Below are 57,671 nucleotides of genomic sequence, written 5' to 3' on the forward strand. Positions count from 1 at the left end.
AGCCGCGCATTGGGACATCTAATTTTCAGCCATATGCGTCACTTTGGCGGGAACAACGGTTGACGATTAGCGCTACTCGTCTTTTGGTCACGTGGACCCGTTTCTATGAGGCAACGCTTTAGAGCCGGAACTTGGAATTCCCCGAATCCATGATGTTCCATCAACCAAAGAAGATTCGCCTGTGCGTTCGTACACGATGATTCGGGCTTGCCCGGGACCCGACTACTGACTCCAACTTCCCACATCTCGATCAACGCCTGCTTCAATGTCCAAAGTGACGGGCGTCGCTGCGTTGCCCATCACAACTTTCATTCAACGTTAGGGCATTTCCTAGCCGCGTCTGATGCAGTCCCCGATGGCTGACCGCCGATTGCTGTTGCACTATTCAATGTCTCTAAACGGGAAACCACACATGGGCCTGGCGCTGGTCTACAGCCGTGCCCGCGCCGGGGTCGATGCCCCGCTGGTGCGGGTGGAAGTGCATCTCTCTGGCGGCCTTCCTGTCACTCAGATCGTGGGCTTGGCCGAGACCAGTGTGCGCGAATCGCGCGAGCGCGTCCGTGCCGCCCTGCTCTGCGCGCGCTTCGACTTCCCACAGCGGCGCATCACCCTGAACCTCGCGCCCGCCGACCTGCCCAAAGAAGGTGGGCGTTACGACCTAGCGATCGCACTGGGCATCTTGGCGGCCAGCGGCCAGGTCGATCCGCAGTCGCTGCTGCAGTACGAGTTCCTGGGCGAGCTGGGGCTGACCGGCGAACTGCGGCCGGTGGCCGGCGCGCTGCCAGCGGCGATTGCGGCGGCCGAAGCCGGGCGCATCCTGGTGGTGCCGCCGGGCAATGCCGCCGAGGCTGCGCTGGCTGAGCACGCTGATGTGCGGGTAGCGCGTACGTTGCTGGAGTGCTGCGCTGGGTTGGGGAACCCACGCCTGCTGCCACCAGTAGAGCGTGTGGACACGACGCCGTTGCCGCTGCCGGATCTGGCCGATGTGCGCGGCCAGGCGCATGCGCGGCGCGCATTGGAGGTCGCCGCAGCGGGTGGGCACCATCTATTGCTGATCGGTAGCCCTGGCTGCGGCAAGACGCTGTTGGCTTCGCGCCTGCCCAGCCTGCTGCCGGACACCGAGGAAGCCGAGGCGTTACAGCTGGCTGCGATTGCCTCGGTGAGTGGTGAAGGGCTGGATCCGCGGCGCTGGCGGCAACGGCCGTTCCGTTCTCCCCATCACAGTGCCAGTGCGGCGGCGCTGGTGGGTGGCGGCAATCCACCCTGCCCCGGTGAAATCTCGCTGGCCCATCACGGCGTGCTGTTCCTGGACGAGCTGCCGGAATGGAACCGCAGCGCGTTGGAGACCCTGCGCGAGCCGCTGGAATCCGGCCACATCCGCATCGCCCGCGCGGCGCGCAGCGTGCAGTTTCCCGCGCGGTTCCAGCTGGTGGCGGCGATGAACCCTTGCCCGTGTGGCTGGGCCGGTGACCGCAGCAACCGCTGCCTGTGCAGTGACGAGCGCATCAACCGCTACCGTGCGCGCGTCTCCGGCCCGCTGCTGGACCGCATCGACCTGCATATCGGCGTGACGCGCATGGATGCGGTGGAGCTGCGGGAGAGTACGCCGCTGGGTGAGCCCAGTGCTGCGGTACGTGCACGGGTGGAAGCCGCGCATGCCCGGCAGCAGGCGCGTGGCGGGCTCAATGCCCATCTGCCACCGGCGGCGCTGCGTGCCTGTACGAAACTGAGCGAGGCCGATCAGGATCTGTTGGAGCAGGCGATTGAGCGCCTGCAGCTTTCTGCGCGGGCGATGCACCGGATTCTGCGGGTGGCGCGCACGATTGCGGATCTGGCGGGTTGCGAGGTGATCCAGACGGCGCATCTGGCTGAAGCGATCGGGTATCGGCAGTTGGATCGGGGAAAGCCTTAGAAATGCCGGTCGGGTTGGCTCTTGGTGGAGTCGACCGTTGGTCGACTCGTGCGCGAAGCGCGGCCTTCTGTGAGGTAGATGCGAAGAGCGGTCGACTAACAGTCGACCCCACCAAGGGCAGGCATCAGGCTGCGGAATGCAACCGCCCACGCTTCGCCAGCAACGCCACTCGACGGCTGACCAGCGCGTGGAGCTCCGCCAGCTCCGACGCCCGGTCAGCCGTCATGTTCCCGCCGAACAACACCCGCGACAACGCCGCCTCGTCGCTGTCGTGCGGGTGCTGCCACCGGTCCCGGTACACCTTCTGGCACACCAGCCAGGCCAGCCGCAGCCCCCCACCGGGCAACGGGCGGACCACACGCTCGTAGACGTGCCAGAACTGGTACTCGGCCTGCAGGTCGATCACAGGCGCCACGGACAGCGCCTGCCGGGGCCGTCCATGACTCCGTATGCCGAACAACGGTGATCGCGGGTTGTACTGAGCCATGCCGACAGCATGACCCAGCAACATTGTGGGAACCTTGCGTCGCCGCCAGAAAATCCCTGTTGATTGCGCAAGGCGGGTTTGTGGACGGATCTGGGCACCTGCCTGGGGACCGCCAGGTGCATCCACGCATGGCGTGGATCTACTTAGAACGCCATCGAGGTACTGAACATCAGCTGCCGTGGGGCGCTGCGCTGCAGGGTCTGGTAATCCCCCGAGAACGACGAGCCGGCGATGGTGGCGGTGCCGATGTTGTGGCGGTTGAACAGATTGCTCACGTCCAGCCGCAGCTCCAGGCCCGGCACGGCGCTGTCCGCACCGAAGCGGTAGGCGGCATAGGTGTTGACCTGCCAGAAGGTCGGCACGCGGATGTCGTTCTCGTAAGTGAAGGGCTGGCGCAGGTAGGAGGTGCTGGTGGCACCGAAGCGCCAGTCACCGAAATGCGCCGACAGGTCGCTGACCAGCGAGATCTGCGGATAGCCCGGCTGGGCGTTGCCCTTGATCGGGTACACCGTGTCGCCCACCACGAAATCGCTGTCGTAGTACGAACGGGCCACCGCCACGCCCTGATAGAACTGCAGGTGATCGGTCAGGTCGGCGGTGATGCCCAGGTCGGCGCCGATCACGTGCATCTTCGGCATCAGCCGCACCGTGTTGATCTGCGCGAACTGGGTGCCAATGGCCGCCGACAGCAGGCGGTTGCGGATGTCGTTGTAGAACACGTCACCGGTGATCGTCAGCCGGTCGAAGCGATGCGACGCGCCGACGGTCAGGTTCCAGTTCTTCTCCGGGCGCAGCGTGCCGGCCACGCGGTCGAACTCTTCCTGGTCGGTGATGGTCCACGCCGAGGCGGTGTAGCCGATGTTGCCGCGCTGGGCCACGCGATAGCCGTTCATGGTACTGGCCAGGTCGATGAAGGCGTCGGTGGATTCGGTCGGGCTCCAGAACAGCGAGACGTGCGGCAGGAAGTTGCTCTTCGCGCGTAGCATGCCGTTCACCGGGCGATCCTTGGCATCACCGAGGCCGCCACCGCTGGTGCGGAAGTCCACGGCCTTGAAGCCGACACCCAGCTTCAGCGTGTCGTTCAACACGATGTCGTCCTGCAGGTAGAACTGGCGCGAGCGGGTCACCCAGCTCGATGCGTTGTCGGTCTTGAACGCAGGTCCGTACACATCGAACGGACCGGTGGCCTTCAGCGGCGGGCCCTCGCCAAGCAGCGGCTGCTGGTACCACTCGGTCTTGGCCGCGGCCTTGCTCTTCTCCTGCCAGAAGCCAGCAGTGAAGGTGTGCGCGCCGGTCTCGAACTGCAGGTTGGCCATGCCACCCAGCCGATTCACGCGCGGCGTCTGCACCTGTTCGGAGAACGGTGCGCCGTTGGGCGACGGCACGGTCGGGTCGGTCAGCGTGGCCTGGGTGTGGCTGTTGGCGTTGTACAGCTGCACGTTGCCGCTCAGCGCCGGGGTGATCTGGAAACGGTGGTTGATCGACGACACGCGATCGCGGGTGATCTGGCCGGTGTCGTACGGGATCAGTTCGGACAGCTCACCGCAGGTGTAGGCGCCGCAGGACTTGTCCGCATTCTCCGGCGAGGCTACGTACCAGGCCCACGCGTAGTCCGGATAGAAGATGTCGGCCTTCCAGCCCAGCTTGCGGATCATGTCGAAGGAGATGTTGTTGTAGCCCCAGACCTTGGCCTTGCTGTCGGACAGGAACACGGTGAAGTCACCCCAGGCGACGTCCTGCTGCAGCTTCAGGTCGCCGCGCAGGAAGTTCTGGGTGCCCTCGCCCTGGTACTTGTCGGCAGACACACGCTGCAGGTCGACCAGCACTTTCGGGCCATGCTCGCCGAGCTGGCCACTCTGCCCGGACACGGTGGTGACCAGCGTGTTGTTGCTGCCCACGCCCTGCTTCACGCGCAGGCTGGGCGTGTCCTGCAGCTCGCGCAGACGGTATTCCAGGCTGCCGCCGTTGACGCTGCTGGAGAACACGCTGACCGGTGCGCCGCCGGGGCTGACCGTGATCGCGCCGATGCCATCGGGCACGCCCACGTTCACCACGCTGGTGCCGGTGAGCGAGAGGAAGCCGTTGTCGTTCAGTGGCACGCCTTCGAAGGTGATGCCCATTTCGTTCATGCGGAAGCCGCGCACGAACAGGCTGGTGGCCGAGATATCCAGGCCAAGCCCGTCGGTGGCGGTGTAGCTGGCGCCCGGTACCTGCTTCAGCATGGCCAGGCCGTTGTTGCCGGTGACCATCGCGTCGAGGTCTTCAGCCTTGATGATGTAGCGGTTGGGGCCAACCACCTGGGTAGGCGCAACGGCGGCGCCGCGTGGCGTGGCGATGACCTGCAGCGCGTTCAAGGTGGTGGGGGTGTCATGTGTGGCATCGTGCGTTTCTGCGGCGTACGCAGGTGCGGTGATGGCCGTGATGATGGCCAGAGCGAGGCGCGTCGTGGGTGGGGTGTTCATGGGCAGATCCAGGTGCAGGGAGAGAGCGGCGCAGGCGCACGCCCAGCGCGTTGCAGCACCGGTGTCGGCGCCCTGGCTGGCGATGCGATTGCGTTGAGGGAGTGACGGCGCGGTGCGCGCCGGTCGGCAGACGAAGGCGATCATCTGCCGTGGGATTCGATGGGGTGATTTCGACGTGCGAAATTCTTGCATCGCAGTGCCGCATTCGCCATTGCGCGGTGGTACAGCGCGGATGGCGATGGGGATGGGTGGGTTATACGTGGGTATAGACCCTGGTCGGCGCTGGCCGCCTGCGTGTGCCAACCAAGGTTGGCACCTGCCGGGAGCGAATGGGGCCTGGTAGAGGCCGACCTTGGTCGGCGCTTGCCGTCTGCGCGTGCCAACCAAGGTTGGCACCTACCGGGGCGAATGGGGCCTGGTAGAGGCCGACCTTGGTCGGCGCTTGCCGATTGTGTGTGCCAAGCAAGGTTGGCACCTACCAGGGCATAGGGACGCGCGGTTACTGCAGGACGAAACGCTCAATGGCGCGCGCCACGCCTTCGTCTGCATTGCTGGTGGTTTCAAACCGCGCCACCGCCTTCGCCGCGTCGATGGCATTGCCCATCGCTACGCTGGTACCGGCGTACTGCAGCATGGTCAGGTCGTTCTCCTGGTCACCGATGGCCATCACGTTGGCGCGGTCGATGCCCAGGTGCTCGGCCAGCTTCTGCAGGCTTGGCCCCTTGCCGGCGCGGTGGTCGAATACTTCCAGGAAGAACGGTGCGCTCTTCAGCACCGCGAAGCGCTCGGTCAGTTCGCTGGGCAGGCGCGCGATGGCGGCATCCAGCACGTCGGGTTCGTCGATCATCATCAGCTTGATGAACGACATGGACGGGTCCATGTCGGCCACGCGGCGGTAGGACAGCGGCATCCGCGAGAGATGCGAGTCGGCCACGGTGTAGTAGCTGATGTCCTGGTTGGGCGTATACATGCGCCGGCTGTCCAGCGCCTGGAAGTGCACGCCCAGGTCGCGGGCCACCTGCTCGCAGAACAGGAAGTCGTCGAAGCTGAGCGGATACTCGACCACGGTTTCGCGTGTGCCGATGCGCTGCACCAGGCCGCCATTGCAGGCGATGCAGTAGTCGTCGTCGCCGGTGATGCCCAGCTCGTGCAGGAACGGTGCCAGGCCGGGAACCGGGCGGCCACTGGTCAGCACGATGTGCACGCCCAGCGCGCGCGCCTGCGCGATCGCCTGCTTGGCCCGCGCGGTGAGCGTGTGGGTGGGATCCAGCAGGGTGCCATCCATGTCGATGGCGACCAGTTCGATGGTCGATTGCCTGCGGCCCATGTACATTGCGTTCAACTCGTGCGGGGCACGCCAGTTTAACCCCTCATGCCCGGTTCACCTCTTTGCCCACGTTGGCCGGGATACTGCGGGAGCCTGTGCGTCCCCCACCGCAGGACGGCCCATTGACCGCCCTTCCCTGGAGAACCTTGCGACGCATGACCTACCGTGCCCCCGAAACCAATGACAGCGCGCCCCTGGCCCAGCAGATCGAGCAGATGATCGACGAGCTGCCCGGCGACCAGGTGAGCGTCGGCACCCTGCTCAGCGCGCTGGGCGATGAGGGCCTGCTGCTGATCGTGATCCTGCTCTCGGCCATCTTCATCATTCCGGTGTCGATTCCCGGGCTGAGTACGGTGTTTGGTGCCTCGATCCTGCTGATCGGCCTGAGCCGCGTACGCAACCGCCCGCTGTGGGTGCCGCAGAAGCTGGCGCACCGCGAGATCGCCACCGACAAGCTGAAGGCCAACCTGGGCCGTGCGCTGAAGTGGGTGCACCGCATGGAGCGGCTGTCGCGGCCGATGCGGCTGGCGGTGATGGTGCGCTCGAAGAAGATGATGCGCCTGAACAACCTGATGCTGGTGTTCGCGACCCTGCTGCTGATGGCGCCGGCCGGGCCGATTCCGTTCAGCAATACCTTGCCAGCGCTGGCGCTGATGTCGTTTGCGATTGGCTTCATCCAGCGCGATGGTGCGGCGGTGGCCGCTGGGTACGGCTTTGTTATGGCCACGGTGGTGTATTTCGGCGTGCTGCTGGGTGGCGTGGGGTTCGCTGCCGAATCGGTGTTCAGCGGGCTGCGCGCGGCGCCGTCGGAAGTGTAGAGCCGGGCCCAGGCTCGGCGGCTTATGGCTTTTTGTAGAGTCGAGCCATGCTCGACTGCTGCTGGCAAAAGCAGTCGAGCATGGCTTGTATGTTCCTCCCGGCTCCTACGCGGTATGTAGGAGCCAGGGTGGAGGGACCGTCAAGCATGCATCTGCGGATACTAGCCGACAGACGAGTCGAGCGATCCCCATCCCGCACACGAACGTCGATAAAGGATCGTACGGCCCCCAAAGGGGATCGTCGATGTAGGCAAGCTAACGTCGGTGCGGTACCACCCCAGCCCCTTAAAGATAGCTGGGAGCCGTACAAATGTCTGATTCTCTCGATATTGGCGTGGACGTGGACTCCAAGGAGTTCGTACCGGCAGTGGCCGACCGCAAGGCCGGCGACAGGATCGCCAACACCCGGGCCGGCATAGCCCAGTGGCTCAACACCTTGCCCCAGCGATGCCGGATTGGCATGGAGGCGACGGGGCGGTACTACGAGTTGTTGGCTCGGATGGCTGGCCAGGCAGGCCACGTTGTCTATGTGATCAATCCACGTCTGATCAAGCACTACGGCCGGGCGACGGGCTCGCGTGGCAAGACGGACGCCATGGACGCCGAAGCGATCGCCCGGTACGTGAAGAAGGAGAACGATCGCCTGCGTGAATACGTACCGCGTACCGACGAGCAGCAACAGATGCACGATTTGCTGCGCAAGCGGCAGACGCTGGTAAAGACACGCGCGCGCCTGGAGCAATCCTTCGGGGTAAGCAAAAGTGCCCCCGGGGAGCTGTCAGATCTGTTCTGCGCTCTGGCTGGGACGCTGTCCGAGCTGGAAAGCGAACTGCAGCGCTTGGGTCGCGATGGAGAGCATGGCACGCTCTACAAGCGCCTGTTGACCATCCCTGGTATCGGCCCCGCTGTCGCCGCTCACCTGATCTACTACATGACGAGCTGGCCGTTGGCCAACGCCAACGCGTGGATCGCCTGCACGGGCCTGGATCCCCGGCCCAACGAGTCTGGCGGCAGAACGGGACGGCGTCGGCTGTCCAAACAGCGCGCGCCAGTGCTGCGCCAGATGCTCTACATGGCCGCCATGGGGCTCAAGCGGTGTCGCCGGGGGCAACCGCTCTACGACGAGCTGTCAAAACGCGGTCACCCCAGCACCGCGGTCTTCAACATCCTGGCCAGAAAGCTGGCCAGGATCGCCTGGGGTGTCTTCAAAAGCGGCCGGAACTTCGATCCGGCCATGCTGAAGGTGGGTCAAGCCTGCTTCCAGCAGGCTTGACCACGAACATAGGATCTCGACTCTACAAGGCTACTTGGCAGACACCCGCCACACCACGTCGCCCACGTCGTCGGCGACCAGCAGCGCGCCTTCGGCGTCCATCGCCATGCCCACCGGTGCGCCCATCAGGGTCTTCTCGTCCTTCGAGGCGAAACCGCTGACCACGGTCTGCGGCCGCCCGGTCGGCTTGCCGTCCTTGAACGGTACGTAGACCACTTCGTAGCCGCTCAGCGGTGAACGATCCCAGCTGCCGTGCTCGCCGATGAAGGCGCCGCCGTGGTACTGCGCCGGCAGTGCCTGGCCGGTGTAGAACAACAGGCCCAGCGGTGCCACGTGCGAGCCGATGGCGTAGTCCGGCACGATCGCCTTGGCCACCAGGTCCGGCCGCTGCGGCTTCACGCGCTCGTCCACGTGCTGGCCGTAGTAGCTGTAGGGCCAGCCGTAGAAGCCATCCTCCTTCACCGAGGTGAGGTAGTCCGGCACGAGGTCGGCACCGATCTCATCGCGTTCGTTCGCGACTGCCCACAGCTGGCCGGTGCTCGGCTCCCAGTCCAGCCCGGTCGGGTTGCGGATGCCCGACGCAAAGATGCGGCTGCCACGGGTGGCCACGTCCACTTCCAGCACCACTGCGCGGCGGTATTCAACGGCCAGGCCATTCTCGGTGATGTTGCTGTTGGAGCCCACGCCCACGTACAGCTTGCGGCCATCGCGGCTGGCCAGCAGTTCCTTGGTCCAGTGGTGGTTGATGGTGCTGGGCAGGTCGGTGAACTCACGGCCCTTGTCGGACATGCGGGTTTCACCCGGCACGTAGTGGTACTGCATGATGTTGCCGGTGTTGGCCACGTACAGCGTGTCACCGATCAGTTGGATGCCGAACGGCGAATGCAGGCCTTCGATGTACACGTGCTGGGTCCACGTGGCAGTACCAGGCGCACGGCGCAGCAGGGTGACCCGGTTGCCGCCCTTGCCGGCCTTGCCCGAGCGCGCCTTGACCTTGCCGGCGATCCACTGCTTGGGCGTGGTGACCGGTTCTTCGCCGGGGCCATTGCCCTCCACCACCAGCACATCGCCGTTGGGCAGAGTCAACAATCGCCGCGGATGCTGCAGGTTGGCGGCGATGCGTTCGATCTTCAGGCCTTCGGCCACCGTGGGTGACTGGCCCTCGGCCCAACCCACGCCGCGCGGTACCTGCATCGGCGGCATCAGGAAGTTCTTCGGTGCCGGCAGTGGTGGCTTCGCACCGGATTGGTCGGTGGGGTGGTACTCGGCCTTGCCGGCACAGGCCGACAGGGTCACGGCCAGCGCCAGCGCGGCCACGGTGGGCAGGATGTGCTTAGCCATGACGACCTCCCTGCAGCACCGGCGGCTGCAACGACAGCAGGAGCAGGCCCAGTGCGATCAGGGCCACGGTCAGCGCCGACAGGATCGTGCCCGGCACGGCAACGGCATACGCATCGCGGCTGTGCACGAAGGCGTTCCAGATGGCCAGCACCACTGCGACCAGGTTGAGGAAGAAGTCGATGCGGTCGATGCGCGTGGCGGTGCCGTTGCGGCGCCAGACCGCGAACAGGTTGATCAGGCGCGGAATGATGGCGATCAACAGGCCGAAGGTGATCAGCCAGGCGGCGGCCTTGCCCCACATCACCTCGGCGCTGTTGAGGTAGATCGCGTCGAAGATCAGCGCGCCGACGAAGAAGCCGAAGGGTATCGGGTTCAACAGGCTGAACAGCGTGGTGCCGAGGCCGCGATGGGCCTGGGCCAGAGGGTTGACCATCATCGTGCTCCGATGCGGAAGGGTGCACGCGCTGTAGTAGCACAGCCGGATGTGAGGGGGCGCGATGATGCCGGGTAGATCCACGCCATGTGTGGATGCGGATGCCAACCCAGGTGGGCACCTACCAGATGCGGGCCGCTGCATTCGTCATTACCCCACGGCATAAGTGTTTGTGACGCAATCGGCACATCTGCAGATTGGGAGTGTGAAGAGGTAGGGGGTTGTTCGTTGTGTCGCGTTTGGCTCGTTGCGATGGGGCAGTTCCGCCCCGCCGTCCTGCCATGCCGATTCACAACAGAAGGATTCGTGTATGAAGCGACACACGCAACGCTCCGCGCGCCTGGCCCTTGCCACTGCCCTGGTGCTGGGCAGCCTGGCCGCCACCGCCCAGGCCCAACAGGCCGATCCGCTGGCCGGGCGTCAGTGGCATCTGCTCAACACCGGACAGGCCGTACTGGGCGATACCCTGCCGGTGGCTGGCAACGATCTGAACGTGGATGGCCTGTTCCGCAATGGCATCCGTGGCCAGGGCGTCACCATCGCCATCGTCGATGACGGCCTGCAGATCGCACACCCGGACCTGGCCGCCAACGTCGCGGCGGTCGCGGGCAAGAACTTCGCCAACCAGAGCAACAACCCTTCACCGTCCAATCCGGACCGCGACAATCACGGCACCATGGTCGGCGGCATCGCCGGTGCAGTAGGTGCCAACAATCTGGGCGTGCGCGGCGTGGCCTCGGCGGCCACCCTGAAGGGCTTCAATTTCCTGGCGTCCAATGCCCAGGGCAATTCGAATTCCAACATCGAGTACTCGTGGTGGGACGGCGCCGAAGTGGCCGATGTGGGGGTCTTCAACAACAGCTGGGGCTCCAGCCCGGGCAACCCCAACCTGCCGCTGGCCTACAGCCAGAACGACATCGCCGCCTATGAGCAGGCCATGTCCGGCACCCGTGGTGGGCGCGGTGGCATCTACGTGAAGGCCGCCGGCAACAACCACAACAACGGCGCACGCTCGGATGGCACCGACATCTGCTCGGCAGACACCAAGAACCGCAACACGGGTTGCATTCCGGCCGGTCGCGACCCGCGTAACAACCTGTTCAACGTGATCACCGTTGCCGCCGTGCGCGCCGATGGCGTGCGCTCGTCCTACTCGTCCACCGGCTCGGCGCTGTGGGTGTCCGGCTTCGGCGGTGAGAATGGTTGGCAGCGGCAGGTCGTGCCGGGGCAGCTGGCGATCCGCTACGATCCGGCCATCCTCACCACCGATGTCACCGGCTGCGCGCAGGGCAGCAACAAGAACACGAGCCTGCGCAACACCTTGGACGGCGACCAGTCTGCCATCGATAGCACCTGCAACTACACCGGCAAGATGAACGGCACCTCGGCGGCCACGCCGATGGTGTCGGGCGTGGCGGCACTGCTGCTGGAGACCAACCCGAACCTGTCCTACCGCGATGTGAAGTACATCCTGGCCACCACCGCCACCCGCACCGATCCGAACCGGGCAGCGGTGACCCACTCCGACGGCCGCGTGCTGGTGCCGGGCTGGACGGTGAATGCCGCCGGCCGTGCCTACAGCAACTGGTACGGTTTCGGTGTGGTCAATGCGGCACGCGCGGTACAGGTCGCAGAGGACTTCCAGCCGCTGGGTGCACTGGTGGATAGTGGCTGGCGCAACACGACGCGTACCGTGGCCATCGGCAATACCTCGGCGGCCGCGGCGCGCCTGACCTTCCAGCTCGCCAACGGTGCACGCAACATCGAGAGCGTGCAGCTCGGCTTCCGCGTCAACCACAGCAACACCCGCCAGCTGCAGTTCGTGCTGATCTCGCCCAGTGGCACCCGCAGCGTGGTGCAGCCGGCATTCACCGCGATCGGCTCTGGCCTCAATGGTGTCCAGCGCAACTTCACCAACTGGGACCTGCTGTCCAGCAATGCCTTCCTGGATGAGAACGCCACGGGCACCTGGACGCTGGAAGTCACCGACCTGGGGCAGGCCGCGAACGCTGCATCGCGTGGCAACCTCGAATTCTTCAAGATCCGCGTTCTGGGGCACTGATGATGAAGACGACCATTCTGTTGAGCACCCTCGCCCTCGCGGCGATGACCACCACCGCCTGGGCACAGAGCTCGGGCCAGACACCTCCGGCGAAGACCTTGTCGACCGTAGACACGCAGCAGTTGAAGGCGGAGGCCACCGGCCGTTCGTTCAATGTGGGCGGCTCGCGCTTCCAGCTGGCACCGTCGGCAACCGTGCAGCAGGCCAGCGGCGGCCAGTTCAGGATCACCACCGGGGCTGATGCCAGCGCGGCGGCCGTCGGCACCCGCAGCAAGCGGTCCACGGATGCGTCTACCGGTGTGGCCACACGTGCGGATGCCGGTGCCAGCAAGTTTGCGGCCGCTGTCTCCAACGATGGCGCACCGGTCGTGGCGACCTCGCGGGTCAAGGTGTTCTTCACCGATGCGGCTTCGGCTCAGCGTGCGGCCACCGCCACCGGCGGCACCGTGGTGAAGGTATCCAAGGCCTCGGGCCGCGCGATTGTGGAGTACCCGTCGGTGAACGCGGCGCTGGATGCGACCACCAAGCTGCTGTCGACCGCCGGCATCAAGGCGGCCGAGCCGGACGTGGTGCAGTGGGAAGAAACCAAGTAAGGCGTTGAGTGGTGCCCCTGGCCGGTTGGCTCTCCTGGCCGGTCGGGGGATTGGTGTGTGGGGGGTGTGCCGACCAACGGTCGGCACCCACGTGTCGACCAAGGTCGACACCTACCGGGGCAGCGGGCGCGACGAACTGGCGGCATCAGCCGGGCATGGCCCAGGATTACCCGGCAGCGAGCGTGTCGCTTTGCTTGAGGTGGCAGCTGGCCAGCGGGCCGTTGCCGGCGGCCGGATGGCCAGGCTCGAGCAGCAGGCGCTGCACGTCCGAGAACAGCTTGTCCACCGGCATGCCATAGGGCGCGAACAGGCGCAGGCGGCCTTGGCGATCAAACACGTAGCCACCAGCAATGTGGCTCATGGTGTAGGTCTCCGGCACCGGGCCGGGTTCCTTTTCGTAGAACGCCTTGAAGTCGCTGGCCATCGCGGCCAGTTGCGCTTCGTTGCCGACCAGTGCGATCGCCTTGGGGTCGAACGCTTCCACGTAGGTGCGGGCGACTTCGGGCGTGTCGCGTGCGGGATCGACACTGACGAACACTACCTGCAGCTGGTCGGCATCCTTGCCCATCAGGTGCTTGACCTGGCTGAGCTCGACCATGGTGGTCGGGCACACGTCCGGGCAGCTGGTGAAGCCAAAGAACAGATAGGTCACCTGCCCCTGCAGGTCCCTTGGCCCACGCACGGTGCCGTGGCTGTCGGGCATCGACCACTGCTGGCCGAGTTCTTCGCAGGCGATGTCCTTGGAATAGAAGTCCATGCGCGACTGCGCACTGCAACCGGCCAGCAGGCCGATGGCCAGGCCTGCCAGCAGCGGCAGGCGGAAACGGGGAGAGAACAACGAACGGGTAACAGCAGCAAAGCGCTTCACGGGTACCACCAACGCAGACGCGGGCGGGGTCTCGGTCAGGCCTGCCCGTGGGGGAAAGAGGACGGAGGTGCCGGGGTGATCGCGCGGTCCATGCCGATCACCCCGGCCACGGTCAGTTGATCATCATGTGGTAGTGCATGCTCCAGATGATCCAGACCGACAGTGCGACGACGATGAACAGGATCACCAGGGTGAACACGAAGCTGGCCAGGTTCCAGCCACCTTCGGACTTACGGTCCATGTGCAGGAAATAGACCAGCTGCACCAGGATCTGCGCCACCGCGAAGCCGACCAGCAGGAACAGCGTGAGCGGCCGCGACAGCACCGGGTTCATCACCAGCGCGAACGGCACCACGGTCAGCAGCGCGCACAGCACGAAGCCGATCAGGTAGGACTTGGTGGAGCCGTGCGCATTGCCGGCGCGCGAGGTTTCGACGTGGGCCATGTCAGAAGGCTCCGATCAGGTAGACGAAGGTGAAGACGCAGATCCACACCAGGTCCAGGAAGTGCCAGAACAGGCTCAGGCACGACACGCGGGTGATGTTGGTCGGGGTCAGGCCGCGGCTGTAGACCTGGTGCATGACCACCGCCATCCAGATCAGGCCGCTGGCCACGTGCAGGCCGTGGGTGGCGACCAGGGCGAAGAACGCCGACAGGTAGGCACTGGTGCTGGGGCCCGCGCCTTCGTGGATCAGGTGCGAGAACTCGTAGATCTCCATGCCGATGAACGAGGCACCGAGCACGAAGGTCACGCCCAGCCAGCGCAGCACTGCCGAGGTGTCGTGACGATGCATCGCCAGCACGGCCTGGCCGTAGGTGATGCTGGAAACCAGCAGCAGGAAGGTCTCGGCCATCACGAACGGCAGCGAGAACAGGTCCTTGCCGGTGGGGCCGCCGGCGTAGGCGGTGCTGAGCACCGCGTACGAGGCGAACAGCGAACCGAACAGCACCAGGTCGGACATGAGGTAGACCCACATGCCGAACACCTTCATGCCGCCCTGTTCGTGGCCATGGTCGTGTTCGTGGTGGTCCTCGTGCGCCTGCGTGTCGCTGGCCAGCTCGGGGCGGGTCAACAGGTTCATGCGCGTACCTCCTTCAGCTTGGCAAGGTTGGCCGCTTCGGTGCGCGCCACCTCTTCGGAACTGACGTAGTAGTCCACGTCCTCGTCATAGGACCGCACGATCAGGGTCACGATCATCGCGATGAAGCTGGCCGCGGCCATCCACCAGATGTGCCAGACCAGGGCGAAGCACAACACCAGGATCCAGATGTTGAGGATCAGCGGCACGCCGGTGTTCTTCGGCATGTGGATCGGTGCGTACTTCTTCGGCGGCGGCGGCAGGCCGCGCTTCTTCGCTTCGTGGAAGGCATCCAGCTCATCGGCCTTGGGCACCACGGCGAAGTTGTAGAACGGCGGCGGCGACGGCGTGGCCCATTCCAGCGTGCGCGCATTCCACGGGTCGCCGGTCAGGTCCAGGTTGCGCTTGCGGTCGCGCACGCTCACGTAGATCTGTACCAGCATCAGGATGATGCCCGCGAACACGAACAGTGCACCGATGAAGGCGGCGATCAGGTACGGCGTCCACGCCGGGTTGTCGTACTGGTTCATGCGGCGGGTCATGCCCATGAAGCCGAGCATGTACAGCGGCATGAAGGCCAGGTAGAAACCGATCACCCAGCAGGCGAACGACCACTTGCCCAGGCGCTCGTTGAGGGTGAAGCCGAACACCTTCGGGAACCAGTAGGCGAAGCCGGCCAGGTAGCCGAACAGCGCGCCGCCGATGATGGTGTTGTGGAAGTGCGCGACCAGGAACAGGCTGTTGTGCAGCAGGAAGTCCGCGCCCGGAATGGCCAGCAGCACGCCGGTCATGCCACCGATGGTGAAGGTGACCAGGAAGGCGATGGTCCACAGCATCGGCACGCTGAACTCAACGCGACCGCCGTACATGGTGAACAGCCAGGTGAAGATCTTCACGCCGGTGGGAATGGCGATGATCATCGTCATGATGCCGAAGAAGGCATTGACGCTGGCACCGGAGCCCATGGTGAAGAAGTGGTGCAGCCAGACGATGAACGACAGGATGCCGATCGCCAGGGTGGCGCCCACCATTGACTTGTAGCCGAACAGCTTCTTGCGCGCGAACGTGGCGGTCACTTCAGAGAAGATGCCGAACGCCGGCAGCACCAGGATGTACACCTCTGGATGGCCCCAGGCCCACACCAGGTTCACGTACATCATCGGGTTGCCACCCAACGTGTTGGTGTAGAAGTTGAAGTCCAGGTAGCGGTCCAGGGTGAGCGCACCCAGCGCCACGGTCAGGATCGGGAAGGCGGCGATGATGATCACGCTGGTGACCAGCACGGTCCAGGTGAACACCGGCATCTTCATCAGGGTCATGCCCGGCGCACGCATGCGCAGGATGGTGATGAACAGGTTGACGCCGGTCAGCAAGGTGCCGATGCCCGAAGCCTGCAACGCCCAGATGTAGTAATCAACACCGACCCCTGGACTGAACTCGATGCCCGACAGCGGCGGATAGGCTACCCAGCCGGTCATGGCGAATTCGCCAACGCCCAGCGAGATCATCATCAGCGCAGCGCCGACCACGAAGATCCAGAAGCTGAAGGCGTTGAGGAACGGGAACGCCATGTCGCGCGCGCCGATCTGCAGCGGCACGATGATGTTCATCAGGCCGACCACGAACGGGGTGGCCACGAAGAAGATCATGATCACGCCGTGCGCGGTGAAGATCTGGTCGTAGTGCTCAGGTGGCAGGAAGCCGTCACTGCCCGGGCCAGCCGCGGCCAGCTGGGCGCGCATCATCAGCGCATCGGCAAAGCCACGCACCAGCATGACCAGCGCTACCACCACGTACATGATGCCGATCTTCTTGTGGTCCACGGTGGTGAACCAGTCACGCCACAGCGGGCCCCACAGCTTGAAGTACGTCACCGCGCCAAGCAGCGCGAGGCCACCCAGCACCATGGCCGCCAATGTGACCACGACGATCGGCTCGTGCAGCGGCACGGCCTCCCACGTCAATTTACCCAACATGTTCGTTACTCCTGGGAAACCTGGGCACCACCGGCAGCGCCCGCCGGGGTAGCAGCAGCGGTGTTCTCACCAACGCCGATGAACTGGTCGATGACCTTCTTGAACAGCAGCGGTTCAACACTGGAGAAGTGCTGCACCGGTGCGTTCTTCGACGGCGCGGCCAGCGCCTTGAACTGCGTGAAGCTGAGCGCGTCCGGCGCGCTGCGCACCTCGGCCACCCAGCGCTCGAACTCTTCGTTGCTGCTGGCGGTGGCGATGAACTTCATGTTCGAGAAGCCATGCCCGCTGTAGTTGCCGGACATGCCACGGAACTGGCCGGGCTCGTTGGCGATCAGGTGCAGCTGCGTGCGCATGCCGGCCATCGCGTAGATCTGCCCACCCAGCTGCGGGATGAAGAAGGTGTTCATCGTCGAGTTGGAGGTGATGTTGAACGCCAGCGGGCGGTCGACCGGGAAGTTGAGCTGGTTGACCGTGGCGATGCCCAGGTCCGGATACACGAACACCCACTTCCAGTCGGTGGCGATCACGTCCACGTGCAGCGGCTCACCGGCCACGTCCAGCGGCTTGTAGGGGTCCAGCTCGTGGGTGGACTTCCACACGATCACCGCCAGCACCGCGATGATGATCAGCGGCACGCCCCAGACCACGATCTCCACCTTGGTGGAGTGCGACCAGTCAGGCATGTATTTGGCTTTGGTATTGCCGGCGCGGTAGCGCCAGGCGAACACGAAGGTCAGCACGATGGCCGGTATCACCACGATCAGCATCAGGCCGATGCAGATCAGGATCAGGTCGCGCTGGGCGAGCCCGACCATGCCCTTCGAATCCAGCAGCACCCAGTCACAGCCCGACAGGCCGACGCAGGCCAGGGCGACCAGCGCCAGGCGGATGCGGTTCCAGCAGATATTCATTGGAGGTCAACCCTGTTGAAGAAGCGCGCTTGACCGGCTCGCCTGCGCGCAGCGCCCGGGCGTGGAGCGGCTACACTGTGGGTACGAGGTCGCCTACAAGCAGGCGAACCACTCCAATCAAGCCCATACAAGATACATCATTGTATGGACTTGTGCATCTGCACGTATGGAAAAAACTGACCGATGACGCCACCTGCCGCCGGCCGCCGCCTGAAACACCCCAATCGCACCTGGGTTCGCCCCTTCCGCGAGGGCGCCGGCCCGCTGTATCTGCAGATTGCCCAGCAGGTGCGTGAGGCGGTGGATGACGGCGTGCTGCGGCCGGGCGACCGGCTGCCGCCGCAGCGCGACCTGGCCCAGCAGGTGGGCGTGGACCTGACCACGGTCACCCGCGCCTTTGCCGAACTGCGCCAGGCCGGCCTGCTCGACGCCCAGGGCGCGGGCGGCACCTTCATCGCGCTGTCGGCCGGCAACCGCAGCACCTCGGTGGACCTGAGCATGAACATCCCGCCGCTGCTGGGCAGCGCGCCGTTCGCACAGGGCATGGAGGCCGGCTTCCAGCACGTGGGTCAGCAGCTGGGCCAGGGCGAACTGATGAGCTACCACGTCGGCGCCGGCACCCGCGAGGACCGCGCCGCCGCTGTGCAGTGGCTGTCACCGATGCTGGGGACGGTCGGTGCCGACCAGGTAGTGATCTGTCCCGGTGCGCAGACCGCGCTGTGCGCATTGATCCTGGCCCGCACCCAGCCGGGCGAGCTGATCGCCGCCGAACAGCTGACCTACCCGGGCCTGCTGGCCGCCGCGCGCGTGCTGCAGCGGGGCGTGGTGCCGGTGGCGATGGACGCCGAGGGCATGCTGCCCGACGCACTGGAAGAGGCCTGCCAGCTGCGTCGCCCGCGCCTGCTGTACCTGGTGCCGACCATCCAGAACCCGACCACGGCGACGATGTCGGCACAGCGTCGGCAGGCGCTGCTGGCGGTCGCCAAGCGCCACGATCTGACCGTGATCGAAGACGATCCCTACTGGTTGCTGGCCGGAAACGCCGCGCCGCCGCTGGCCGCGCACCGCGATGCCGGCTGCCCGGTCTATTACATCTCCACCCTGTCCAAGTGCCTGGCCCCGGGCCTGCGCACCGCCTACCTGGTGGTGCCGGCCGGCGAGCCGATGGAACCGGTGCTGGATGCGCTGCGCGCAATCGCACTGATGCCGACCCAGTCGATGGTGGCGGTGGCCTCGCAGTGGATCCGCAGCGGCCAGGCCCAGGACATGGTGCAGCGCTTCCAGCAGGAACTGCGCGAGCGCCAGGCCATTGCCGCCCGTTACCTGCCGGCCCGTGCCCAGGCGCATCCGGCCGGCCTGCATGTGTGGCTGCCGCTGCCGCCGCGGCTCGACCAGTATCGGTTGATCCAGGCCGCACAGGAGCAGGGGCTGGGCATTGCCAGCTCCGATGCCTTCAGCGTGGAAGAACCGCCGCCGGGCAATGCGATCCGCCTATCGTTGGGCGGCGCAGTCGACCAGGGCGCGCTGGCCGGGGCGCTGGCCAAGCTGAACGAGATTCTGTCCGAGGCCCCCGAGGCACGCCACAACGCCATCGTCTGAACGGGGCGCATGGCGCTTTATCCATACAAGATGATATTTTGTATGCAATGTATGGATGAAGGGACGTGCATCGATGCGCGCCGAGAAACTGAAGTTCCACCTGGTGATGGCCGGGTGCGGCGGCTTTGTGGTGTTGATGCTGGCCGCGCTGGCCTGGGTCTGCCTGCAGCCGCAGACCGTGGATGTGCAGGCCGCCGAACGCCACGCCATCGAGCAGTGCGTGCAGCGCAGCGAGGATCCGTCGCGTAGCGAGATCCAGCGCCGCGCGCAGGCCGATTCCTGCCGCGAGATGCGCAAGCAGTACGTGCACAAGTTCGGCCGGGAAGATTCCTGATGGGCGCAGCCGCGCCGCGTCGCCGCTGGCTGCTGCCGACGATGATCGCCCTCGCCTGCCTGTTCATGGCCGGCGTGGCAGCTGCGTTGTGGCAGTACTTCGGCTACAGCGCGCAGTCCACCTTCACCGAACAGGCCATCGTCTTCGACGATTCGCAGCTGCGCCTGCCGGCCGATCTGGCCGGTGATACCGGCCGCATCCGCGTGGTGCATTTCTGGGACCCGGCGTGCGCGGTCTGCAACCGCGAGACCGGTGCGCACCTGAGCTACCTGATCAGCATGTACCGCCGCGCCGGCATCGACTTCTATGCCATCCGCCGCCCGGGTACGCAGGGCGAGCTGCCCGAGCCACTGCGCAACAAGGTGATCAACCTGCCGACCATCGACGGCATCGAACACATTCCGGCCAGCCCCGCCGTAGCCATCTGGGATCGCCAGGGCCACCTCGCCTACGCCGGCCCGTACAGCATCGGCATGGTCTGCAACTCGGCCAACAGCTTCGTCGAACCGCTGCTGGACAAACTGGTGCGCGGCGAATCCGTGCGCCCGAAAGGACTGCTTGCCGTGGGCTGCTACTGCCCCTGGCAGGCCCAGCGCTGAGGACGCGCAATGACATCACTGACGCTGGCCGGCGTGGCCGCCGCAAACAACAACGGCGGTCACCTGTCCGAACCGACCGATGGTTATGGACAGGCTCCCGCCGTTGGAATCAACGATACGCCCCGACATGCTCCGTACATGCCGCGACCGGATGTCGCAGCCCGCGAATGGGTGCAGGACGTACTCGCGCACAGCGGGCCGATCTACCTGCGCATCGTCAACTCGCTGGAACGCACGGTGCGCCGCGGTGGTCTCGCACCGGGACAGCGCCTGCCTTCGCAACGCGCGTTGGCGCAGCAGCTCGGTATCGACCTGACCACGGTCACCCGCGCCTTCGATGAAGCACGCAAGCGTGGCCTGATCGAAGCGCGTGGACCACAGGGCAGTTTCATCGCACCGCCCAAGGCCGGCTTCGACCAGGTGGTGGACCTGAGCATGAACGTGCCGCCGGTGCCCGATGCCGATGCGCTGGCCGAGACGCTGCGCCGCGGTGCCGCCGCCGTGCTTGCGCGCAGCAACGCACCGAACCTGATGACCTATCACCTGGGCGGCGGCAACCCGACCGACCGCCACGCAGCGGCGCGCTGGCTGCAGCCGATGCTGGGAAAGGTGGACGATGCCTGCCTGCTGCTGACCGAAGGTGCACAGGTGGCGCTGGCCGCGATCCTGGTCAGCCAGGGCCGCGACAACGACGCGATCCTCTGCGATGCGCTGGTCTATCCGGGCCTGCTGCAGGCCGCTGCCGCACTGGGCCGGCGCCTGCTGCCGGTGGACAGCGACGAACACGGCATGTGCCCCGATGCACTGGCCCGGCTGGCACGCGAAAGCGGCGCGCGGTTGGTCTATCTCAATCCCACCTGCCAGAACCCGACCGCGCTGAGCCTGCCGCTGCAACGGCGCGAAGCGCTGGCACGCGTGCTGGAGCGCGAAGGCCTGCTGGCGATCGAAGACGATCCGTACTGGCATCTGGCCGAAGATGCGCCGCTACCGCTGGCAACACTGGCACCGCGTCATGTGTTCTACGTGGCGACGCTGTCGAAGGTGATCAGCCCCGGCCTGCGCACCGCCTTCGTGCGCTGCCCGAGCGCGGCGCATGCCGAGGCGATGACGGCTGCACTGCGGGCAACGCGGTTGATGGGCCATCCGCTGGTCTCGGCGCTGGCCAGCCAGCTGTTGCTGGATGGTTCGGCGCAGTCACTGCTGGCGCAGGTGCGCACCGAGGCGCGCGAGCGCATGCGCATGGCGCGCTACCTGCTGGCGCCATCGCTGCTGCAGCGGGCTGAAGGCCTGCATGCCTGGTGCCGCGTGCCGGCACCGTGGACCGATGCCACGCTGGTGCGTACCGCACAGCTGCAGGGGCTGGCGATCGCGCCGTCATCGGCATTCTGCCCGCCGGGGGTATTGCATCAGAGTGGCGTGCGGCTGTCGCTGGGACTGGCGGCGGATCGACGGCAGCTGGAAAGTGCGCTGCGGAGGATCGACCGGTTGTTGTTGTCGGATGCGTTGCCGGCGATCGAGCGGTAGGTGGAGAGCATCCACGCATGGCGTGGATCTACGGGACCCGCTTCGGTAGATGCCAACCTTGGTTGGCAATGCCCGTGCACGCCATGCGTGGATGGAATGTGCCGACCAACGGTCGGCACCCACCAGGCTGGGGGAGGATCGGTAGCGCCGGGCCATGCCCGGCGGAAGATTCCCCGGCACGGACGGAATGTGCCAACCAAGGTTGGCACCCACCAAAGCAGAGTCACGCCAGGGCGGAGAGCGCCTGCACGAGGGCATCCATCTGCTCCAGACGGGTGAACACCGACGGCGTCACCCGCACGCAGGCGCCGGAGTCCAAACCATCGCGATGGGTGGTGAACACGCGATGCTCATCCAGCAGGCGCTTCTGCAGCGCGATGTTGTCGGCCACGCTGGTACGCCCGCGCAGGCGGAAGCTGGCCAATGCACTCGCCAACGCCGGATCCGGTGAGGACAGCACTTCGATATGTGCCATCTGCCGCGCCGGTACCGTCCAGCGCTCGCGCAGGTAACGCAGGCGCGCCTGCTTGTTGGCTACGCCGATACGCTGGTGCAGGGAAATCGCTTCCGGCAGCGCCAGGTAGGCGGCGAAGTTGACCGTACCGGTATGCACGCGGCTGCCCACGCGGCCATCGTCGGTTTCACCCATGTAGGGATCCAAGTCCGCCACGCGCCCCTTGCGCACGTACATCGCGCCGACACCGACCGGCGCACCGATCCACTTGTGCAGGTTGATGCCGACGAAATCGGCCTTCAGCTGCGGCACCGCGTAGTCGATCTGGCCAAACCCATGCGCGGCATCGACGATCACATCGATACCGCGCGCTCGCGCGCGTTCGACGATCTCCGCCACCGGCAGCACCAGCCCATGGCGATGGCTGACCTGGGTCAGCAGCACCAGCTTCAGGCGTGGCAGCCGCGCGAATGCGGCCTCGTAGGCCTGCAGGATCTGCGCGTGGTCGGGCACGGCCGGCAGCGCGATACGCTCGACCTGCACGCCGCGACGCTGCTGCAGCCAGCGCATCGCGCCGATCATGCTGTCGTAGTCGATGTCGGCGTAGAGCACCTGGTCGCCAGGCTTCAGACGGTTGTAGCCGCCAATCAGCGCCAGCATCGCCTCGGTGGCACCACGGGTCAGTGCGATTTCATCAATGCCCACGCCCAGCAGCTCGGCCACCTGCCGCTGCACCGCCATGTACTGCGCCGGGAACTCACGACGGCCGTACCAGGCGTTGCCACGGTTCACTTCAGCGGTGTGGCGCTGGTAGCTGGCCAGCGTCTCACGGCCCATCGCACCCCAGTAGCCGTTTTCCAGGTGGTTCACTTCATCGGTGATGTCGAAGTGGCTGGCCACAGCGGCCCAGTAGCTTTCATCGCGGGCCAGCACGTCCGGCGCCACGGTCGTTGCGGGAATCTGCATGGGCGCAGCGTAGCGCGCGGCGGCCGTGGCGGGCAGTGAAGACAGCGCGGCTGCGGCGGGCAGCAGGGTGCCGGCACGCAGCAGGGAGCGGCGCGTGCGGTCCATCAGAAGCTCAACCGGTACTGCGCGTACAGGTTGGCACCATCGGTGTCGTACGGCGCGTTGCGCGAGTAGACCAGGCCGCGGCTGGCCTGGAACACCGCCTCATCCGGATAGCGGTCGAGCACGTTGTCGGCACCCACGCGCAGGCTGTGGTGCTCGTTGATGCGGTAGCCCACGGCCAGGTCGAGGAAGCTCATCGCGCCGAAGCGCTGGTAGATGTCGCCCACCGCATTGCCGCTGGCGTCGGTCCAGGCGCCGTAGTAGCGCATGCGCGCCATCAACGACCAGGCACCAATGTCCCAGCTGCCGGTCAGGCTGCCCTTGTGCTCGGGCAGGCGGTCTTCGAACAGCACGCGCTGGGTTTCGTTGGTGGCCACCGAGGTGCTGCCGTTGTCCACCCGCGTACGGTTGTAGTTGTAGGCCAAGGTCAGGGTCATGCGGCCGGCGCCGAGGTCGCGCAGGTAGTTGCCGACCACGTCCACGCCGGTGGTGGTGGTATCGAAGTCGTTGGTGAAGTAGTTCACCGAGGTATAGCCCAGCGGATTGGGAGTACCGGCCGGAATGGCGAAGCTGGCCGACTGGCTGAAGCGGTCGGTGAGCTTGATCTGGTAGACATCCACCGAGCCGGACAGGCCCAGGTCGGTACGCCAGGTCAGGCCCAGCGACGCGGTACGCGATTCCTCCGGCTTCAGCGGCCTGGCACCGAGCAGCAGCGCCAGCGGATCGTTCGGCGACAGACGACCACTGGTGAAGATCTGCAGGGTGCGCGTATCCAGGCCCTGGGTGGTGCTGGTGGTATTGAGCTGCGCCGGTGTCGGTGCGCGGAAGCCGGTGGACACCGTGCCGCGCAGGGCCACGTCCGGGGTGATCGCGAAGCGTGCCGACAGTTTGCCGTCCAGCGTGCTGCCAAAGCTGGAGAAGTCCTCGTAGCGGCTGGCCGCACCGATGCTCCAGCGCTCGCCCAGCGGCACTTCCATATCCACGTAGGCGGCTTTGCTGCGCTGGCTCCACTGCCCGGCCTGGCTGGCCGAGAAGCCCGGCGCACCGTTGGAGTTGGCTTCCAGGCCAGCGGCAGCGCCCGGGCCCACTGCGTACGAGGCCGGATCACCGGCACGCACCTGGTAGGTCTCCTGGCGGAACTCGCCACCGAAGGCGACGTTGATCGGCTTGGACAGCGCAGCCACATCCCACTCGTAGTTGAAGTCGGCGTTGGCGTTCTTCTCGGTCTGGGTCAGGCGGCCGAGATCGAATGCGGTCGGGCTGGCCGGGCCGAGCGAGGCGTTGATGGAGTTCTTCAGGCTGTAGTCGATGGCGTTGCGGCCATACGAGGCGCTGACATCCCAGCGCAGCTTCGGGGTGATCTCGCCACGCAGGCCACCGACCACCTGCAGGTCGTTCTGGACGTTGCCGTACTGCGGGCTGAAGCCCACCGGATAGATCGAACGCAGGTTCCAGCCGGGGAAGATCGCCGTGGTGCGGTAGGCACCGGTGGTGGTGTCCGGATTGCGCCAGTTGAAATCGCTGACGCCATCGCTGTGGCTGTACAGGCCGAACGCATACAACTCCAGCGTGTCGCTGGCATTGGCCTTCACGTTGAAGCCGACACGGCGGCTTTCCAGTTCCGGCTGGCCCCAGCGCTGTACCGGGTTGGGCACGTCCAGATCCGGATGCGCGGCCTGGAAGGCAATGGCATCGGGGCGTTGGCGGGTGCGCGAGGTGGCGTCGGAGTTGGACGATTCGGCGAACAGCACCAGGCTGCCATAGTCACCCAGCGACCAGCCGGTGCGTGCGCTGAAATCGCGCGAGGCGCCATCGCCCTGCGCATACTGCGAATAACCAGCGGTGATCTCGGTACCCGGGCCATCCTCGAGAATGATGTTGATGACGCCGGCGATGGCATCCGAGCCGTACTGCGCCGACGCACCATCGCGCAGCACTTCGATGCGCTTGATCGCACTGGTCGGAATCTGTGCCAGATCGGCCGCCTGCGCGCCACGGTTGCCGAGCAGCGCGCTGCGGTGGAAGCGACGACCGTTGATCAGCACCAACGTCTGATCCGGCGACAGGCCACGCAGCGTGGCCGGGCGCACGAACACCTGACCGTCCGCCATCGGCAGGCGCTGCACCACGAACGACGGCACCAGCTGCGCCAGCACGTCCTTCAGGTCGGCGGATTCAACGGACTTGATGTCTTCCTTGGTGAACACGTCCACCGGCGCCAACGTTTCGAACTGGGTGCGATTGGAGGCGCGGGTGCCGGTGACCAGCATCGCGTCGAGCTGGGTGGGCGCCGCACGGCTGCCCGCCGGGGCGTCGACCGCATCGGCCTCCGCTGCGATCACGCCGCCTGCGCTGGCCATGGAAAGGGCGAGGAGGATGGAACGCGAAAGCTTCGAACGATGCACGGCAGGGCTCCGGGAGGACGCGACAGGGCCAGCACCTGCTCGGACACAACAGGCGTGGACAAGGCGCGCAGTCTCGGCGCGATCTGTGAAGGAGCCATGACGTCAGTGCGACAGCTTGATGCCGCTGCAGCGCAAGAACTGCTAAACGAAGCGCCACGCGATCCGCTACTGTGCCCGGCATTGGATTCGGGGAACGGAAGGATGAGCGCGGCAGGCAAGGCGTTGTGGTACATCGAAACCCATGCGGACCGGCCATTGGCACTGGCCGATATTGCCGCCGCAGCGGGGCTTTCGCCGTTCCATCTGTCGCGCCTGTTCCAGGCCCGCACCGGCACCTCGGTGGTGCGTTATCTGCGGGGACGGCGCCTGACCGCTGCCGCGCAGCGGCTGGCCAACGGGGCGGGCGACATCCTGCAGGTGGCACTGGGCGCGGGCTACACCACCCATGCAGCGTTCACCCGCGCCTTCAGCGAACAGTTCGGGCAGACCCCGGAGCGGGTACGCGAACAAGGCACCGATGGGCTGGCGCTGGTGCAGGCGATCCGCGTGGACGATGCGCCGACTGCCTGCGGTGAAGCGCCGCGCCTGCTCGATACCCCTGCCTTCCAGGTCGCGGGTATCGGCATGCGGCATACCCGCGACAGCGGCGGTGCGATACCCGGACAGTGGGCGCAGCTCAACCGGGAATGGCCGACGCCGGCACCGATCAGCTTCGGCGTGTGCTGCAACAGTGATGACGATGGCGGCTTCGACTACATCGCCGCACTGCCGGCCAGCGCGGTGCCGAGCGTACCTGCGCACTGGCAACGCGTGGACATTCCGCCGCGTCGCTACCTGGTGGCCTGGCACGGCGGGCACATCTCGACCATCCGCTCGACCTGGTTCTGGCTGCTGGATCACTACCTGCCCGGCTCCGGGCTCAGCCTGGCCGACGCCCCCGATCTGGAACGCTACGACATGCGTTTCGATGAGCACAGCGGCAACGGCGGCGTGGAAATCTGGCTGCCGGTGGAGTGATCTTCGAGCGCGGCACCCACCGTAACGAATCGTTGCGCCCGCGGTGACACCCACGCAATCCCGCCAGGTCTACACTCGGTGCATGCGCTCCACGGAGGATCGATCATGCGCCTGCTTCACCTCACCCTGCCGGTGTCCGACGTCACCACCGTCGCTGCATATTTCCACGATGTGCTGCAGCAGCGCGTGGTCGGCAATCACGTGCACATCGGCTGGAGCACGATCGAGCTGAAGCCGGCGGGTGATCATCCGGTCGGTGGCGTGCACCTGGCCTTCAACGTACCGGACAACCGCTTCAGCGAGGCGATGACCTGGTTGCGTGAGCGCACGCCGCTGCAACGCAATCCGGCGGGACTGGACTACTTCGCGCTGGAGAGCAGCTGGCAGTCGCAGTCGGTGTACTTCACTGGCCCTGACGGCCTGATCCTGGAACTGATCGGCCGCCGCCGTTTGCCGGCCAGCGCGCGCGAAGGTGCGTTCCACGGCAGCGAACTGACCTGCCTGAGCGAAGTCGGCCTGCCCAGCCACGATGTCGACGCTGTGCGCGAACAGTCCAGCCTGCGGTTCGGCCTGCAACCGATCAGCCCGCCGTCGCCGCAGTTCGCGCCGATGGGCGACGACGAGGGCCTGCTGATCGTGGTCGCTGCGGATCGACGCTGGTTCCCCGAGCAGAAGGACCTGCCGAACGCGCGCGGCTTGCAGCTGCAGGTCGGCGACGTGGCCGGCCCGGGTGTTGTGGAGGACGCCGCGCTCGGCTGGCGGGTACAGGCGACCTGAACTACCAGCTGCCGGACGCGCCGCCGCCGCCGCTGCGGCCGCCGCCTCCAGACCAGCTGCTGGAGCTGCTCGACGACGAACTCGACGAGGATGACGAACGGGACGACGTGCGTTCGCGGGATGATGAAGCCCGGCCGCGTGCGCGCTCGCCCGGCAGCATGGTGAACAACCACACGAAGTACAGCAGTACGCCACACACCCCGGACACGATCATCGCCAGCAATCGTGGATCGTCACCTTCGGCACGATAGACCGCCAGCAACGCGCCCGCGGCATAGCCGAGGGTCAACAGCACCAGCACCGTCATGCGCACGATGAAGCTGCTGCGGTTCTTCTTCCAGCGTGTGCGGCAGGCCTGCACCAGCAGGAACACCATCAGGGTGACAACGCCCGCAGCGACCTGCAGCAGCAGGTGCCGGGCCAGGCTCGGTGGCAGCTGGCCACGCAGCAGCGCCTGCACCAGGAAGAGCACGCTGAGCATCAGCATCCCGCACAGCACGATGCGCACACCTCGGCTGCGGCGCCAGCACCAGCCCAGCAGGGTAGCCACCGGCACACCCAGCGCCAGCACGAAGCACAGGCCCGGCAGCACATGGCGTGGCAGCAGCAGCGCCACGGAGAGCACACCCGCACCCACAACAGCGGTCACCAGCATCGGGCGGCCCCAGGCCGGCAAGGTCGGCCAGGTTGGTTTTGGTGCCGATGCATTGGCGGCCAGTGCCTTGCGCCGCCGCTCCCGACGGCTGCCGCTGAAATCGTCCTCGGTCTTCGCCGGCGGGAGGGGCGGCGGCGAGCGCCACAGCCCGGCCAGGAAGCCGGCCAGCAGGGTCAACGCCACCACCGAGTCTGCGCGTCGCCAGTCCGCAGGCAGCACGTTGCTGGCCGTCGGTTCCTCCCATGCCGGCAGGTCCTCGCCATCGATCAGCGCCACCATGATCGTCGTGCCATCGAGCACGCCCTGGTCGACATCGCCCTCACGGAAGCGCGGCACGATCGCGTTATCGATGATGCGAGCGGCGTACGCGTCCGGTAGCGCTCCTTCCAGGCCATAGCCGGTCTGGATGCGCACGCGGCGGTCCTGCACCGCCACCAACAGCAGCACACCATCGTCGACACCGGCGCGCCCCAGCTGCCACTGATCGAACACCCGCTGTGCATAGGCCTCGATGCCTTCGCTGCCCACGCTGGGTACCACCAGCACCTGCAGCTGTGCACCTTTCCGTGCCTGCAGCTGCAGTGCCTGCCTGCGCAGGGTGGCGCGGGTTTCAGCGGACAACGCGTTGGCAGTGTCCACCACGGGATCGTCCAGCGCCGGGACCGGGATTGCCGCCAGCGCTGCCATCGGCAGCAGGCACAGCAGCAACAGCAGCCACACGGTGGCGGCCGCCTGCTGCAAGGGGCGCGCCGTGTTCACGTACCCTGCCCTGCCTCGATCTGCGCATGCAGCGCCTGCAGCTGCGCCGCCGTCTGGTTGAACACCTGCAGATCGGCATCCACCAGGGCCGCCCAGTCAGGCGCGTGCCCCAGCAGTTGCGCCACCTGCTCGTTCGGCGCGCGGTCGAAGCCCTCGCCAAGCACGGCAAGATAGCGCTCACGGAACCCTTCGGGGTCGCGCTGGTCCTGCACATACAACTGCACGGCCAGCAGCCCCGCATACAGGTAGTTCACCAGATAGTTCGGGTCTTCATACATCAGGCGCTTGCCGATCCAGGTGTTGCGCAGCTGCGGGTAGCGCTCCGGTTGCTGGCCGAAGCGCGCCAGCACCTGCCCGGTCAGCGCGTCCAGGTCATCGGCGGTGCCCAGCGTGCCTGCGGCCACACCCCGATAGATCGACTGCTCCAGCTGCGCTTCCTCGGAAGAGGTGAACAGCTGCAGCACCATGTCGTCCAGCAGCGATTTCAGGTAATAGGCTTTGGCGCGCGGATCCTCTGCCTGCTGGTACAGCTGGTCGCGGAAGCGCAGCTCGTTGTAGATCGCGAACGCCTCGGTCAGCCACTGGCTGCCATTGCGCTGCAGCGGCGACGCATGACCGCGCTGCATCCACTCGCCGTGCACGGCATGACCGGCTTCATGGGCGATCTCGACGTCGCTTTCCAGATCACCACGGCGCAGGCCAACGAACAGCATTGCCGGCACACCGGGAGCGCTCACCGAGAACGCGTCCTGGCTGCGGTCACCACGTTCGGTGGCCAGATCCATGCGCTGGTTGGCCGGATCGAGCAGCGCGCGCAGTTCGGCGACGTACGCCGGCCCCAGGTGCTGCATGGCATCGGCGGCGTTGTCACGCAGCTGCGCCAACGTCAGCACTGGTGGCGTATAGCCGGCATCGGGCACGGTGGTATCCCATATCTGCGGTGCGTCGATGCCGGATCGCGCAGCGTGGCGCAGCAGCATGTCCTGGTAGGCACGGCGGTCCCCGGCGTGCTGTTCGATCGCCACCAGCGTTGCATCCACTGCGGCAGTATCCAGGCCCATGCGCTGGTAGCCATATGCCGGCGCCGAGCCGTCACCCTGCAGGCGTGCGGCGGCGTCATTCACCTGCACCAGCCCCAGCAGCACCGAGGCCATCGGCTCACGGCGCGAGTGCAGCCCCTGCCAGTAGCCCTTCCAGCCGGCCTCGCGCAGGGCGCGGTCGGGCTGTTGGGCCAGCAGCTGCTTGTCGCGTCCGGTGTCCCAGTGACGACCGCCGTGCTCGATCTGCGGATACTCGGCGCTGCGCAGGATCTGCCCGCGCAGGCGCGCGAAGCTGTCCAGCGCCGGATCGGCCAGTGCCTCCACGGCCTCATCAAGCGCGGCGTTGGCCGGGGTGGCAGCCTCCTTCAGCGCCCGAGTGCGCAGGAAGCCATACGGTGCTGCCCACGCCGCATCTGCGGGCGCCTCGCGCAGTGCGGCGCGACCACTGCGAGCGATGCGGCTGCACAGCCCCGCTGCCTGCTCCATCGCCTGTGCCGGGCGAAGATCGCGCGCGTTGCGGGCGGACTGCAGATGCAGGTAGCCGAGATGCCGCAAGCACTGCGCCTCCAGTGCCTCGGCCTGCTGGAAGCGTTCCGCCGGTGCGAGGGTGGACGCCTGCTGCAGGGCCTCGACGCGCTTGCCCAACGCGTCGCGCGCGGTCTGTTCGGACGCGGCGCTGGCGAAGTAGGTGCGGTCATCGGCATGCACCGACTGTGCCTGCGCGCCGCTGAAGGGGGCTATCGCCAATACGGCGGCAATGGCGGCGGTGGTGGTGCGCTTCCTGAAAGCCTGCATCGGCGTCTCCCTGCCTGGACCAGGGATCGAGCCTAGCAGCCGCTGGCCCGCCGCGCCTGTGCCGGATCAGCCATCAGATCGACTCATCCTCACGCTTGACCAGCGTCCAGCACGGCGCCTGCGTGAAGGTTTAGGTCTGCTGGTCGCTGCTGTCCGGCGTACGGATCTGCACCTGCCGCTGCCCATCGGCCAAGGGGCTGACCTGCATTTCGCGGCCCTGCCCGGCCAATGCGGCGGGATCAGGCATCACCGGCCACTCGACATCGGCCAGCGCCAGCCGGCTTTCCACCTTGCGCGGTTCCGGCTCGGCCTCTGCATCGATGTAGCTGTCCAGCAGCGGATCGGCGGTGGTCTTTTCCTGCAGCGCGATCTCGTTGCCGAAATGCTTCAGGAACGTATCGAATTCCGGGTAGAGGCATTCACCGCGTGCAGCCACAGCTGTGGGCTCGGCGGGGGTGGTCGCCAGCGCCGCTGCGGCAGGTGAGGCTTCGGTCGCGGTCTGCGGTGCCTGCGGCACTGGCGCGCAGGCTGCCAGCACCGCGCCACAGGCAAGCATCAGCACTGCGGCAAAACGGTATCGACACATGGGCACATCCTGAATCCGGTCCGGTCGCTCCATGCTACCGCGCACCCTACAATTCAGGCATTCCGCTTGTCCGAGAGTCCTCATGCATCGCCTCCTGCTCCTGATCGGCCTGCTGCTGCCCGCCCTGTGGCCGGCGGTGGCGAGGGCCGTCGATGTCCACGAAGGCGACCTTCTGTTCGTCACCGCCGGCCGCAGCGGTCTCAGTGCGGCCATCGACGATGCCACCGGCAAGCAGGGCGCGCCCAGCTTCGATCACGTCGCGCTGGTCGCCTCCGCGCCGAAGGGCTGGGAGGTATTTCATGCAGACGAGAAAGGATCGCGCCGGCAATCGCTGGTCGAATTCCGCCAGGAAGCGCGCGCCAAGCAGCGGCAGATCGTGGTCTATCGCCTGCGCGCGCCGCAGCAGGCAGCGATCAAGGATGCGGTCGCCACCGCGCGCACGATGCTGGGCAAGCCGTACAACACGTCGTATGTGTTGAACGAGGACAGCTACTACTGTTCCGACTTCATCGAACGTGCGTTCCGTGCGCACCATGTATTTGCGTTGCAGCCGATGAACTTCCGCAACCCGCAGACCGGGGAGATCGCCCAGCACTGGGTGGATCTGTACCGTGGCATGGGCATGGACGTGCCGCAGGATCAGCCCGGCAGCAATCCGAATGACATGTCGGCGGCGCCGGTGTTGCAGCACATCGGCATGCTGGAATAAGCAAAGCCCCGCACGGGGCGGGGCTTCGCCGGTCACGTTGCACATGCAACGCGGTCATTCTTCTTCGTCGTGGCCGCCCTGCTGCTGGTTCTGGTTGCGCTTCTGCTGTTCCTGCTGCTGTTGCTGCTGCTGGTCGCGGCCACGGCCCTGCTGCTGATCCTGCTGGTTCTGCTGGCCCTGCTGTTTCTGGTTCGGGTTCTGGTTCTGCTGTGCCATGTCCGATCTCCAAAGCCACTCGCGGAATGCGGTGGACGTGGCCATCGTCTGCAGCGAATGGTTAATCACGCGTGGGTGGGCGGCTACATCTGTGTGTACGCCTGTGAATGAACGCGCAGAAGCCCTTGTGGCACAAGCGGCTGAAGGATTCATGCGGGTTCGGCATGTGCTCATGCCTTCGTCAGCCTGCACGCATTCATGGCGTTCGCCGCCGGAAACACGCGCTGAACGAGGCTGGCTTCCCGGCTCACGCAGGGAGGCCACCCCTGCTTTCAGGGCATCACCGGTGGCACATACGCCAGGGTCATGCCCAGCAGCCACAGCAGGCCCAGCACCAGCGGAATGTGCACCAGCAGCTGGATGAAGGTGAAGCCCACGATGTCGCGTGCCTTCAGGCCCAGCACGCCCAGCAGCGGCAGCATCCAGAATGGGTTGATCAGGTTCGGCAGCGCTTCGGCCGCGTTGTAGACCTGCACCGCCCAGCCCAGGTGTGCCTTCAGTTCGTTGGCGGCCTGCATCACGTACGGCGCCTCGATGATCCACTTGCCACCGCCGGAGGGCACGAAGAAGCCCAGCACCGCCGAATAGACGCCCATCACCAGCGCGAAGGTATCGGTGCTGGCCACGTGCACGAACAGGCTCGACAGGCGGTGCGCCAGTGTCTGTCCGTCGCCTCCAGCAGCATGGGTGAGGATCATCGCGATGCCACCGTACAGCGGGAACTGGATCAACACGCCGGTGGTGCTGGGCACCGCCTTGGCCACCGCGTTGAGGAAGCTGCGCGGCCGCCAGTGCAGCAGCAGACCCAGCGAAATGAACATGAAGTTATAGGTATTGAGGTTGGCGATGGCGGTGACAACCGGCTTGTTGGCGAACTCGTTGAACAGCCAGCCGAACGCCAGCAACGAGAGCAGTACGGTCAGCAGCGGGCTGTGTTCCAGCCACTCGCCCGGGCGCGTGCGGCGCTGCAGTGGTTCCGGCTCGGCCTGCGCGGCGCCCGGGAAATCCTCAGCGGTACGCGCACTGCCGGCAGCCGGTGCGGTCAGCCAGGCGATCAGCAGCGAAACCAGGATCAGCACCGAGGTCAGCGCGATCGACTGCCACAGGAAGATGGTTTCGGTGAACGGCAGAACGCCGGTGATCTCGACCAGCCCCGGCGGCATGCTGGCCGGGTTGGCCTGCAGCTGCGCGGCCGAGGAACTCAGCCCCATCGCCCACACCGCACCCAGACCGAGATAGGCCGAAGCACCGGCCGCGCGGTAGTCCATGCGCAGTTCGGTACGGCGCGCCAACGCGCGCACCAGCAGGCCGCCGAACACCAGCGAGAAGCCCCAGCTGAGCAGCGAGGCGAGCATGCTGACCAGGCCCACGTACACCACCGCACCACGGCCGGTGCGCGGCACCCGGGCGAGGAAATCGATGAAGCGTGCGACCACCGGTGCAGTGGCCACGGCATAGCCACCGATGACCACGAAGGCCATCTGCATGGTGAAGGGAATCAGGCTCCAGAAGCCATCACCGAAGGCGCTGGCGGTGGCCTGTGGGGTCGAGCCGAAGCCCATCGCCGCCAGCGCGACGATGACCACGCCCAGCACCGCAAACACGTACGCATCGGGGAACCACTTTTCCGCCCAGGCCGCCGAGCGCAGCGCAGCGCGCGCCATCCAGCCGTCCTGTACTGCTGCCGTCGAGGCCATCGCCTACCCTCCCAGGTTCGATGGACCGATTCTGGGCGGTGGGGTGCGGGCTGTCAGCCACCTATTGGTCGTAGGTGGCGGGATGGTAGTGCCGGCCGCTGGCCGGCAACCTCGGGATCGCGCACGGGTGCAGCCGGCCAGCGGCCGGCTCTACCAGATCCAAGCATCATCCCAGGTGGTGGAAGGCGGTAGTGCCGGCCGCTGGCCGGCAACCTCGGGACCGCATACGGGTGCAGCCGGCCAGCGGCCGGCTCTACCAGATCCAAGCATCATCGCAGGTGGTAGAAGGCGGTAGTGCCGGCCGCTGGCCGGCAACCTCGGGACCGCATACGGGTACAGCCGGCCAGCGGCCGGCTCTACCAGACCCTGGGGTCAACGCAGCGCCAGATCCACGGCGATGCCGGCGAACAGCGCGGCGCCCACCCAGTTGTTGTGCAGGAACGCCTTGAAGCACGGGCCGCGCTCGCGGTTTCGGCAGATCCAGAACTCGTACACCACCAGAACGGTGGCCACGGCCACGCCGGCCAGGTAGTACCCGCCCAGCCCACCGCGCACGCCGACCAGCGCCATGGTGGCCAGGAACAGCGCGTACAACACGCCCTGGATGACCAGGTCGAGGTCACCAAACAGGATCGCGGTGGAGTGCGAGCCCATCTTCAGGTCGTCTTCGCGGTCGACCATGGCATACCAGGTGTCGTAGGCCGTGGACCACAGGATGTTGCCGGCATACAGCAGCCAGCCCAGCATCGGCACCTCGCCCTGCACGGCGGCGAACGCCATCGGGATGCCCCAGCCGAACGACATGCCCAGGTAGACCTGCGGCAGATGGGTATAGCGCTTCAGGTACGGGTAGCTGGCGGCCAGGAACACGCCGATGAAGCTCAGGCCGATGGTCAGCCCGTTCAGGGTCAGCACCAGCCCAAACGCCACCAGCATCAGCACCGCGAACAGGATGAGCGCAGCGCGGCCACTGATCGCGCCGGTGGCCAGCGGACGCGCCTTGGTGCGTTCCACATGCGGGTCGAGCCAGCGGTCGGCGTAGTCGTTGATGACGCAACCGGCCGAGCGGGTCAGCCACACGCCGGCGGTGAACACGAACAGGGTCCACAACGGCGGCAGGCCGCCGGCGGCCAACCACAACGCCCACCAGGTGGGCCACAGCAGCAGCAGCGTGCCGATCGGGCGATCAGCGCGCATCAGACTCCAGTAATGCCGCCAACGCGGCGTCGCCGACGACTGCGGCGAAGTGAGGGGGGTATCAGCCATGCCGATAGGATACTCCTGCCCCTCCGGCAGGGCTTTGCCTGGCGGGGGGAGATTTGTTCGGCGAAACTGGATAGAATGCCGGTCCCGCACCGCTTCATGGCGCTGCGATGCCCGCCCCGGCACTGGTCGGCGGCGCGGCGGTTCTACAACGCGCCCGTAGCTCAGCCGGATAGAGTAGTGGCTTCCGAAGCCATTGGTCGGGGGTTCGAATCCCTCCGGGCGCGCCATCTTCCCCCTTGCTGCCTGCACGCTGCCAGCCCGCGCTGGACGTTGCCGCGTGCTTCATCAACACTGCAGGCATGACGCCATCGGATCTGCTGCAGCTGGCGGCAGGCGCTGCGATTCTCGGCCTGGCCGCATTGTCCACCGGCGTAAGCGTCGGCCGCACGGGGCGTGGCAATCTGCTGCTCACTGCGTTCTTCGCCTGTTTTGCTACCGCCAGCCTGTCCGGGCTAGTGCTGCTGGGTGGCCAGGCCTGGCTGTCGGCCGATGCGGTGCGCTGGCTGCGGGTCATCGAGGTGCCGCTGGTCTATCTGCTCGGTCCGCTGCTGTACGGCCACGCACGTGCGCTGCTGTCCCCTGCGCCGGACCACACTTCGTTGCTGCCGCTGGCGCATCTGCTGCCGGCCATGCTCGCGTTCGTCATTTCCCTGCTGAATGCTGTTGCGCCTTTCGAACCCTCGCCGCTCGGCAAGGCGCTGTTCCAGCTCAGCTTCCATGGCTGGCTGCTGCAGGGCACGCCCTACCTGCTGGCCACGCTGTGGCTGTCACTGCGCACGCCTTCGGCTCCGCGCGGAACCGCCATCCAACGCAGCGGACTGCGCGGGCTGGCGATCGTGATGGCGGGCTGCTGGCTGGCCAGCGCGATGAACCGGTGGCCGCCGGATGCCGCCCCGCTGTTGGCCAGCATCGGGCTCAGCCTGGTGACCACGGCAGGTATGTACCTGCTGGCGTGCCAGGCCGTACGCCAGCAGCTGCGTGCACGTGTGGTCACTTCGGCACCCGTCCTGATGGACATGCCTGCATCCGCCGAGGATACGCCCCGCGCACGCTACGAACGCTCGGGCATCGATGCAACGCAGTGCGCGGCCATTGCCAGCGCGCTGACTGCATTGATGCAGGACGAACGCCTGCATGAGGCGCCCGGGCTGGATCTCCAGTCCCTCAGCCAGCGCAGCGGCTGGTCATCCAACCAGGTCTCGCAGGCGCTCAACCAGGGCCTGGGCCAGAACTTTTCCGAGTTCGTGACCGGCTTCCGTGTGGCTGCAGCGAGAACGTGCCTGTCCGATCCGTCCGACCTCCGCAGCGTGCTGGACATCGGCCTCGCTGCCGGCTTCGGCAGCAAGTCGACCTTCAACAGTGCGTTCAAGCGCGCCACCGGGCAGACACCCAGCGAGTACCGGCGCCGTCGCACCACGTCCGACTGAACGTCCAATCCTTCACGCCCGGTCGAATATCCCCCGTCCCTGCGCTGCCATCACCTTCGGACCCAACGAAGGAGGTGAAGCGATGCGTTTGCGACGGATGTTGTGTGGCCTGCTGTGGATGCTGGCGGTTCCTTTACACGCCGCAGGGGTGGATGCTGCCGATGTGCTGGCCAGGGCCCGCGCAGCCAGTGGCGGCGAGCGCTGGCAGGCTGCACAGCACCTGCAGGCTGAGGGCGAGCAGTCGCTGGGCGGTCTGCACGGGCGGTGGGAGCTCAACCAGGATCTGCGCGCCGGGCGCTATGCCGAACAGGCGCAGCTGGGGGAATTCATCGTCGCGCAGGGGTTTGATGGGCAACTGTCCTGGCGGCGCGACTACGGTGGTGAGGTCGGCCTGCTGGACGGCACTGTGCCGCGCCGGACAGCGCGAACGCAATCCTGGCTGGTCACGCGCACCTACTGGTCCAGCGCCTATCCGGCCGCCCGCTTTGCCCCGCCCCGCGCCGACACGCTGGACGGCCGGCGCTATACCGTCCTGGCCACTACCCCGGAGGGCGCCGACCCGATCGAGCTCTGGTTCGACAGAGACAGCGGCCTGCTCGGCCGCGTGGTCATTGCATCCGCGCGCACACCCACCGCCATCGCACTGGAAGACTACCGGGCCGTGGAAGGTCTGATGCTGCCCCACCGCATCATCACCGACACCCTCGATGCCCAGGGCAGTGCCGATCCACGATTGCGCAGCGACGTGCGGGTGCATCGCTATCGGGTGAACAGCCCGATGCCGGACGCACGGTATGCGCCACCGGCGATGGCCGCCGACAGCTACATCGAGGATGCCAGCGGCACCACCCGCGTTCCGTTCGACCTGATCAACAACCACGTCTATATCGAGGCCGAGGTGGATGGCCAGCCGGCACGCTTCCTGGTCGACACCGGCGCCATCAACCTGCTGACACCCACGGCCGCCAAGCGCCTGGGGCTGACAACAGCGGGCCGCCTGAGCGTGCATGGTGCCGGCGACAACGCCAGCGACCTGGGCCTGGCACAGGCCCGCCACCTGCGCATCGGTGGCGCGCACCTTGCAAACCCGGTGTTCCACATCATCGACCTGGGCCAGCAGATCAACTCGATGGGCGTGCCACACGATGGCTTCATCGGCTACGAGACCTTCCTGCGCTTCGTCACCACCTTCGACTATGGCGCGCGCGTGCTCAGCTTCACCCGACCGGGCCACTACCAGCCGCCCGCCAGCGCGGTGGTGCTGCCGTTCGAACAGGACGACCGCGCACCGGTACTGAATGGCGAGCTTGACGGCATTCCGCTGCGGCTGTGGCTGGACACCGGGTCACGCAATTCGCTGAGCCTGAGCAGCCCGTTCGTGCGTGCGCATGGCCTGCTTGAGAAATACCACGCCAGTGAGGAGGCGGTGCTGGGATGGGGTCTGGGTGGGCCAGGCCGCGCGCGACCGGCACGGCTGGGTGTGCTGCGCATGGGCAGCATTGAAGTCAACGGCCTGGTCGGCGACCTGTCCAGCACCAACAAGGGGGCGCTGGCCCTGTCCGACTATGGCGCGATTCTCGGTGGCGGGGTGTTGCGGCGGTTCTCCATGGGCATCGACTACGATGCCAAGCGTCTGTACCTAGTGCCCAACGCCGAAAGCACGCAGCCCGATGCCTTCGATCGCAGCGGGTTGTGGCTTCAGTCCGAGGGCGCTGCACTGCGTGTGGCCGATGTGGCGCCAACCAGTGCCGGTGCACGCGCCGGATTACGCAGGGATGATCGCATCGTCATGATTTCAGGTGAGCCGATTGCCACGCGGAGACTGGCGCACTGGCGTGCGCTGCTGCGTGAGCGCCCGGGTGGGACGCGTGTGGGCATCCGTTATCTGCGCGATGGCCGGCAGGCGGATACCGAGCTGGTGCTGGCGGACCGGGTGGCTGCGGATTGGCATGCAGATTGAGATCGCGCTGGTGCAATCGCCGTGGGGGCACCCGCTGCCCATGCGGCGGGTACCGCTGAACGAGGGTGATCGAGAATCTCGCACACCGGCGGGAACGTCAGGGAATGAACGACGCGGAGCGATGTTCGCAACCGGCTATATCCCGTACCACGATGGAGTACTCCGCGTCCGCGCTGGATTGGCCGGACAGGAACACGCCATCACCATCGAACAGAACGCGCTGCTGTTCACCCTGCCCGATCGACAGCCCGATTGCTCCCGGCGTGATTTCCTCAAGGATCACGTTGTAAGGCCGCCAGGCATCCTCGCCCGTACGCCTCATCTCTGCGCGAGCAGTTCTTGCGTTCAACCTGCGTCTTTCATCCACCCACAGTTGAAGCGGTTGATCAGCATTGTGGGTGATTCGGAAACGCCCGTAGGTCAGTCCGTCGACTCTCTCGGTGCCGATGTAGGTGAGATAGGCCTGCGGACACTTCGTGATGCGATTCGGATGCGCCGCACAGGATGCCAGTGCAACCACAAGGCAAAAGGCAGTCAGGCGCTTCATGGGCTTGAAGCCTGATGTGGGTCGCTGTCGCGGCGGCATGCGGCGGTGAGGGCAACCAGCACTACGCCCCAGAGTGGCGTGAGCAGCACGACGCTCATCACCGTCAGCGAAACCGGTACCTGCCAGAGCAGCGATGACCTGAACCCGCTGAATCTATAGGCCTCCATTACAAGCACCACGACCTGAGCCAGAAGGCCCGCGAGCAGCCCCAAGCCAGCTCCCTTGGCAAGCCGCCTGATCGTCAGGCGGCCACCGGCGGGAACCCGCGCGCCCACTCCCAGCAACAGAAGACTGATGGAATACAGCCAGAAGAAGGCATGATGTGAGTCGAAGGCGTAAAGCGTCCTGCCCGCAAAGTGCAGGAACAGCCAGAGTGCTCCACACGACACCGCGCAGGCCAGCCCGTACCGAAGAATCTTCCTGGCTTCCATCTTGCACCTCTCCGAGGCGTGCAGGCCGATCGCGTTCTTTTGTGGAGGACTGCGGAAGCCGTGAACAACATTGCTGTCAGACCAAAGCAGATGGCCATGTTCCCAAAGCTGGCGTGGCACCTCCCATGACGAGGGCAGGCATCATTCGGAACCAGGGGGTTCCCCCCTATCCGAGTTCATGCGCCTTGCCTCCCGCTTGATCGCTCTACTCGCGCAGCGCATCGCGCAGCGCTCGAGAGTACCTACCTGCCCCACGGGATCGATCACCACGCGCGGCGTACCCAGATGATCCGGCTGGACGTAGGCCAGTTCCGGCACGCCAGTGCCCAGCACGTTGATCAGCGCCACCGGATAGGTATTCGCATAGGTTTCAATCGGCGTGCCGTCCGAGCTGAGCTGAGCTGGGCTTACTTGGTCAGATAGACAGAGCTTAGGGCAATGACTTCAGACCAACGGAAGAGGATTTGATCACTGCATAATCCAGATCACGATCAGGGGAATCAGCAATATAAAATATACAAGGAACGAGACCCAGAACACCAAGAGCAACAACCTGCGCGCTCCTGATGCGCCGTTGTACACCCGCGTCCATCCGCAGATCGGGTACTTGGTCAAGAAATGATCTCGCTCCAGGATCGCAGGCCTGCCAAGAGATTCCCATAGTTCAGGCGAATTTCTCTTTAGCTCCCAAACCAGAAAAATCCGCGAAACGAATGCCATCAACAACGTTGCGATAGCGAGCAAGCAAAGGGCTTCGAAAACTGATTCCAATGACATTCGAAGAACTTCCTTGTCGAGTTCCATCCAGACGGGGTAGCGGACTGCTTTACCGAGGTCATCAGTCGCTCGACATCATGGCTACTTTGCGTTCCAGACTGCAGCCACGTTGCCGAAGGCAGAACAACTCTCATCCTTACCCCGCTCTGCAGCTAAGCCACGAGCAGAAGAGCAGTCGAACGACTTTCAATTCATTCGCACTGAACGATGCTGACTCTACTTGAACCCCTTACAACCGCGCCTTCTTTCCGCCTCGGCGAAGGGGAGCTTTTCTCTTTCCAATCAACATCGAAGCAACAATAAACATGGCGCCACCGATGATCCACACCACCCCAATTATTCTATTGTAATGTGCCTGCCCTACAAGTCGAATAATCGACATGTATAGATCACAGTTCACTCGGCAAGGCCCAGTCCCAACCAATGCACCTCCAATTACTGCCAGGCCAAACGCTATCGTAACAAGCCCAACCACAACCCCGAATGCTCGCAAAATCATTTAGCTACCTCCGCGACCGCCAGTTTATTATGGAGTCTCGAACCAGATCAATCAGATCAAGAGGATCCGCCTCAGGATTAGATAGCAGAGGATGCGAGGGATTAGAATAATAGGGGGCTAGACACTGACACCCTCTTGAATGGACCTGGGCAACGGTGGGATTCGATGGAAACCCACCCCTCATGACGTCACCACTTGTGCACTGATTTTGATCCTTTCTACAGACTTCAACCGCACAATACTGAGTATAGTCATGCTCACTTACGAGGCTAGCAGCGTTCTCCAACGACCCCACTTCCTCGGGCGAAAGCCCGCGCGAGTAAATTGGATTGGTATGTGAGTTTGACTCGATTGCCTGACGCTGGGCGCGCGCTGCAACTCTCCTTTGAGCGGAGTTGCCGCCACCCTGTCGCGCAAGACTTGGCGGCCTTCCACCTTTCAGGCCCATGGAATCCTCGTTGGATAGTGGATCACCATCGACATAAGAATACAGCGAGTACCCACCCCTGAATCCAATGGGATCGCTCTGCGAATAGCGTCCCACCACCGGGTTGTATTCCCGCTGATAGTTGTAGAACAGCTCACTCGCACCCGTCGCCTGCTGGCCCGGGAAGCGCAGCGCCAGCTCGAACGCCACACCATCGCCATCGGGATCGGCACTCGGAATCTGGTTACCGAACACCTCGCTCTTGTTGCTCCACTCCCAGATCGCGACATCGCGCACCGGATCGATCACCACGCGCGGCGTACCAAGATGATCTGGTTGGACGTAGGTCAGTTCAGGCACGCCGGTGCCAGGCACGTTGATCAGCGCCACCGGGTAGTTGTCCAGCCAGATCGCCTGTTGCTGCGCCTGGCCCGTGGCCGAGTAGTTACCCAGCCACTGCCCTGCTTCGTCATACAGGGTGATCTGCGCTGCGCCACCGGCTGGAGTACGCAGCACGCGTTCACCGCGGTGGTTGTAACCGTAGCTTTCCAGTACGGCATTGCCCTGCTTCACCGCGTTCATGCGGTTGGCATCGTTGTAGATGAACGTCTTGCCGCCGATGCTGGTGGTGTTGCCCACCGCGTCATGGTTGCGCACTTCGCCGTCCACGGCTGTCAGGCGATGGCTAGTTGCTGGATAGGTGTAGCTGGCGGTGCCTGCCGAGGTGATCAGCGCGGTGCGATTACCGGTGGCGTCGTAGGCATAGGTTTCAATCGGCGTGCCGGTCGCGCCGTCCTGGGTCTGGGTCAGGCGGCCCAGCGTGTCGTAGGCGTACTTGGCCAGCACCGTCGAGCCTGCGCCGTTCTTCAGCTCGGTGATCGAACCGACCGGATCATAGCCGTAGCCCAGCGACAGGCCACCTGCGGCCGGGTCATGTACCGCCTGCGGGCGGTAGTCCAGATCCAGCGGACGCTGCAGCTGGCGGCCATTGCCGTAGGTCCAGCCGGTCGCCGGACCGAAGGCTGCATAGCTCACGTTGTTCACCACGATCTGGCGCGCCTGGCCGGGCCGGGTCAGACCGATCTGGCTGATGCGGCCCTGGATATCACGCACGTAGTCGGTCACGCTGCCGTCGGGGTAGGTCAACGCCGTCAGACGGCCCGACTTGCTGTAGGCGTAGCGCAGCGTGCTGGCCACACCATTGACGGTCTGCAGCTTGCGGGTGACCTGACCGAAGCGGTCATGGCAGTACTGGGTGCTGCCGTTGGCATGCAGCACCTGCCCCAGCCGCCCCTTGGCGAAGCGCTCGTCGGCGGCGCAGGCAGCCGGCGCCACGTCATAGCTGTAGCCTACGTCCAGATTGGGGTCCGGATAGGCGACTCCGATCAAACGGTTCAGCGCATCGTAGTGATAGGTGGCGGTGACGCCGCGCGCGTCGGTAACGGTCTTGCGATTGCCTGCCGCGTCCACGGTGTAGCTGCTGGCGCCACTGTCCGGGCTGACCTGTCCGGTCAGATCACCGAAGCCGTTGTAGGCGTAGGTGGTGTGCAGGCCCTTCGGATCAGTGACCTGGGTGACCTGGTCCAGCGCGTTGTACTGGCTGCGGATCTCCGCCGCCACGCCACCCACGTCCTGCAGGGTCTGGGCCAGGCGGTTCAGCGGGTCATACTGCTGGCGGGTCACGCGCTGCAGTGCGTCGGTCACCGTCTGCGGGTTGCCGTTGGCATCGTAGGCAAAGCCGGTAGCGTGATTGCCCGCATCCTTCAGTGCGGTCAGCTGGCCGAGTGTGTTGAACGTCCGCGCCAAGGTACGACGCAGCGTGCCACCTGCATCGAGTGTGTCTTCCTTGAGACGGTTGCCGGCGTTGTCCAACGCATAGTGGATCGTGTTTCCGCTGTTGTCGGCAATATCGGTCAAGCGCTGTGCTGCGTCATAGACATAGGTGACGCTGCTGCCGTCAGGCTCGGTGATCTGTTGCACCTGGCCGGTCGGCCAGTAGCTGATCTGGGTGACCCGATCCTCGGCAGTGGTGGCGCCGCGCACAGTGATCGAGGTCGGCCAGCCGCGCGCATGGTAGGTGTAATCGGTGACCACGCCGTTGGCATCCTTCGCCGACAACGGCCGTCCGAGCACATCGTAGGCCAGGGTCTCGACCGTCTGCCCGAGCGCATTGGTCACGCTGCGCAGGTCACCCTTGCGATAGCTGCAGGCACCACTGGTCGCGCATCCCGCATCGTCCGCGGTGTAGTACGCATAGGTGGAGACATCCGCCACATCGCCTCGCGGCCCATCCACGCTGCGCAGCAGACCCACCAGCGGGCACTCTGGCCCTTCGGCCTCACAGTAGGTCTGCGTGGTGACGCGGGTGTCACCGGTCAGCGTGTCGCGCACGGTGATGGTGGTCGGCTGGAGGCGTGCATTGCGCGCGATGCGGGTCTCACGGTTACCGACGGTCTGCTGGACCAGCCGATTGCTGTCCATGGCCACGCGCGCTTCGCTGATGCGCTGATCCGGGGTACCGGTTGCTTCGGTGGTAGTGGTCACGCTGACGGTGCCTGCGGCAGCATCGCTGGCCTCGGCATAGGCATACTGGGTGACAACGCCACGGCGGTCGGTCACCGACTGCAGCCGACGCCGGAAATCGGTGGCCTCGGGCAGATAGGCGCGAGTGATGCTGCCGTTGCTCTCGGTGATGCCATTGACCTTGCGCGGAAGGCCGCTGGCGCCGCTGGCGGTCAAGGCGTAGGTGCTCTGCTTGCCCAGTGCATCGGTGACGATGGTGGTGCCCGCCGGGGTGTACTCCAGGCGCACGCCATCAATGCCCACGTCGGCTTGACTGCAATCGCCGGAATGGCGGCTGCAGGTGACCCGCCCTTGCGTGTCATAGCCGTACCAGCTGTAGCGCTGGCTGTCTTCGGCGGTAATGCCAGTCAGGTAACCCGGGAAGCGGGCGTCCTCATAGTGGTACGTACGACTGGCGCCGTCTGCGTAGGTCGCACGGATCAGTTCGCCGGCAGGTGAATAGGCGTAGCTCACCACAGGCTGGCCGGCGACCATCACCGCGGAGATCAGCGAGTCGTCACCTGGCAGGAGGTACTGAATATCCAGACGCCGCCCGGTTGAATGGGTGACGCTGAGCAGGCGGCCACGGCTGTCGTGTGCATAGGTCAGCGACGTTCCGTCCTCGAAATCGCGACGCTGCATCAGACCGGTGGAACTGAACAGGATGCGCTCCCCGGCGCGTGAGAGCAGCCAGTTGGAACCTTGCTGCGTTACCCGCTCGCCGCTGCCGTCATTGGCTTCGTAGTAGGCACCGCGCTTGGGGAAAGCGAGGTGCGTGCCGTCCTGACCGATCCGACCGACCTTCACTTCGGTGCCCGGTGGGAACGTGGTGCTGTCCACACCGACCGTCAACCGCAGGTTGTGCGAGTGCGTCCAACCCGTGCCCAAGGCGGCTCCAGGCGTGCTGGTCAGCGAGTGGTAGTGACGGCGGAAGCTGATCCAGCCCAGATCGAAATCGGGCTCGGGCTGGGTCTTGTCACCTGTTGTCGGGTCGCATGGATTTCCAGGTGCATCACACTGTTGCGCGATCATCGGGCTGTAGTATCGGCGGGTCATTGCCGCCGTCCCCGTCTCAAGCGCCGGGGGCATGCCGCACATCTGCAGATCTTCACGCCACTTCATGATGGTGCTGCTGGTATTGGGGCACTTCACTTCCCGTGTCCGCTGGACATGGCGCGGCGCTGTCATCGGCTCGCAGGTTGCACTGCCTGCATTGAAGGAGTGGTAGGTTACGGTGGCCACGCCCCGCTCACCCACATTGCTGCCATCGGCGCCGGCACCTGCGCCACCGCCAGGTATCCCCGTCCACGCCTGCGTCATCGAAACCTGCGGCGCCGGGCAGGCGGGCTCCTTGGGCACCGTCAGCCTGAGCGCCTCGAACAGGGCCTCCTCCGAGCCATGCGCCTGGCTGTCGAAGCGGTATGTCCAATCGGTCTTGATCAGCTTCGCGGGCTTGATCGCGTAGTCATAGATGATCTTGTCGGTCAGGGTAGTGGTCCCCCGCATCTCCCAGCTGAAGGGGCCATAGGCCTGATGGGCGGCAAAGCGGGTTTCAATGTCCTTCTGTACCAGCTTCTCGGTCGCACGGGGCTGGTTGCCGGACGCGAACGCGAACCACTGCTTCTTCACCTCCTGCGCCTGAACCGCAGAGGTGCCCATGCATCCCAGCGCGGCCATCGCCAGCACTCCGCTCGACAGATCCTTCAATCGCTTCAACATCCCTGTTCTCCTTCCTGGACGAACACAGCGCCGGCGGGAACGAGAACGTGGGGCGGCTGCCTCACCACGTCATGCTTCGGATCGTCCCTGGTCCGGAATGCGGCCTGACCGCACGGGGGACGTTATCTCCGATGTGATTTACACATTCAAGTCAGAAACTGTGGAATGGGTCTGATTTCAGAGTTTTCTGATACAGGTCGGCCGATCAGATGGGCAGCCGAGCACGGGCTCGGCTCTACAGGGGCCAATGCCCACACGAACAGCAACGCCGGGCATGGCCCGGCGTTGCATTCAAAGCAGTCGAGCATGGCTCGACTCTACAAGGAGCAGATCAGTACTTACCGTCAAACGCGAAGATCGGCTTGCGCTGCTTCCACGCGCCGCCAGTGAAGTCCGGGAACTCCAGCGTCTGGAAGCTGTTGGCGATCGACTGCTCGCTCAACGGCGTGATCGCACTCCAGGTCACGGCGTCATAGATATCGATCGGCATCGGTGCCTTGGCCTTCAGCGCCTCGACAAACGCGTGGATGACGAACCAGTCCATGCCACCATGACCGGCGCTGGCAGCGGTCTCGGCATTCTGCTTCCACAGCGGGTGCTCATACTCGTCCTGGTACTTCTTGAACTCTTCCCACTGGTGCGGCGGGCTGCGGCCTTCGATGTGGATCGAATGGTTCACATCCATCCACAGGCCCTTGGTGCCCTGCACGCGGAAGCCCATCGAATACGGGCGCGGCAGCGAGGTATCGTGCTGCAGCAGGATGGTCTCGCCGTTCTCGCAGGCCAGCGTGGTGGTCACGATGTCACCCAGCTTGAACTTCACCTTGGTGCTGGGGTGGGTGGTGCCGCCACTCTTGGCCACGGTGTATTCGTGCAGGCCACGCGCCTTGGTCGCGAAGGCGTTGATGTGGGTGAAGCGGTTGCCACGGTTGATGCCGGTATACATCGCGCACGGGCCGATGCCGTGGCTGGGGTAGAGCTCGCCATTGCGCTCCACCGAATGCTCGGTGCGCCAGCGGGCTTCGCTCCAGCCCTTGGGACCGAACTCCACGCCGCTGTCATACGGCTGGTTCGGGTCACCGGAATTGAACTTCACGCCGCGCAGGTCGTGCTGGTAGCCAGCCTGCAGGTGCACCAGCTCGCCGAACAGGCCCTGGCGCACCATCTGCAGCGCGGCCATCACGTCGCGGCGGTAGCAGACGTTCTCCAGCAGCATGTAGGGCGTGCCGGTACTCAACTGGGTCTTCAACACGTCCCAGTGGTCCTGCAGGGTGATGCCGGCCACCACTTCGCAGCCCACCGCCACGCCGGCCTGCATCGCGGCAATCGCCATCGGCGCGTGGTACTCCCACGGCGTGGCGATGATCACGCCATCAATGCCCTTCTGTTCCAGCAGGCGCTTCCAGGCATTGGTGTCGCGGTCCTGGCCGTAGGTCTTCGGTGCCGGCTTGCCGGCCTTGCTGACCATCTCCACGGCACGGCCGAGCATGATCGGCTCGATATCGCAGACGGCGACAACCTCGACGTCGTCGCGGCGCACCAGTTCCTTCAGCAGCACCAGGCCACGCATGCCGGTACCGATCATGGCCAGGCGCACCTTGCGCCCGCGTGCCCATGCCGGGGTCTGCGGCAACAGGCTGCTGGCGGCGACAGCGGCGCTGGCCGCGATGAATTCCCTACGCTTCATGGCAAACATCTCTCCTCTTGGCAGCGTGCCGGCCGTAGCCGGCACGCCAGGTAACGCAAACGGAATTACTTGAACCGGTAACCGACAGTCACACTGTAACCACGGCCGAAGATGGTTGCGTAGTCACTGGAGTCACCCAGGAAGCTGTTCGGATCGTAGAACGGCAGGCGGTTGAACAGGTTCTTGACGGTGAAGCTCAGGTTCCACGCATCATCCGGGCGCCAGGTGACGCTCATGTTGGCGGTCCACCACGACGGTGCACCGTCGCACTTGCTCTTCTGCAGGGCCAGGTAGCCGCCGGTGCAGGTTTCCTTGTTGTTGCTCACCTCATCAACCTGGTCGGTGGCCCACTTGGTGCCACCCACGTAGTTGACGAACATGCTGGTGGTGACCTGCTTGTAGGTCCAGTCGGCATTGAGCGTGGCACGCAGGCGCGGGTTGTTGTAGTAGCCCACCACGTCGCCGTAGTACCAGCCGTTGGCTTCATCCATGTAGAAACGGTTGCGGTTGGCGATGGTGGCAGCCAGGCCGATGTTCAGGTTGCCCCAGTCCCCCAGCGAGAAGCGGCTGCGCGCATCGATGTCGAAGCCGTCGATCAGGGTCTTGCCACGGTTCTTGTACTGGCCCACCACGCTGGCCACGTTGCCGGCCGAATAGCCCGGCAGCACCGACGGGCAGCTCACGCCACTGGCCGGGTCGGCACACATGGCCGCCAGCTGCGCCAGGTTGGCGCGGTCGCTGTCGGTGATCGGCGAGCGCGACATCGAGATGATGTCTTCCATGCGGCGATAGTCCGGCGCGACGATTTCGTTGTTGCGGTAGATGAACCAGTAGTCGGCCGACACCGACAGCCAGCTCGCCGGCTCGTAGACGAAGCCGAGGGTGGCGATCTTCGCCTTCTCCGGCTTCAGGTCCTTGTTTGGCTGGGTCATGCGCGCAACGGTGCGGCTGCAGTCGACGTTCAGCATGTTCTTGCCCAGGTCGACATCACCCGGCCGCTGCGACTTCAGCAACAGGTTCGCGATGGCGTTGGTCTCGTTGCAGCGCAGCTCGTCGCGGAAGCCGCCCAGCTGGGCGAACACGCCGCCATTGCCGGACTCGGCCAGGCTCGGTGCACGGAAGCCGGTGGAGTAGGTACCGCGCAGCATCAGCTGGTCGAACGCCTGGTACTTGAAGCCGATCTTCGGTGCCACGTTGGCACTGAAGTTCGGGTACTTGTCCACGCGCACCGCCGCATCCAGTTCCAGCTTGTCGGTGATCGGCGCCACGGTTTCGGCAAACAGCGCGTAGGTGTTGCGCTTGCCGTCAAACCAGGAACCGCCCTGCTGGGTGATCAGACCGTTGGCGGCGTCGGCGTTGCCCGGAGTGTAGAAGGTTTCGCGGCTGGCGTTGAAGCCGAATGCCGCACGCATCTCGCCGGCCGGCAGCTGGAACAGCGGGCCTTCGATCTTGCCGTCGAGGGTGTGCAGGCGGGTCCACGACTGGATGTCGAAGGTCGGGAACGCTTCACGGATCAGCGCGGCGTTGGCTTCGCTGATCTCGCCGAACTTGTACGCCGGATGGTCGGAAATGATCACGCGGCCGGTGCCCGGATCGATCGTGTACGGGCCGAAGGCCTTCTCGAAGCCCTTGGTGTTGACGTTGATCGTCTGGTAGGTGGTGGAGTGGGTGCCGGCGCTGGCGAACGCGGTTTCCCAGTTCCAGTCGCCCCGGTTGCCACGCGCACCGGCCAGCACGCGGTAGCTCTTGTCGGTATTGCGCTGGCCGAAATAGTTCGGGCCGGCATCCTGCAGCAGGTAGTTCAGGCCGACCACACCGCCCATCATCGCCTTCATCTGCGGGCTGGCGTGGTTGTATTCGTTGTTCGGGCCCAGGAACGGGTACAGGAACTGGTTGACGGTGTTGCCGGTATTGCGCGAGAACCAGCTGGTCGGGTTGCCGGTGGTGGTGCCGTAGGTGCGCGGCGTGCCGCCGTTGGCGCGCAGGTCGATGTCGGTGTAGGTCGCCTCGGCGAAGATCTCGGTGCTGTCACCGACCAGGAAGGTGCCGTTGAGGTAGGCGGTGTTGCGCTCGGACTTGGCGCCGGCATCGATCTCGTTGTTCATCCAGGTTTCCCAGACGCAACGCGGACCGGCCGCTTCACTGGTCAGCACGTTCCTGCAACCCGGCGCAGCTTCCTGCACACGGCGGCCGGTGACTGGATCGAAGGCGAAGTAAGTGCCCGGATTGAATTCACCCGGCTTGCTGCCCACGCCCAGGCGCAGGTTGTTGAGGTAGTTCGGATTGTTGACGTAGTACTGGTCGGGCCGCTTGTCGTAGAAATCGCTCAGCGGGATCGCGTCGCGGCGGTACATGTTCACCGCGCCGTAGATGTTGAAGCGGTTCTCGGTCAGGTCACCGAAGCCGGCGGTGATGCTGGCCTGGCGCTCGCCGTAGGAATCGATGCGCGAGGAGGTGTCGTTGGTGAAGCTGACCTCGGCCCCCTGGAAGTTGCGCTTGGTGATCACGTTGATCACACCGGCCACCGCATCGGTGCCGTACACCGCCGAGGCGCCGTCGGTCAGCACTTCCATGCGCTCGATGGCCGCGGCCGGGATCGCATCGATGTTGACGAACTGGGTCTGGAAGCCGGCCGGCGCACCGTAGTACGACAGGCGGCGACCGTTCAGCAGCACCAGCGTGCCCTGGGCACCGAGGCCACGCAGGTTGGCCTGCGAGGCACCGTCGGAGCCGGTGAACAGCGAACGCGCGTCCTGCTGCGCCGGGCGTGCGGCCGGCAGGTTGTCGAGCACCTGCAGCAGCGTGCGTGCACCCATGTTCTGGATGTCCTGCTTGCTGATCACCTGCACCGGCGAGGCGGTTTCAACGTCGGTGCGGCGGATGTTGGAGCCGGTGACCTCGATGCGGGCCAGGTCGGTGGCCTTGTCCTTGCTCTCCTGGGCGAAGGCAGGAACGGCGACCGACAGCAGCACGCCGGCGATGGCCAGCGACAGCGGAGCGATCGAACGACAGGGGGGGCGGTGGTGGCGGGCGGGCAACATCGGGGTTCTCTCCTGGCAGGGGTGCAGCGCAATAAGTGAGCGCGTGGGCGTTCGGCGGGCAAAACGCTCCCGGGCCACAGCCACGAGGGCCGTAGTCGGAATGGGCGGGGGGAGGAGCGGTGTTACGAGGGGGTCATGGGGCGACGATGCTGGCGGAGTCGCCCTCCTGGCCGATCAGTACGGCATTGGCCCAGTTGGCGCAGACCTGGGCGGGTTGACTGCCCTGCGCACCCAGCGTGCGCAGGCTCAGGGTGGAAAGGCCTCGGATGTCCAGCTCCGGCTTGACCACGCCGGGTGCCTTCACCAGGCCGCTGTCATACAACAGGCGGTTGTCACCCCAGACCTGGAACTGCAGGCCACCGGCGGTGCGGCAGGCGTCGTCGATGCCGAGGTCGGCACGCAGCAGGTGCCAGCCGCCCTGCAGGCGCAGGTCGATGCGGCTGTTGGCGCCGACGCCCAGGCCACGGCGGAACTGCAGGCCGTTCATGCGCATGCCGGCGTCGCCACGGAAGGACTGGTCGGTGCGCACCTGGCTGGCCAGCGCGGCCGGCACCGGCAGCTCGGAGAGATAGCGCTGCCGGGCCGGTCGCTCCGGTTCCTGGTGTTCGAGGATGTGGAAGGTGGACAAGGCGATCGGGCCGACGTCGCGTGGCTGCAGTGCATCGAATGCGCGGGCGCTGCCCTGTGCGGCGGTGACCATCGGGTCGGTGCTGCTGGCGCCGTCGCCTTCGGGGTTCTGCACGCTCAGCACGCGGAAGCGCAGCAGGCGCCCGGCATGGGCCGGGAACGCGATGCGCTGCACGCCCTCCTTCAACTGCAGGCGGCCACGTGCGATCGGCTCGCCCCACTCGCCATTGCTATCGCCCAGGTACACCTCGTAGTCGCGCACCTGGCCGTGCTTCCAGTTCTTGTCGTTGCGCGGCGCGATGTCGATGCCGTCGATCATCCTGCGCTCGCCGAAGCCGATCACCCACTCATGCGCACCGGTGCGCACGGCCTGGTTGCGCACACTGCGGAACCAGGTGGCCGGATCGTCGTCGAAGGCATTTTCCAGCGCATGGCCAGGCTCTTCGGCCGGGCGATTGACCACCAGCAGGCTGTCGGCCGGCAGTTCGCGGCCCAGCACCGGCGCGGCCGGATAGGCATCGTCGGCGGCCGCGGCAGCCACCGCGAAGTCCAGCTGCAACTGCAACGGCTGGCGGATGTCCTGGGCGGCGGTGCGCACATGCACGGTGCCACGACGCTCCTTGGCATCGAAGTACCAGCCTTCACTGGCGTTGTTGAACGCAGCGGCATCGGCCAGCGCCGGCAGCGCGCGACCACCGGCCTGCACCGCGCGCGGCGCCTGGCGGCTGAGCACGCGCAGGCCATAGCGACGCTGCGCCAGCTGGCCGTTGTACTGGCCCCGCACGGCATCAATCTGCACCTGCACCGGGCCACTGCCCTGCGCCGGCGCCTGCACGCGGATCTGCAGCGTGCTCGATTCGCCCTGCTGGTAGCGGCGGGTGTTGCCGTCGTCTTCGTACAGCGTGTACTGCGACTCGCCCTGCGGGTACAGGTCGAACGTCACCTCATCGAGTGGCTTTTCGCCATCGAACAGCATCGACGGGTACATCGGCAGGATCGCACCGGCACGCACGAACACCGGCAGCGTGGCCAGATCCACCTGGCGGTCGAGCTGGCGGCCATCGGCGGCGGCCTGCACGCGGCGGCCGTCCCAGTAGTCGATCCAACCACCAGCCGGCAGATGGATGTCGCGGCGCCAGCCACGGCTTGCCGCCTGGCTGCGGTACACCGGCGCCACCAGCAGGTCGCGGCCGAGCAGGAACTGGTACTTGTAGGTTTCATCCTGCGCATGCGGATCGCGCGGGTTGTCCCACATCAGGCCACGCACCGGCGGTGCGCCGGTCTGCGCAGCCTCGTGCACCAGCCCGTACATGTACGGGGTCAGGCGCATCTTCAACTTCAGGTAATCGCGGTTGATGCTGCGGTAGGGCTCGTCGTACCACCACGGGTGCTTGCGCGCATTCGACGACCAGCCGCTCATGCCCATCAGCACCGGGGTGAAGGCCTTCCACTGCAGGTCGCGGGTGAAGGTCTCGGCGCTGCCGCCGAAGATCGCATCGACGTCGCCGCTGGCGTAGGCCATGCCGGACAGGCCCGAACCGACCAGGGTCGGTACGTGCCAGCGGATGTAGTCCCAGCTGCTGCTCTGGTCGCCGGTCCATGCCACCGCATAGCGCTGGATGCCGGCCCAGCCCATCACCGTCCACAGGAACGGGCGCGAATCGGAGTTGTCGAGGATGCCGTTGAATGCCTGGCGGTTGGCGTCCATCGCGAACTGGTAGCCCTTGCCGGTCCAGGCCACGTCCAGCTTCTGCACGCGGCTGCCGGCTTTGCCCACTTCCCAGGCGATCTTGTCGACGCCGTTCTCGGTCCACAGACCGGTGCGGAAACCGTACTTGGCCAAGCCCTTCACCGTTTCCGGCAACTGCTTGTAACCGCAGCCGTAACCATCATTGGGCAGGATCCAGCCACCGGGCATGTCGTGGGCGCGGTATTGCTTGGCCACGCTGTCGATCACATCCGGGGTGGTGCCGGTCGGGCCGTCGCTCCAGCCTTCGGGCACGGTGCCGGGCTTCTTGCTGTTGTCGCCGTCGTTGTAGCAATCGGCATCGCCGTAGGACAGCGCCCAGCGCGCCACCATGTTGGGGCGGCCGGTCAGCTGGGTGTAGCGCTCGATCAGTTTCGGCAGGTCGGCGCCGACGAAGTAGTACGCATCGAAGCGGTCTTCGCGGTGCAGCAGCGTGGCCTGGTCGGTCTCGCGCAGATCGTAGCTGCCATCGCTCCAGGTATTGCGCAGCATGCCCCAGCCGCGGCTGCTCAGGAGCATCGGCGCCGGGCTGGGGCGGTCGCCCTCTTCCCAGCCGCCGGAATAGGACACCTCCAGCTCGCGTCCCTTGAACTGGTAGCGGCCATTCTGCTGGCCACCACCGAAGTAGCCTTCGTCAGCCTGCGAGGACAGCACCTGCACGCTCTGCGTGGCATCCAGGTCCAGCGGCTGCAGTTCCTGCCACAAGGCGGTGGGCTGGCCGTTGTCCAGGCGCTCCAGGCGCAGGCGCAACGGCTGCCGCTGCACATGCAGCACCAGTGCATCGGTGCGCACGCGGATTTCCTGCACGTCCTCTTCCAGCTGCGCCCGCACGTTCGCCTTGGGCTGCGGCAGTACGATCGGTGCGGCCTTGTCACCTGCACCGGTGAGCTTGCCGTTGCGGCCGGCCTGCACGCGGATGATGTCGGTGGCCGGCAGCTCGATGCGGATGCGCGCGCCCTTGTCGGTCTGCAGATCCCAGCCCTGCACGCCGTCGCGGCTGGCGCTGGCGCTGACCGAACGCAGGTTGCCGACGGGCTCGGCCCGGGCCGGCATGGACGCCAGCATCAATGCCGGCAACAGGGCCAGCATCAGCGGCGAGCGACGAACGCAGATTTCCACGCGGACTCCCAACCCGTTCACCGGGCGTTTCGAAAGCGATTGGGCCGACTCTAGGGCAGCGATTCGAAAGATGTCAACAAATTGAAAGGAAAAAGGAAGATATATTCCATTGAAACGAAAGTTGTTGCGCCGCAATACTTTGTGTAAGCGCTTGCAGGCGCCTGTTAAGCATTGTGCGATACGGCATCCGGCCGGTTCTTTCGTTTTCCCAAGCACTCCCGGGCGGGAAAAGTCACCACTCCATTTTCTTTCTTTTTACTTTCGCTATTTGACATTTCGAAAGAAAACACAGATGGTGCGCTGGCCCAACTGGAACCTCCGAATGGACGTCACCCTGCTTTCCGATGTGTCCGCCTGGCAGCGCCTTGGCGGAGCCGATACCGCTATCGAAATCGCCCAGCAGCCTGCGCTGTGGGAAGCCCTCGCGCAGGACCTGTCGCGTGCCCGCGACCGCCTGCTGGCCTTCCTCGGCGACAGCCTCAACGATCCCAACCAGCGCGTGCTGTTCACCGGCGCCGGCAGCTCCGGCTTCATCGCCGAAATGGTGGCCGATGCAATCAACGCGCAATGGCCGGCCGAGGTGCGCGTGGTGCATACCACCAGCCTGCTGACCCACCCGGCGCTGTACCTGCAGCGCGAGCGCCCGACCCTGCTGGTCTCGTTCGGCCGCAGCGGCTCCAGCCCGGAAAGCGTGGCGGCGGTGGACCGCGTGCGCAGCGACGTGGATGACGCGCGCTTCCTCGACATCACCTGCAATGCCGATGGCGAACTGGCCCGTCGTGGCGCCGGCCGTGCCGATACCTGCACTCTGCTGATGCCCTCGGCCAGCTGTGACCGTGCCTTCGCCATGACCAGCAGCCTGACCTGCATGCTGCTGGCGGCACTGACCGTGTTCGACCGCTCGCCGTGGGATGCGCGCGTGGCGCGCCTGAAGCAGATCGCCGCGCTGGCCCGCGAAGGCCAGGCACAGTGGGATGCACCGGTGGCCGCGCTGGCACAGCGCCCGTTCAACCGCATCATCTACCTCGGCAGCGGCCCGCTGGAAGCGCTGGCACGCGAGTGTGCGCTGAAGGTGCTGGAACTGACCGCCGGCCGCGTGCTGGCGCTGGCCAATACGCCGCTGGGCTTCCGTCATGGGCCGAAGTCGACGCTGGATGGCAACACCCTGGTGGTGGTGCTGCGCAGCGTGCAGCCGTTGGCGCGCCGCTACGAACAGGACCTGCTGGAAGAACTGCGCCGCGATGGCGTGGCCGGCCAGGTACTGGCGATCGGCCCGCATTCGGACATCGGTGCGGACGACGACTACACCCTCACCGTGCCGGCACTGGACGATCCGTGGCTGGCGCCGGTGTGGCTGGGCTTTGCGCAGCTGTTCGCGCTGCAGCGCTCGGCCGCACTCGGCCTGACCCCGGACAATCCGTTCCCGGATGGCACCGTCAACCGCGTGGTCAAGGGCGTCACCATCCACCATGGCTGAGCTGATCGCCCACGCCTGCTACGGCATCGACATCGGCGGCACCAAGATCGAGCTGGTGGCGTGCGATGCGGCGATGCAGGTCACCTGGCGCCGCCGCGTGGCCACGCCGCAGGGCGACTACGACGGTTTCCTGCAGGCGGTGGTGACCCTGGTCGCCGAGGCCGATGCCGCGCTGGGCCGTAGTGATGCGGCGATCGGCATCGCTCTACCCGGCGTGCGCGACCGCCGCAGCGGCCGCCAGCTCAGCGCGAACGTGCCTGCGTTGACCGGCCACAGCGTGGCCGCCGACCTGCAGGCACGCCTGCAACGTCCGCTGCATTTCGGCAATGACCTGCAGTGCTTTGCCCTGTCTGAAGCACACGGCGGTGCGGCCGACGGCTATCCGAGCATGTTCGGCGCCATCCTCGGCACCGGCGCGGGTGGTGGTTTCTGCCTGCACGGCCGCCTGCTGTCCGGCTTCAACGGGCTGGCCGGCGAATGGGGCCACTGGAGCGTGCCCGGTCATCTGCTGCAGCGCCACGGCCTGCCGCTGATCGACTGCGCCTGTGGCCTGCAGGGCTGCGTGGAGCGCTATGTGTCCGGCAGCGGCGTGGCGATGATCGAACGCCACCTCGGTGGCAGCGCCGCAGATGCCAGCGCGGTGATTGCATTGGCCGAAGCCGGCGATGCCCGCGCACGCAAGGCGCTGGACATCCATCGCGACCTGCTCGGCCACAGCCTGGCTGCGTTGGTGCTGGCGCTGGACCCGCACGTGATCGTGCTCGGCGGTGGTCTCTCGCAGTACGCGCCGCTGTACGCGCACCTGCCCGCCGCCATCGCCGCCCATCTGTTCAAGGGCGTGCAGGTGCCACCGATCGTGCCGCCACGCTTTGGCGATGCCGGCGGCGCACGTGGTGCTGCCCTGCTCGCCTGCCAACCCTCGTTTTCCTGATGTCCGGAGCCTGACCATGTCCCCGTTGCAGACCCTGCTTGCCTCCCACCGCGCTGGCGCCAACGTCGGCCTGTACAGCGTCTGCTGCAGCAACGAGCAGGTGCTGCGCGCGGCCATGCACGTGGCGCTGGCACACGGCACCGTGCTGCTGATCGAGGCCACCTCCAACCAGGTCGACCAGTTCGGCGGCTACACCGGCATGACCCCACCGCAGTACCGCGATTACGTGGGCACGCTGGCCGATGAGGAAGGCTTCCCGCGCGAACGGCTGATCCTGGGCGGTGACCATCTCGGCCCGAATGCCTGGCAGAAGCGCCCGGCCGCCGAAGCGATGACCCACGCGCGCGTGCTGATCGAAGCCTACGTCGCCGCCGGTTTCCACAAGATCCACCTCGACTGCAGCATGTCCTGCGCCGATGATCCGGTGCCGCTGCCCGATGCCATCGTTGCCGCGCGCTCGGCCGAGCTGGCCGAGATCGCCGAACGCACCGCCGCCGAACACGGCCTGCCGCCGCCGGTCTACGTGATCGGTACCGAAGTGCCGATTCCCGGTGGCGAAGCCTCGCTGGCCGAAGGCCTGCAGGTGACCACGCCGGCCGCCGCCGCGCAGACCCTGGCCATCCACCAGCAGGCGTTCGACACGCCGCAGCTGCGCGATGCGTGGCAGCGCGTGATCGCGATGGTGGTGCAGCCGGGTGTGGACTTCGACCACAGCAGCGTGCACGAATACGACCCGGCCGCCGCCAGCACGCTGGCCGGCTTCCTCGAACAGCAGCCGCGCATCGTGTTCGAAGCGCATTCCACCGACTACCAGCGCGAAAGCGGCCTGCACGCGCTGGTACGCGACCACTTCGCCATCCTCAAGGTCGGCCCGGCCGCCACCTTCGCCTATCGCGAAGCGCTGTTCGCGCTGGCCGCGATCGAAGCCGAGCTGCTGCCGGCCGCGCAGTGCTCGCGCCTGCCGCAGGTGCTGGACGAGGTGATGGTGGCGCAGCCGAAGTACTGGCAGTCCTACTACCAGGGCGATGAGGCCGCGCTGCGCCTGCTGCGCAGCTATTCCTTCAGCGACCGCTGCCGCTACTACTGGGGCGAGCCGGCGCTGGTGCAGGCGGTGCAGACCCTGTTCGCCAACCTGGAGCAGCACGCGCCGCCGCTGGTACTGCTCAGCCAGTACCTGCCGGAGCAGTACCGCGCCGTGCGCGAGGGCAGCCTGGCCAACACCCCCACCGCCCTGGTGCAGCACCGCATCGGCCTGTGCCTTGGCGAATACGCCCGCGCCTGCAGCGCCAACGAGGCCGGAGCCCGCGTGCAGAGCGCAGGTTCGGCTGCCGCCGTTGCTGCGAACGGCTAATCTCTACCTTTTCCCGCGAAACTGAGAATGGCCATGCGCAACACCCGCTCCCGCCGGCAACAGATCCTGCAGCTGCTGATCGAGCACGGCTCGGTGCAGGTGGCCGATCTGGTCGAGCGCTTTGGCGTGTCGGCGGTGACCATCCGTGCCGATCTGACCCACTTCGAGTCGCAGGGCCTGGCCACCCGTACCCACGGCGGTGCCACCCTGGTGCGCACGCCGCCGCAGGAACAGGACATCCACGAGAAGGACGCACTGAACCTGCCGCTGAAGGAATCGATCGGTGCGCGCGCCGCGCGC

The 57,671-nt window shown here is 65.8% G+C and carries 43 protein-coding genes and 1 tRNA gene (1 of these 44 cut by a window edge); 19 read left to right on the forward strand and 25 right to left on the reverse strand.

The genetic code is table 11. The features are described 5' to 3' along the window. Positions 1-412 precede the first annotated feature (412 nt). Positions 413-1,912 carry a YifB family Mg chelatase-like AAA ATPase gene (locus tag MG068_RS19640; RefSeq protein WP_132810944.1) on the forward strand — a complete coding sequence of 500 codons (1,500 nt, stop codon included), beginning with the start codon at positions 413-415 and terminating at the stop codon, positions 1,910-1,912. Positions 1,913-2,036: 124 nt separating this feature from the next. Here the strand turns inward: MG068_RS19640 and MG068_RS19645 are convergent, their stop codons facing one another. From MG068_RS19645 to yidA, 3 genes are all read right to left on the reverse strand, one after another. After that, positions 2,037-2,423 (reverse strand): hypothetical protein, encoded by a 387-nt coding sequence (locus MG068_RS19645; protein WP_132810945.1) that lies wholly within the window; start codon positions 2,421-2,423, stop codon positions 2,037-2,039. A gap of 119 nt (positions 2,424-2,542) precedes the next feature. Continuing rightward, positions 2,543-4,861 (reverse strand): TonB-dependent receptor, encoded by a 2,319-nt coding sequence (locus tag MG068_RS19650; RefSeq protein ID WP_132810946.1) that lies wholly within the window; start codon positions 4,859-4,861, stop codon positions 2,543-2,545. 499 nt (positions 4,862-5,360) lie between these two features. Then, the gene (gene yidA / locus MG068_RS19655) at positions 5,361-6,194 is read right to left on the reverse strand and encodes a sugar-phosphatase (protein ID WP_132810947.1); all 834 of its coding nucleotides are present in this window, start codon (positions 6,192-6,194) and stop codon (positions 5,361-5,363) included. Positions 6,195-6,343: 149 nt separating this feature from the next. Here yidA and MG068_RS19660 point away from each other — a divergent pair, with 149 nt between their 5' ends. After that, positions 6,344-7,006 (forward strand): exopolysaccharide biosynthesis protein, encoded by a 663-nt coding sequence (locus MG068_RS19660; protein ID WP_132810948.1) that lies wholly within the window; start codon positions 6,344-6,346, stop codon positions 7,004-7,006. Positions 7,007-7,316: 310 nt separating this feature from the next. After that, positions 7,317-8,279 (forward strand): IS110 family transposase, encoded by a 963-nt coding sequence (locus MG068_RS19665; protein ID WP_132810949.1) that lies wholly within the window; start codon positions 7,317-7,319, stop codon positions 8,277-8,279. A 30-nt stretch (positions 8,280-8,309) separates the two neighbouring features. Here the strand turns inward: MG068_RS19665 and MG068_RS19670 are convergent, their stop codons facing one another. Together MG068_RS19670 and MG068_RS19675 are read right to left on the reverse strand one after the other, a co-directional pair. Continuing rightward, complete coding sequence (locus MG068_RS19670) at positions 8,310-9,620, reverse strand: PQQ-dependent sugar dehydrogenase (RefSeq protein WP_132810950.1); 1,311 nt, start codon at positions 9,618-9,620, stop codon at positions 8,310-8,312. Then, complete coding sequence (locus MG068_RS19675; RefSeq protein ID WP_107431835.1) at positions 9,613-10,053, reverse strand: DUF2231 domain-containing protein; 441 nt, start codon at positions 10,051-10,053, stop codon at positions 9,613-9,615. Before MG068_RS19675 ends, MG068_RS19670 begins: the two co-directional genes overlap by 8 nt. Positions 10,054-10,363: 310 nt before the next feature. On the opposite strand from MG068_RS19675, the gene MG068_RS19680 reads away from it, so the two are divergent. After that, positions 10,364-12,115 (forward strand): S8 family serine peptidase, encoded by a 1,752-nt coding sequence (locus MG068_RS19680; RefSeq protein WP_132810951.1) that lies wholly within the window; start codon positions 10,364-10,366, stop codon positions 12,113-12,115. Then, positions 12,115-12,708, forward strand: a complete 594-nt coding sequence (locus tag MG068_RS19685) for a S8 family serine peptidase (protein ID WP_132810952.1) — start codon at positions 12,115-12,117, stop codon at positions 12,706-12,708. Before MG068_RS19680 ends, MG068_RS19685 begins: the two co-directional genes overlap by 1 nt. 166 nt (positions 12,709-12,874) lie before the next feature. On the opposite strand, the gene MG068_RS19690 is transcribed toward MG068_RS19685, so the two are convergent. The 5 genes from MG068_RS19690 to cyoA form a co-directional block, all read right to left on the reverse strand. Continuing rightward, positions 12,875-13,546: an SCO family protein gene (locus MG068_RS19690; protein ID WP_132811164.1), complete on the reverse strand. Its 672-nt coding sequence runs from the start codon at positions 13,544-13,546 to the stop codon at positions 12,875-12,877. 142 nt (positions 13,547-13,688) lie between these two features. After that, positions 13,689-14,021, reverse strand: a complete 333-nt coding sequence (gene cyoD / locus MG068_RS19695; protein WP_006399830.1) for a cytochrome o ubiquinol oxidase subunit IV — start codon at positions 14,019-14,021, stop codon at positions 13,689-13,691. Position 14,022: 1 nt separating this feature from the next. Further along, complete coding sequence (gene cyoC / locus MG068_RS19700; protein ID WP_012512371.1) at positions 14,023-14,658, reverse strand: cytochrome o ubiquinol oxidase subunit III; 636 nt, start codon at positions 14,656-14,658, stop codon at positions 14,023-14,025. Next, positions 14,655-16,631, reverse strand: coding sequence for a cytochrome o ubiquinol oxidase subunit I (cyoB, locus tag MG068_RS19705; RefSeq protein ID WP_006474876.1), 1,977 nt, complete (start codon positions 16,629-16,631; stop codon positions 14,655-14,657). The genes cyoC and cyoB overlap by 4 nt, the downstream gene beginning before the upstream one ends. 5 nt (positions 16,632-16,636) lie before the next feature. Next, a complete protein-coding gene (gene cyoA, locus MG068_RS19710) occupies positions 16,637-17,542 on the reverse strand; it encodes a ubiquinol oxidase subunit II (RefSeq protein WP_049421129.1) in 906 nt (301 codons plus the stop codon). Positions 17,543-17,725: 183 nt separating this feature from the next. On the opposite strand from cyoA, the gene MG068_RS19715 reads away from it, so the two are divergent. From MG068_RS19715 to MG068_RS19730, 4 genes are read left to right on the forward strand one after another with little or no spacing between them, the layout of a single operon-like run. Continuing rightward, positions 17,726-19,141 carry an aminotransferase-like domain-containing protein gene (locus MG068_RS19715; protein WP_132810953.1) on the forward strand — a complete coding sequence of 472 codons (1,416 nt, stop codon included), beginning with the start codon at positions 17,726-17,728 and terminating at the stop codon, positions 19,139-19,141. A 55-nt stretch (positions 19,142-19,196) separates the two neighbouring features. After that, on the forward strand, positions 19,197-19,475 hold the full coding sequence (locus MG068_RS19720) for a hypothetical protein (protein ID WP_005414763.1): 279 nt from the start codon (positions 19,197-19,199) through the stop codon (positions 19,473-19,475). Beyond that, positions 19,475-20,074 carry a DUF6436 domain-containing protein gene (locus MG068_RS19725; RefSeq protein ID WP_132810954.1) on the forward strand — a complete coding sequence of 200 codons (600 nt, stop codon included), beginning with the start codon at positions 19,475-19,477 and terminating at the stop codon, positions 20,072-20,074. Before MG068_RS19720 ends, MG068_RS19725 begins: the two co-directional genes overlap by 1 nt. A 9-nt stretch (positions 20,075-20,083) precedes the next feature. Continuing rightward, positions 20,084-21,598, forward strand: a complete 1,515-nt coding sequence (locus tag MG068_RS19730; protein ID WP_132810955.1) for an aminotransferase-like domain-containing protein — start codon at positions 20,084-20,086, stop codon at positions 21,596-21,598. A 223-nt stretch (positions 21,599-21,821) separates the two neighbouring features. Here MG068_RS19730 and MG068_RS19735 read toward each other — a convergent pair whose 3' ends face one another. Continuing rightward, positions 21,822-23,123 (reverse strand): aminotransferase class V-fold PLP-dependent enzyme, encoded by a 1,302-nt coding sequence (locus MG068_RS19735; RefSeq protein WP_132810956.1) that lies wholly within the window; start codon positions 23,121-23,123, stop codon positions 21,822-21,824. Continuing rightward, positions 23,123-25,525, reverse strand: coding sequence for a TonB-dependent receptor plug domain-containing protein (locus tag MG068_RS19740; protein WP_132810957.1), 2,403 nt, complete (start codon positions 25,523-25,525; stop codon positions 23,123-23,125). Before MG068_RS19740 ends, MG068_RS19735 begins: the two co-directional genes overlap by 1 nt. A gap of 201 nt (positions 25,526-25,726) precedes the next feature. Between MG068_RS19740 and MG068_RS19745 the strand changes: the two genes are divergently transcribed. Beyond that, positions 25,727-26,542 carry an AraC family transcriptional regulator gene (locus MG068_RS19745; RefSeq protein WP_032127095.1) on the forward strand — a complete coding sequence of 272 codons (816 nt, stop codon included), beginning with the start codon at positions 25,727-25,729 and terminating at the stop codon, positions 26,540-26,542. A 105-nt stretch (positions 26,543-26,647) separates the two neighbouring features. Beyond that, a complete protein-coding gene (locus MG068_RS19750) occupies positions 26,648-27,319 on the forward strand; it encodes a VOC family protein (protein WP_132810958.1) in 672 nt (223 codons plus the stop codon). 1 nt (position 27,320) lies between these two features. Here MG068_RS19750 and MG068_RS19755 read toward each other — a convergent pair whose 3' ends face one another. The 3 genes from MG068_RS19755 to MG068_RS19765 all read right to left on the reverse strand — a co-directional run bounded on the left by MG068_RS19755 (position 27,321) and on the right by MG068_RS19765 (position 31,154). Continuing rightward, entirely contained in the window at positions 27,321-28,661 is a 1,341-nt protein-coding gene (locus tag MG068_RS19755; RefSeq protein ID WP_240792149.1) for a TPM domain-containing protein, read from the reverse strand. Between the two features lie 68 nt (positions 28,662-28,729). Continuing rightward, the gene (locus MG068_RS19760; RefSeq protein WP_132810959.1) at positions 28,730-30,568 is read right to left on the reverse strand and encodes a M3 family metallopeptidase; all 1,839 of its coding nucleotides are present in this window, start codon (positions 30,566-30,568) and stop codon (positions 28,730-28,732) included. A 130-nt stretch (positions 30,569-30,698) separates the two neighbouring features. Next, on the reverse strand, positions 30,699-31,154 hold the full coding sequence (locus tag MG068_RS19765) for a hypothetical protein (protein ID WP_132810960.1): 456 nt from the start codon (positions 31,152-31,154) through the stop codon (positions 30,699-30,701). 82 nt (positions 31,155-31,236) lie between these two features. Here MG068_RS19765 and MG068_RS19770 point away from each other — a divergent pair, with 82 nt between their 5' ends. Next, positions 31,237-31,863, forward strand: coding sequence for a YiiX/YebB-like N1pC/P60 family cysteine hydrolase (locus MG068_RS19770; RefSeq protein ID WP_132810961.1), 627 nt, complete (start codon positions 31,237-31,239; stop codon positions 31,861-31,863). A 54-nt stretch (positions 31,864-31,917) separates the two neighbouring features. On the opposite strand, the gene MG068_RS21120 is transcribed toward MG068_RS19770, so the two are convergent. The 3 genes from MG068_RS21120 to ubiA all read right to left on the reverse strand — a co-directional run bounded on the left by MG068_RS21120 (position 31,918) and on the right by ubiA (position 35,042). Next, the gene (locus tag MG068_RS21120) at positions 31,918-32,079 is read right to left on the reverse strand and encodes a hypothetical protein (protein WP_010482135.1); all 162 of its coding nucleotides are present in this window, start codon (positions 32,077-32,079) and stop codon (positions 31,918-31,920) included. 272 nt (positions 32,080-32,351) lie between these two features. Further along, positions 32,352-33,776, reverse strand: coding sequence for a short-chain fatty acid transporter (locus tag MG068_RS19775; RefSeq protein WP_132810962.1), 1,425 nt, complete (start codon positions 33,774-33,776; stop codon positions 32,352-32,354). A gap of 372 nt (positions 33,777-34,148) precedes the next feature. Then, positions 34,149-35,042, reverse strand: a complete 894-nt coding sequence (gene ubiA / locus MG068_RS19780) for a 4-hydroxybenzoate octaprenyltransferase (protein ID WP_006475017.1) — start codon at positions 35,040-35,042, stop codon at positions 34,149-34,151. A 150-nt stretch (positions 35,043-35,192) separates the two neighbouring features. Between ubiA and MG068_RS19785 the strand changes: the two genes are divergently transcribed. The 3 genes from MG068_RS19785 to MG068_RS19795 all read left to right on the forward strand — a co-directional run bounded on the left by MG068_RS19785 (position 35,193) and on the right by MG068_RS19795 (position 38,429). Beyond that, positions 35,193-35,269 (forward strand) — tRNA-Arg (locus MG068_RS19785). Positions 35,270-35,341: 72 nt separating this feature from the next. Beyond that, positions 35,342-36,469 (forward strand): helix-turn-helix domain-containing protein, encoded by a 1,128-nt coding sequence (locus tag MG068_RS19790; RefSeq protein WP_132810963.1) that lies wholly within the window; start codon positions 35,342-35,344, stop codon positions 36,467-36,469. 82 nt (positions 36,470-36,551) lie between these two features. Continuing rightward, a complete protein-coding gene (locus tag MG068_RS19795; RefSeq protein WP_132810964.1) occupies positions 36,552-38,429 on the forward strand; it encodes an aspartyl protease family protein in 1,878 nt (625 codons plus the stop codon). 97 nt (positions 38,430-38,526) lie between these two features. Here MG068_RS19795 and MG068_RS19800 read toward each other — a convergent pair whose 3' ends face one another. The 7 genes from MG068_RS19800 to MG068_RS19830 all read right to left on the reverse strand — a co-directional run bounded on the left by MG068_RS19800 (position 38,527) and on the right by MG068_RS19830 (position 53,612). Further along, complete coding sequence (locus MG068_RS19800; protein WP_132810965.1) at positions 38,527-38,976, reverse strand: adhesin; 450 nt, start codon at positions 38,974-38,976, stop codon at positions 38,527-38,529. Beyond that, complete coding sequence (locus MG068_RS19805) at positions 38,973-39,407, reverse strand: hypothetical protein (RefSeq protein WP_132810966.1); 435 nt, start codon at positions 39,405-39,407, stop codon at positions 38,973-38,975. The genes MG068_RS19800 and MG068_RS19805 overlap by 4 nt, the downstream gene beginning before the upstream one ends. A gap of 468 nt (positions 39,408-39,875) precedes the next feature. Next, positions 39,876-40,211, reverse strand: coding sequence for a hypothetical protein (locus MG068_RS19810; protein WP_132810967.1), 336 nt, complete (start codon positions 40,209-40,211; stop codon positions 39,876-39,878). Between the two features lie 476 nt (positions 40,212-40,687). Further along, positions 40,688-45,391 carry an RHS repeat-associated core domain-containing protein gene (locus MG068_RS19815; protein WP_240792101.1) on the reverse strand — a complete coding sequence of 1,568 codons (4,704 nt, stop codon included), beginning with the start codon at positions 45,389-45,391 and terminating at the stop codon, positions 40,688-40,690. Between the two features lie 331 nt (positions 45,392-45,722). Further along, positions 45,723-47,078 (reverse strand): Gfo/Idh/MocA family protein, encoded by a 1,356-nt coding sequence (locus MG068_RS19820; RefSeq protein WP_032127190.1) that lies wholly within the window; start codon positions 47,076-47,078, stop codon positions 45,723-45,725. Positions 47,079-47,143: 65 nt separating this feature from the next. Further along, on the reverse strand, positions 47,144-50,119 hold the full coding sequence (locus MG068_RS19825) for a TonB-dependent receptor domain-containing protein (RefSeq protein WP_132810968.1): 2,976 nt from the start codon (positions 50,117-50,119) through the stop codon (positions 47,144-47,146). A gap of 133 nt (positions 50,120-50,252) precedes the next feature. Beyond that, the gene (locus tag MG068_RS19830; RefSeq protein WP_132810969.1) at positions 50,253-53,612 is read right to left on the reverse strand and encodes a TIM-barrel domain-containing protein; all 3,360 of its coding nucleotides are present in this window, start codon (positions 53,610-53,612) and stop codon (positions 50,253-50,255) included. A 322-nt stretch (positions 53,613-53,934) separates the two neighbouring features. On the opposite strand from MG068_RS19830, the gene MG068_RS19835 reads away from it, so the two are divergent. The 4 genes in view from MG068_RS19835 to MG068_RS19850 are tightly spaced (at most 33 nt apart) and all read left to right on the forward strand, a layout consistent with a single transcriptional unit that may run on beyond the window. Further along, entirely contained in the window at positions 53,935-55,089 is a 1,155-nt protein-coding gene (locus MG068_RS19835) for an SIS domain-containing protein (protein WP_132810970.1), read from the forward strand. Beyond that, positions 55,082-56,020, forward strand: a complete 939-nt coding sequence (locus MG068_RS19840; RefSeq protein WP_132810971.1) for an ROK family protein — start codon at positions 55,082-55,084, stop codon at positions 56,018-56,020. Before MG068_RS19835 ends, MG068_RS19840 begins: the two co-directional genes overlap by 8 nt. 16 nt (positions 56,021-56,036) lie before the next feature. After that, positions 56,037-57,371 carry a D-tagatose-bisphosphate aldolase, class II, non-catalytic subunit gene (locus tag MG068_RS19845; RefSeq protein ID WP_132810972.1) on the forward strand — a complete coding sequence of 445 codons (1,335 nt, stop codon included), beginning with the start codon at positions 56,037-56,039 and terminating at the stop codon, positions 57,369-57,371. A gap of 33 nt (positions 57,372-57,404) precedes the next feature. Continuing rightward, a protein-coding gene (locus tag MG068_RS19850; RefSeq protein WP_071227660.1) for a DeoR family transcriptional regulator crosses the window boundary here: on the forward strand, positions 57,405-57,671 show its 5' portion. The gene runs 510 nt beyond the window's last position; the window shows 267 of its 777 coding nt (coding positions 1-267); its start codon is at positions 57,405-57,407; the stop codon falls past the right edge of the window.

Source organism: Stenotrophomonas sp. ASS1 (assembly GCF_004346925.1).
Classification (GTDB): domain Bacteria; phylum Pseudomonadota; class Gammaproteobacteria; order Xanthomonadales; family Xanthomonadaceae; genus Stenotrophomonas; species Stenotrophomonas maltophilia_A.

Bases quoted from the DNA above. Each gene is read 5' to 3' on its own strand.
- MG068_RS19805 (WP_132810966.1), bottom strand. From the start codon at position 39,407: ATGGAAGCCAGGAAGATTCTTCGGTACGGGCTGGCCTGCGCGGTGTCG.
- MG068_RS19795 (WP_132810964.1), top strand. From the start codon at position 36,552: ATGCGTTTGCGACGGATGTTGTGTGGCCTGCTGTGGATGCTGGCGGTT.
- MG068_RS19815 (WP_240792101.1), bottom strand. From the start codon at position 45,391: ATGTTGAAGCGATTGAAGGATCTGTCGAGCGGAGTGCTGGCGATGGCC.
- MG068_RS19835 (WP_132810970.1), top strand. From the start codon at position 53,935: ATGGACGTCACCCTGCTTTCCGATGTGTCCGCCTGGCAGCGCCTTGGC.
- ubiA (WP_006475017.1), bottom strand. From the start codon at position 35,042: ATGGCTGATACCCCCCTCACTTCGCCGCAGTCGTCGGCGACGCCGCGT.
- MG068_RS19760 (WP_132810959.1), bottom strand. From the start codon at position 30,568: ATGCAGGCTTTCAGGAAGCGCACCACCACCGCCGCCATTGCCGCCGTA.
- MG068_RS19765 (WP_132810960.1), bottom strand. From the start codon at position 31,154: ATGTGTCGATACCGTTTTGCCGCAGTGCTGATGCTTGCCTGTGGCGCG.
- MG068_RS19675 (WP_107431835.1), bottom strand. From the start codon at position 10,053: ATGGTCAACCCTCTGGCCCAGGCCCATCGCGGCCTCGGCACCACGCTG.
- MG068_RS19810 (WP_132810967.1), bottom strand. From the start codon at position 40,211: ATGGAACTCGACAAGGAAGTTCTTCGAATGTCATTGGAATCAGTTTTC.
- MG068_RS19800 (WP_132810965.1), bottom strand. From the start codon at position 38,976: ATGAAGCGCCTGACTGCCTTTTGCCTTGTGGTTGCACTGGCATCCTGT.
- MG068_RS19745 (WP_032127095.1), top strand. From the start codon at position 25,727: ATGAGCGCGGCAGGCAAGGCGTTGTGGTACATCGAAACCCATGCGGAC.
- MG068_RS19680 (WP_132810951.1), top strand. From the start codon at position 10,364: ATGAAGCGACACACGCAACGCTCCGCGCGCCTGGCCCTTGCCACTGCC.
- MG068_RS19845 (WP_132810972.1), top strand. From the start codon at position 56,037: ATGTCCCCGTTGCAGACCCTGCTTGCCTCCCACCGCGCTGGCGCCAAC.
- MG068_RS19650 (WP_132810946.1), bottom strand. From the start codon at position 4,861: ATGAACACCCCACCCACGACGCGCCTCGCTCTGGCCATCATCACGGCC.
- MG068_RS19640 (WP_132810944.1), top strand. From the start codon at position 413: ATGGGCCTGGCGCTGGTCTACAGCCGTGCCCGCGCCGGGGTCGATGCC.
- MG068_RS19730 (WP_132810955.1), top strand. From the start codon at position 20,084: ATGACATCACTGACGCTGGCCGGCGTGGCCGCCGCAAACAACAACGGC.
- MG068_RS19720 (WP_005414763.1), top strand. From the start codon at position 19,197: ATGAAGGGACGTGCATCGATGCGCGCCGAGAAACTGAAGTTCCACCTG.
- MG068_RS21120 (WP_010482135.1), bottom strand. From the start codon at position 32,079: ATGGCACAGCAGAACCAGAACCCGAACCAGAAACAGCAGGGCCAGCAG.
- MG068_RS19660 (WP_132810948.1), top strand. From the start codon at position 6,344: ATGACCTACCGTGCCCCCGAAACCAATGACAGCGCGCCCCTGGCCCAG.
- MG068_RS19770 (WP_132810961.1), top strand. From the start codon at position 31,237: ATGCATCGCCTCCTGCTCCTGATCGGCCTGCTGCTGCCCGCCCTGTGG.
- MG068_RS19715 (WP_132810953.1), top strand. From the start codon at position 17,726: ATGACGCCACCTGCCGCCGGCCGCCGCCTGAAACACCCCAATCGCACC.
- cyoB (WP_006474876.1), bottom strand. From the start codon at position 16,631: ATGTTGGGTAAATTGACGTGGGAGGCCGTGCCGCTGCACGAGCCGATC.
- MG068_RS19735 (WP_132810956.1), bottom strand. From the start codon at position 23,123: ATGGACCGCACGCGCCGCTCCCTGCTGCGTGCCGGCACCCTGCTGCCC.
- MG068_RS19820 (WP_032127190.1), bottom strand. From the start codon at position 47,078: ATGAAGCGTAGGGAATTCATCGCGGCCAGCGCCGCTGTCGCCGCCAGC.
- MG068_RS19685 (WP_132810952.1), top strand. From the start codon at position 12,115: ATGATGAAGACGACCATTCTGTTGAGCACCCTCGCCCTCGCGGCGATG.
- MG068_RS19670 (WP_132810950.1), bottom strand. From the start codon at position 9,620: ATGGCTAAGCACATCCTGCCCACCGTGGCCGCGCTGGCGCTGGCCGTG.
- MG068_RS19790 (WP_132810963.1), top strand. From the start codon at position 35,342: ATGACGCCATCGGATCTGCTGCAGCTGGCGGCAGGCGCTGCGATTCTC.
- MG068_RS19825 (WP_132810968.1), bottom strand. From the start codon at position 50,119: ATGTTGCCCGCCCGCCACCACCGCCCCCCCTGTCGTTCGATCGCTCCG.
- cyoD (WP_006399830.1), bottom strand. From the start codon at position 14,021: ATGGCCCACGTCGAAACCTCGCGCGCCGGCAATGCGCACGGCTCCACC.
- MG068_RS19645 (WP_132810945.1), bottom strand. From the start codon at position 2,423: ATGTTGCTGGGTCATGCTGTCGGCATGGCTCAGTACAACCCGCGATCA.
- cyoA (WP_049421129.1), bottom strand. From the start codon at position 17,542: ATGAATATCTGCTGGAACCGCATCCGCCTGGCGCTGGTCGCCCTGGCC.
- cyoC (WP_012512371.1), bottom strand. From the start codon at position 14,658: ATGAACCTGTTGACCCGCCCCGAGCTGGCCAGCGACACGCAGGCGCAC.
- yidA (WP_132810947.1), bottom strand. From the start codon at position 6,194: ATGTACATGGGCCGCAGGCAATCGACCATCGAACTGGTCGCCATCGAC.
- MG068_RS19840 (WP_132810971.1), top strand. From the start codon at position 55,082: ATGGCTGAGCTGATCGCCCACGCCTGCTACGGCATCGACATCGGCGGC.
- MG068_RS19725 (WP_132810954.1), top strand. From the start codon at position 19,475: ATGGGCGCAGCCGCGCCGCGTCGCCGCTGGCTGCTGCCGACGATGATC.
- MG068_RS19665 (WP_132810949.1), top strand. From the start codon at position 7,317: ATGTCTGATTCTCTCGATATTGGCGTGGACGTGGACTCCAAGGAGTTC.
- MG068_RS19755 (WP_240792149.1), bottom strand. From the start codon at position 28,661: ATGGCAGCGCTGGCGGCAATCCCGGTCCCGGCGCTGGACGATCCCGTG.
- MG068_RS19775 (WP_132810962.1), bottom strand. From the start codon at position 33,776: ATGGCCTCGACGGCAGCAGTACAGGACGGCTGGATGGCGCGCGCTGCG.
- MG068_RS19750 (WP_132810958.1), top strand. From the start codon at position 26,648: ATGCGCCTGCTTCACCTCACCCTGCCGGTGTCCGACGTCACCACCGTC.